At 66.5% G+C, this 54,568-nt stretch carries 59 protein-coding genes and 1 tRNA gene (1 of these 60 cut by a window edge); 30 read left to right on the forward strand and 30 right to left on the reverse strand.

Annotated elements, in window-relative coordinates; all coding sequences use genetic code 11:
• Positions 1-212: 212 nt before the first annotated feature.
• Complete coding sequence (locus TSO5_RS32170; RefSeq protein ID WP_146203719.1) at positions 213-1,001, forward strand: hypothetical protein; 789 nt, start codon at positions 213-215, stop codon at positions 999-1,001.
• 49 nt (positions 1,002-1,050) lie between these two features.
• Here the strand turns inward: TSO5_RS32170 and TSO5_RS09475 are convergent, their stop codons facing one another.
• On the reverse strand, positions 1,051-2,175 hold the full coding sequence (locus TSO5_RS09475; RefSeq protein WP_109151353.1) for a site-specific integrase: 1,125 nt from the start codon (positions 2,173-2,175) through the stop codon (positions 1,051-1,053).
• Positions 2,176-2,551: 376 nt separating this feature from the next.
• Here TSO5_RS09475 and TSO5_RS09485 point away from each other — a divergent pair.
• Together TSO5_RS09485 and TSO5_RS09490 are read left to right on the forward strand one after the other, a co-directional pair.
• Positions 2,552-2,627, forward strand: a tRNA-Asn gene (locus TSO5_RS09485).
• 268 nt (positions 2,628-2,895) lie between these two features.
• On the forward strand, positions 2,896-3,141 hold the full coding sequence (locus tag TSO5_RS09490) for a hypothetical protein (RefSeq protein WP_247870672.1): 246 nt from the start codon (positions 2,896-2,898) through the stop codon (positions 3,139-3,141).
• 7 nt (positions 3,142-3,148) lie between these two features.
• Here TSO5_RS09490 and TSO5_RS09495 read toward each other — a convergent pair whose 3' ends face one another.
• Positions 3,149-3,391 (reverse strand): hypothetical protein, encoded by a 243-nt coding sequence (locus TSO5_RS09495; RefSeq protein ID WP_109151355.1) that lies wholly within the window; start codon positions 3,389-3,391, stop codon positions 3,149-3,151.
• 76 nt (positions 3,392-3,467) lie between these two features.
• Complete coding sequence (locus TSO5_RS09500) at positions 3,468-3,647, reverse strand: hypothetical protein (RefSeq protein WP_109151356.1); 180 nt, start codon at positions 3,645-3,647, stop codon at positions 3,468-3,470.
• A gap of 229 nt (positions 3,648-3,876) precedes the next feature.
• Here TSO5_RS09500 and TSO5_RS09505 point away from each other — a divergent pair, with 229 nt between their 5' ends.
• From TSO5_RS09505 to TSO5_RS09535, 7 genes are all read left to right on the forward strand, one after another.
• Positions 3,877-4,905, forward strand: a complete 1,029-nt coding sequence (locus tag TSO5_RS09505) for a S1C family serine protease (RefSeq protein ID WP_109151357.1) — start codon at positions 3,877-3,879, stop codon at positions 4,903-4,905.
• Positions 4,906-4,982: 77 nt separating this feature from the next.
• Positions 4,983-5,594: an NUDIX domain-containing protein gene (locus tag TSO5_RS09510; protein WP_109151358.1), complete on the forward strand. Its 612-nt coding sequence runs from the start codon at positions 4,983-4,985 to the stop codon at positions 5,592-5,594.
• Positions 5,595-5,836: 242 nt separating this feature from the next.
• Positions 5,837-6,838 (forward strand): cysteine synthase A, encoded by a 1,002-nt coding sequence (locus TSO5_RS09515; protein ID WP_109151359.1) that lies wholly within the window; start codon positions 5,837-5,839, stop codon positions 6,836-6,838.
• Between the two features lie 18 nt (positions 6,839-6,856).
• Positions 6,857-7,564: an alanyl-tRNA editing protein gene (locus TSO5_RS09520; RefSeq protein WP_109151360.1), complete on the forward strand. Its 708-nt coding sequence runs from the start codon at positions 6,857-6,859 to the stop codon at positions 7,562-7,564.
• 52 nt (positions 7,565-7,616) lie between these two features.
• On the forward strand, positions 7,617-8,504 hold the full coding sequence (locus TSO5_RS09525; protein WP_109151361.1) for a rhodanese-like domain-containing protein: 888 nt from the start codon (positions 7,617-7,619) through the stop codon (positions 8,502-8,504).
• Positions 8,501-8,929 (forward strand): GNAT family acetyltransferase, encoded by a 429-nt coding sequence (locus tag TSO5_RS09530; RefSeq protein ID WP_247870673.1) that lies wholly within the window; start codon positions 8,501-8,503, stop codon positions 8,927-8,929. The genes TSO5_RS09525 and TSO5_RS09530 overlap by 4 nt, the downstream gene beginning before the upstream one ends.
• Positions 8,905-9,522 (forward strand): GNAT family N-acetyltransferase, encoded by a 618-nt coding sequence (locus tag TSO5_RS09535; protein ID WP_109151362.1) that lies wholly within the window; start codon positions 8,905-8,907, stop codon positions 9,520-9,522. The genes TSO5_RS09530 and TSO5_RS09535 overlap by 25 nt, the downstream gene beginning before the upstream one ends.
• Before the next feature lie 49 nt (positions 9,523-9,571).
• Here the strand turns inward: TSO5_RS09535 and TSO5_RS09540 are convergent, their stop codons facing one another.
• From TSO5_RS09540 to TSO5_RS09555, 4 genes are read right to left on the reverse strand one after another with little or no spacing between them, the layout of a single operon-like run.
• Positions 9,572-11,038, reverse strand: coding sequence for a cobyric acid synthase (locus TSO5_RS09540; protein WP_109151363.1), 1,467 nt, complete (start codon positions 11,036-11,038; stop codon positions 9,572-9,574).
• 18 nt (positions 11,039-11,056) lie between these two features.
• Positions 11,057-11,671, reverse strand: coding sequence for a cob(I)yrinic acid a,c-diamide adenosyltransferase (gene cobO / locus TSO5_RS09545; RefSeq protein WP_109151364.1), 615 nt, complete (start codon positions 11,669-11,671; stop codon positions 11,057-11,059).
• Complete coding sequence (cobU, locus tag TSO5_RS09550; RefSeq protein WP_109151365.1) at positions 11,668-12,192, reverse strand: bifunctional adenosylcobinamide kinase/adenosylcobinamide-phosphate guanylyltransferase; 525 nt, start codon at positions 12,190-12,192, stop codon at positions 11,668-11,670. The genes cobO and cobU overlap by 4 nt, the downstream gene beginning before the upstream one ends.
• Before the next feature lie 11 nt (positions 12,193-12,203).
• Entirely contained in the window at positions 12,204-12,665 is a 462-nt protein-coding gene (locus TSO5_RS09555) for a cupin domain-containing protein (RefSeq protein WP_109151366.1), read from the reverse strand.
• Between the two features lie 166 nt (positions 12,666-12,831).
• Between TSO5_RS09555 and TSO5_RS09560 the strand changes: the two genes are divergently transcribed.
• Positions 12,832-13,653 (forward strand): alpha/beta fold hydrolase, encoded by an 822-nt coding sequence (locus TSO5_RS09560; protein WP_109151367.1) that lies wholly within the window; start codon positions 12,832-12,834, stop codon positions 13,651-13,653.
• Positions 13,654-13,660: 7 nt separating this feature from the next.
• Here TSO5_RS09560 and TSO5_RS09565 read toward each other — a convergent pair whose 3' ends face one another.
• The 3 genes from TSO5_RS09565 to TSO5_RS09575 all read right to left on the reverse strand — a co-directional run bounded on the left by TSO5_RS09565 (position 13,661) and on the right by TSO5_RS09575 (position 15,354).
• Positions 13,661-13,891 carry a zinc ribbon domain-containing protein gene (locus TSO5_RS09565; RefSeq protein ID WP_109151368.1) on the reverse strand — a complete coding sequence of 77 codons (231 nt, stop codon included), beginning with the start codon at positions 13,889-13,891 and terminating at the stop codon, positions 13,661-13,663.
• An 89-nt stretch (positions 13,892-13,980) separates the two neighbouring features.
• A complete protein-coding gene (locus TSO5_RS09570) occupies positions 13,981-14,187 on the reverse strand; it encodes a heavy-metal-associated domain-containing protein (protein ID WP_109151369.1) in 207 nt (68 codons plus the stop codon).
• A 27-nt stretch (positions 14,188-14,214) separates the two neighbouring features.
• Complete coding sequence (locus TSO5_RS09575; protein ID WP_247870674.1) at positions 14,215-15,354, reverse strand: divergent polysaccharide deacetylase family protein; 1,140 nt, start codon at positions 15,352-15,354, stop codon at positions 14,215-14,217.
• 139 nt (positions 15,355-15,493) lie between these two features.
• Between TSO5_RS09575 and TSO5_RS09580 the strand changes: the two genes are divergently transcribed.
• From TSO5_RS09580 to lexA, 8 genes are all read left to right on the forward strand, one after another.
• Positions 15,494-15,946 (forward strand): STY0301 family protein, encoded by a 453-nt coding sequence (locus TSO5_RS09580; protein ID WP_109151370.1) that lies wholly within the window; start codon positions 15,494-15,496, stop codon positions 15,944-15,946.
• A 160-nt stretch (positions 15,947-16,106) separates the two neighbouring features.
• The gene (locus TSO5_RS09585) at positions 16,107-16,715 is read left to right on the forward strand and encodes an aminodeoxychorismate/anthranilate synthase component II (RefSeq protein ID WP_109151371.1); all 609 of its coding nucleotides are present in this window, start codon (positions 16,107-16,109) and stop codon (positions 16,713-16,715) included.
• Positions 16,712-17,746: an anthranilate phosphoribosyltransferase gene (gene trpD, locus TSO5_RS09590; protein ID WP_109151372.1), complete on the forward strand. Its 1,035-nt coding sequence runs from the start codon at positions 16,712-16,714 to the stop codon at positions 17,744-17,746. The genes TSO5_RS09585 and trpD overlap by 4 nt, the downstream gene beginning before the upstream one ends.
• Positions 17,746-18,549, forward strand: a complete 804-nt coding sequence (trpC, locus tag TSO5_RS09595; RefSeq protein WP_109151373.1) for an indole-3-glycerol phosphate synthase TrpC — start codon at positions 17,746-17,748, stop codon at positions 18,547-18,549. The genes trpD and trpC overlap by 1 nt, the downstream gene beginning before the upstream one ends.
• Positions 18,550-18,553: 4 nt before the next feature.
• On the forward strand, positions 18,554-19,042 hold the full coding sequence (locus tag TSO5_RS09600; protein ID WP_109151374.1) for a GNAT family N-acetyltransferase: 489 nt from the start codon (positions 18,554-18,556) through the stop codon (positions 19,040-19,042).
• Complete coding sequence (moaC, locus tag TSO5_RS09605; protein ID WP_109151375.1) at positions 19,039-19,536, forward strand: cyclic pyranopterin monophosphate synthase MoaC; 498 nt, start codon at positions 19,039-19,041, stop codon at positions 19,534-19,536. The genes TSO5_RS09600 and moaC overlap by 4 nt, the downstream gene beginning before the upstream one ends.
• A 4-nt stretch (positions 19,537-19,540) precedes the next feature.
• Positions 19,541-20,770, forward strand: a complete 1,230-nt coding sequence (gene glp / locus TSO5_RS09610) for a gephyrin-like molybdotransferase Glp (protein ID WP_109151376.1) — start codon at positions 19,541-19,543, stop codon at positions 20,768-20,770.
• 198 nt (positions 20,771-20,968) lie between these two features.
• Positions 20,969-21,688, forward strand: a complete 720-nt coding sequence (lexA, locus tag TSO5_RS09615; protein ID WP_109151377.1) for a transcriptional repressor LexA — start codon at positions 20,969-20,971, stop codon at positions 21,686-21,688.
• A 119-nt stretch (positions 21,689-21,807) separates the two neighbouring features.
• Here the strand turns inward: lexA and TSO5_RS09620 are convergent, their stop codons facing one another.
• Positions 21,808-23,961: a ComEC/Rec2 family competence protein gene (locus tag TSO5_RS09620; protein ID WP_109151378.1), complete on the reverse strand. Its 2,154-nt coding sequence runs from the start codon at positions 23,959-23,961 to the stop codon at positions 21,808-21,810.
• A 156-nt stretch (positions 23,962-24,117) separates the two neighbouring features.
• Here TSO5_RS09620 and gltX point away from each other — a divergent pair, with 156 nt between their 5' ends.
• The 3 genes from gltX to TSO5_RS32665 all read left to right on the forward strand — a co-directional run bounded on the left by gltX (position 24,118) and on the right by TSO5_RS32665 (position 27,134).
• Positions 24,118-25,524, forward strand: coding sequence for a glutamate--tRNA ligase (gene gltX, locus TSO5_RS09625; protein ID WP_109151379.1), 1,407 nt, complete (start codon positions 24,118-24,120; stop codon positions 25,522-25,524).
• Between the two features lie 100 nt (positions 25,525-25,624).
• Complete coding sequence (gene gltA, locus TSO5_RS09630; protein ID WP_109151380.1) at positions 25,625-26,938, forward strand: citrate synthase; 1,314 nt, start codon at positions 25,625-25,627, stop codon at positions 26,936-26,938.
• A gap of 22 nt (positions 26,939-26,960) precedes the next feature.
• Positions 26,961-27,134: a hypothetical protein gene (locus TSO5_RS32665; protein ID WP_158280154.1), complete on the forward strand. Its 174-nt coding sequence runs from the start codon at positions 26,961-26,963 to the stop codon at positions 27,132-27,134.
• Positions 27,135-27,143: 9 nt separating this feature from the next.
• On the opposite strand, the gene TSO5_RS09635 is transcribed toward TSO5_RS32665, so the two are convergent.
• A complete protein-coding gene (locus tag TSO5_RS09635) occupies positions 27,144-27,542 on the reverse strand; it encodes a rhodanese-like domain-containing protein (RefSeq protein ID WP_109151381.1) in 399 nt (132 codons plus the stop codon).
• Between the two features lie 100 nt (positions 27,543-27,642).
• Here TSO5_RS09635 and ftrA point away from each other — a divergent pair, with 100 nt between their 5' ends.
• On the forward strand, positions 27,643-28,671 hold the full coding sequence (ftrA, locus tag TSO5_RS09640; RefSeq protein WP_109151540.1) for a transcriptional regulator FtrA: 1,029 nt from the start codon (positions 27,643-27,645) through the stop codon (positions 28,669-28,671).
• A 12-nt stretch (positions 28,672-28,683) separates the two neighbouring features.
• On the opposite strand, the gene gloA is transcribed toward ftrA, so the two are convergent.
• The 16 genes from gloA to aspS all read right to left on the reverse strand — a co-directional run bounded on the left by gloA (position 28,684) and on the right by aspS (position 44,943).
• Positions 28,684-29,079: a lactoylglutathione lyase gene (gene gloA / locus TSO5_RS09645; RefSeq protein WP_109151382.1), complete on the reverse strand. Its 396-nt coding sequence runs from the start codon at positions 29,077-29,079 to the stop codon at positions 28,684-28,686.
• A gap of 17 nt (positions 29,080-29,096) precedes the next feature.
• Positions 29,097-30,308 carry a lipid-A-disaccharide synthase gene (gene lpxB, locus TSO5_RS09650; protein WP_109151383.1) on the reverse strand — a complete coding sequence of 404 codons (1,212 nt, stop codon included), beginning with the start codon at positions 30,306-30,308 and terminating at the stop codon, positions 29,097-29,099.
• Positions 30,305-31,162: a UDP-2,3-diacylglucosamine diphosphatase LpxI gene (gene lpxI, locus TSO5_RS09655; protein ID WP_109151384.1), complete on the reverse strand. Its 858-nt coding sequence runs from the start codon at positions 31,160-31,162 to the stop codon at positions 30,305-30,307. The genes lpxB and lpxI overlap by 4 nt, the downstream gene beginning before the upstream one ends.
• 12 nt (positions 31,163-31,174) lie before the next feature.
• Positions 31,175-31,969: an acyl-ACP--UDP-N-acetylglucosamine O-acyltransferase gene (lpxA, locus tag TSO5_RS09660; protein ID WP_109151385.1), complete on the reverse strand. Its 795-nt coding sequence runs from the start codon at positions 31,967-31,969 to the stop codon at positions 31,175-31,177.
• The gene (gene fabZ / locus TSO5_RS09665) at positions 31,966-32,448 is read right to left on the reverse strand and encodes a 3-hydroxyacyl-ACP dehydratase FabZ (protein ID WP_109151386.1); all 483 of its coding nucleotides are present in this window, start codon (positions 32,446-32,448) and stop codon (positions 31,966-31,968) included. Before fabZ ends, lpxA begins: the two co-directional genes overlap by 4 nt.
• 213 nt (positions 32,449-32,661) lie before the next feature.
• Positions 32,662-33,306, reverse strand: coding sequence for an OmpH family outer membrane protein (locus TSO5_RS09670; protein ID WP_109151387.1), 645 nt, complete (start codon positions 33,304-33,306; stop codon positions 32,662-32,664).
• A gap of 1 nt (position 33,307) precedes the next feature.
• Positions 33,308-35,647: an outer membrane protein assembly factor BamA gene (gene bamA / locus TSO5_RS09675; RefSeq protein ID WP_199230843.1), complete on the reverse strand. Its 2,340-nt coding sequence runs from the start codon at positions 35,645-35,647 to the stop codon at positions 33,308-33,310.
• A gap of 27 nt (positions 35,648-35,674) precedes the next feature.
• A complete protein-coding gene (gene rseP / locus TSO5_RS09680) occupies positions 35,675-36,808 on the reverse strand; it encodes an RIP metalloprotease RseP (protein ID WP_109151388.1) in 1,134 nt (377 codons plus the stop codon).
• A gap of 36 nt (positions 36,809-36,844) precedes the next feature.
• Positions 36,845-38,053 carry a 1-deoxy-D-xylulose-5-phosphate reductoisomerase gene (locus TSO5_RS09685; protein WP_109151389.1) on the reverse strand — a complete coding sequence of 403 codons (1,209 nt, stop codon included), beginning with the start codon at positions 38,051-38,053 and terminating at the stop codon, positions 36,845-36,847.
• Entirely contained in the window at positions 38,044-38,934 is an 891-nt protein-coding gene (locus tag TSO5_RS09690) for a phosphatidate cytidylyltransferase (RefSeq protein WP_109151390.1), read from the reverse strand. Before TSO5_RS09690 ends, TSO5_RS09685 begins: the two co-directional genes overlap by 10 nt.
• A complete protein-coding gene (locus TSO5_RS09695) occupies positions 38,876-39,616 on the reverse strand; it encodes an isoprenyl transferase (protein WP_109151391.1) in 741 nt (246 codons plus the stop codon). The genes TSO5_RS09690 and TSO5_RS09695 overlap by 59 nt, the downstream gene beginning before the upstream one ends.
• Before the next feature lie 6 nt (positions 39,617-39,622).
• On the reverse strand, positions 39,623-40,180 hold the full coding sequence (frr, locus tag TSO5_RS09700; protein ID WP_109151392.1) for a ribosome recycling factor: 558 nt from the start codon (positions 40,178-40,180) through the stop codon (positions 39,623-39,625).
• 4 nt (positions 40,181-40,184) lie between these two features.
• Positions 40,185-40,940 (reverse strand): UMP kinase, encoded by a 756-nt coding sequence (gene pyrH, locus TSO5_RS09705; protein WP_109151393.1) that lies wholly within the window; start codon positions 40,938-40,940, stop codon positions 40,185-40,187.
• 67 nt (positions 40,941-41,007) lie between these two features.
• Positions 41,008-41,940 carry a translation elongation factor Ts gene (tsf, locus tag TSO5_RS09710; protein ID WP_109151394.1) on the reverse strand — a complete coding sequence of 311 codons (933 nt, stop codon included), beginning with the start codon at positions 41,938-41,940 and terminating at the stop codon, positions 41,008-41,010.
• Between the two features lie 149 nt (positions 41,941-42,089).
• Positions 42,090-42,875 (reverse strand): 30S ribosomal protein S2, encoded by a 786-nt coding sequence (gene rpsB, locus TSO5_RS09715; RefSeq protein WP_109151395.1) that lies wholly within the window; start codon positions 42,873-42,875, stop codon positions 42,090-42,092.
• Positions 42,876-43,116: 241 nt separating this feature from the next.
• Positions 43,117-44,943, reverse strand: a complete 1,827-nt coding sequence (aspS, locus tag TSO5_RS09720; RefSeq protein ID WP_109151396.1) for an aspartate--tRNA ligase — start codon at positions 44,941-44,943, stop codon at positions 43,117-43,119.
• A gap of 343 nt (positions 44,944-45,286) precedes the next feature.
• Here aspS and rnd point away from each other — a divergent pair, with 343 nt between their 5' ends.
• Entirely contained in the window at positions 45,287-46,477 is a 1,191-nt protein-coding gene (gene rnd, locus TSO5_RS09725; RefSeq protein WP_109151542.1) for a ribonuclease D, read from the forward strand.
• A 302-nt stretch (positions 46,478-46,779) separates the two neighbouring features.
• Entirely contained in the window at positions 46,780-48,039 is a 1,260-nt protein-coding gene (locus TSO5_RS09730) for a hypothetical protein (RefSeq protein WP_247870675.1), read from the forward strand.
• Positions 48,040-48,064: 25 nt separating this feature from the next.
• On the opposite strand, the gene TSO5_RS09735 is transcribed toward TSO5_RS09730, so the two are convergent.
• Complete coding sequence (locus TSO5_RS09735; RefSeq protein WP_109151398.1) at positions 48,065-48,826, reverse strand: SDR family NAD(P)-dependent oxidoreductase; 762 nt, start codon at positions 48,824-48,826, stop codon at positions 48,065-48,067.
• 243 nt (positions 48,827-49,069) lie between these two features.
• On the opposite strand from TSO5_RS09735, the gene TSO5_RS09740 reads away from it, so the two are divergent.
• Positions 49,070-49,936 carry a YicC/YloC family endoribonuclease gene (locus TSO5_RS09740; protein WP_109151399.1) on the forward strand — a complete coding sequence of 289 codons (867 nt, stop codon included), beginning with the start codon at positions 49,070-49,072 and terminating at the stop codon, positions 49,934-49,936.
• 26 nt (positions 49,937-49,962) lie between these two features.
• Positions 49,963-50,610 carry a guanylate kinase gene (gene gmk, locus TSO5_RS09745; protein WP_109151400.1) on the forward strand — a complete coding sequence of 216 codons (648 nt, stop codon included), beginning with the start codon at positions 49,963-49,965 and terminating at the stop codon, positions 50,608-50,610.
• Here gmk and TSO5_RS09750 read toward each other — a convergent pair whose 3' ends face one another.
• The gene (locus TSO5_RS09750) at positions 50,611-51,342 is read right to left on the reverse strand and encodes a DUF6065 family protein (RefSeq protein WP_109151401.1); all 732 of its coding nucleotides are present in this window, start codon (positions 51,340-51,342) and stop codon (positions 50,611-50,613) included.
• A 234-nt stretch (positions 51,343-51,576) separates the two neighbouring features.
• Here TSO5_RS09750 and TSO5_RS09755 point away from each other — a divergent pair, with 234 nt between their 5' ends.
• The 3 genes from TSO5_RS09755 to TSO5_RS09765 all read left to right on the forward strand — a co-directional run.
• On the forward strand, positions 51,577-53,265 hold the full coding sequence (locus TSO5_RS09755; RefSeq protein ID WP_158282390.1) for a cache domain-containing protein: 1,689 nt from the start codon (positions 51,577-51,579) through the stop codon (positions 53,263-53,265).
• Between the two features lie 92 nt (positions 53,266-53,357).
• A complete protein-coding gene (locus TSO5_RS09760; protein WP_109151403.1) occupies positions 53,358-54,485 on the forward strand; it encodes a PLP-dependent cysteine synthase family protein in 1,128 nt (375 codons plus the stop codon).
• Positions 54,486-54,502: 17 nt separating this feature from the next.
• Positions 54,503-54,568, forward strand: partial view of a winged helix-turn-helix domain-containing protein gene (locus tag TSO5_RS09765; RefSeq protein WP_109151404.1) — the 5' end (the start) only. It continues 348 nt past the right edge of the window; 66 of the gene's 414 nt are visible here — the first part of the coding sequence; it begins with the start codon at positions 54,503-54,505; the stop codon falls past the right edge of the window.

Raw genomic sequence — 54,568 nt, forward strand, 5'->3', positions numbered from 1 at the left:
CTTCATCGCCAGCGTCAAACTGCTCTCAAGACGGGTGGCCCGGACATAGCCACAGCCATGCCGATTCCGAGTCCGACTCTCAGACAGGCACTCGGCGCGGCCAATCAACAGGGCCTCACCCACCAAGCGCCAATCTTCGCGCATCATCCGGTCGGTTGCCGAACGCATCGGTCATAGCTATCGTGGGGACGCATTATAACCCAGAGGCATATATGGGCACCGAACAACCCAAAGAGCCAATCATAATTGAAAAGCTTGAACGCGTCCTTGCCGCAACCGCAAAGTTACTTATTAGAAGGGACTGTATCGGAGCCGCGAGCACTGTTGTTCATGGTCGCGCCCATGTTCATCCGTCCCCTGTCGCCTACTATGGTGATTGTGATGTTTGGGATGTTTGGTTCTACATGCCGGCAGATGTATATGAAGCCCTGGAAGGAAAAGGGCTAATCGAAAAGCAGATCGACGAGTCATTCAATGAAGTAATTTCTGGGGTATCACCCTCTGATCGCGCAAATATATCAATCAATATCGACTACGAGCAGGATTATAATGAGGGATGGCGAGATGAAATCTCACGAATAATTTCTGGGGAGCTAATTTCAAACCAAGGCCGCGTTCGTTCCACCAATATTGCGCATCTGCAACACGAAGGTTTATTGTTCCGCTCTGAACCAGAAATATTTTTCTATAAGGCTGCCAAGAAACGCGGCATCCCAATCGCTCCTTTACCCGTATTTGTTCAGGGAGGAAACGACTACCATCGCACTGAGCCTGACTTCCTTATTGTAAAGGACGGCATTTGCCTCTTGGTTGAGCTAGATGGAAATATGTTTCACCGCGAAACGCCTGTTCAAGCTCAAAACCGTTTGCGCTTTTTGACACAGCAGGGCGCCCACTTGTACCGTCTAGAAGCAAAACGCTGCGTTACCATACAGGGTGCCGAAGAATGCGTGTCAGAAGTTATTGAGAATATTCACATTCTTACCAGAAAGTTGCGATAGCATTATCTGAAATGTAACGAGCAAGAGGGGGCCGAAGCCCCCGCTCACTTCACCCCAACTTAGACGCCAATTCCTTAGCATCTGGGTTATAATATCGCTTTAGAACCTGAACGCTCTTATGGCCTGTAACCGCTGATAACTCCAAGACATTGGAAAGCTTCTTGCTCATATCGGTAGCCGCTATGTGCCGTAGATCGTGAAAGGTAATGTGGGGGAAGGTCGGGTTCCTCTTGCGGATTGCACGGATTACCTTCTGGTAAGAGCGAACCACGGTGCCGGGGCGTACCACGTCGGGGAACAGGGGGCCAGCGGTCGGCCTACCTTGCTCAACCCACCATTCCCGCAGAACCTTCACGGCCTCCGTGGAAAGGGGAACGTCCCGGTTATCGCCGTTCTTCGTGTCCGTTAAGTGAATTACGTTAGCCTTATCCCAGCATTCCCAACATGAAATCTGCCAAAGTTCCCCCTGTCGCATTGCTGTTAGCGCAGCAAGACGAGCGATATAATACAGGTAGGGTTTGCGGATTGGGTTGCGAAGCTCCTTCCACAGTTCCTCACGCTGGATTGTCGTAAGACGGACATCGCGCCCTTTCCGGTTCTTCGGAAGTTTCACACCACGAACGGGGTTCTGAAGATCGGGCATCGCCCATTCACTACGGGCGTGTTGGTAGATAGCGGACAGGATCGCTAGCTTATTACGGATTGTTGATGGGGAAATAGGAAGCCCTCTACAGCCCCTCCGCTGTTCTTCGGCCTGCCGCCATTCCACAAGCTCCACCGTTGTTATATCCACCATGCGCTTATCGGCCAGGGGAAGAGCCAGCCAAGAGCCGATCCGCCCCTTTTCCTGTTCGTGGCCCTTCTTCTTCGGACTCTCTTCGGAGAGATAGCGGGTAAGGGCCTCCCTGAGCGTCAGGGGATAGCCTGTGGCGTTAGACGGTAGGTCTGCTGCCGGTTTGGGTTCGGGCGCATCCTGAAGCGTCCTACAGGGCGCCACAGACTCGCGCTTGCGTCCCCTGCCCCTCCCCACGACTCCAAGGGCGGCTTCCTGTTCCTCACCCCACTTCCGGGCTTCCTCGACGGCTTCCAGGGGGAAAGTCCGTTGGGCCTCAACCTTGCCCCGGACCCGCACGACCACCCGCAGGCTTTGCCCCCGCTTCTCGACGTAAGCCATTTTGCTCCCATCTTGCTCCCAAGGAGCGAGGGGGCCATTAGGCGGCTTAGACCATTGATTTCCTTAGGAAAACGCGGTGGCAGAGTGGTGATGCAGCGGACTGCAAATCCGTGTACGTGGGTTCGATTCCCGCCCGTGCCTCCATACCTGACGATAGCATAGCAGACGACCGACCGGTCCGAACGCAGCCCCGCCCCCGGCGGGGCTTTTTTGCGTTTGGGCTTTGTTTTCATTGGCGGAATGCCCCTCCCCCACCCTTTCGCGCCCTGGGCCAAGAAAATTCATTTTCCTGTCGGAATTGGCTTGGCAGGGCCGGATGGTTCGGCTATACACCCGCCACGCCAACAACGGCGGCGGCCGAAAGGTCAGTCACCGATCCCGGTTAGCTCAGTTGGTAGAGCAGCGGACTGTTAATCCGCTTGTCGCTGGTTCGAGTCCAGCACCGGGAGCCAGATCGAAAAGGCCGGATGCCACACGCATCCGGCCTTTTCTTATTTCCGCATCATTGCGCCTTGACTGTGGCGGTTAAGTAACCGAATTCGGTTTAAAGCAGTCGGGCTAGGACCGACGGTCGCCCGTTATGGCAAGAACTAGTCCCAAAAGACGATCCTGATTTGCCGGAAGCGAAATGCCGCGTCCGGCCGCACGGCGTTAGACTTGATAACCATCCGGACCCAGTCTTGGACCGGGCGTCTCCAGCCATGGAGGATCGCCGTGCTTATGCCATTCCATTCCGAACGTCTTCGCACCGCGCCGCCGGTCGACGGAACCGGCCGCGGCTCGCCCGAACCTGATGATCATCCGGTGCGGACGGTGGATTGCGTCACCGCGGTCCTGCTGTTCCTGGCGGCCGTGCTGGTCGCCCTGCTGGTTTTCAGCACCGATTGGGACGGATCCGCGACCGACCATCGGCCGCAGTCTTACGAGAACACGCCGGTCCTGGTGATCCCGCCTCACCCGCGGTGAGGCGGCCCTACTCCACCAGATCGTCATAGATGGTGTCGCCGGATTCCGACGGGTCGCCGGCCGCCACGGAGACGGCCACCCGTTTCCATTCCCCGCACCAGTCGGTGGACAGCGTGATGGGGAAGTCGCCCTCGGGGCTGCGCGGCGTCACCACCGGCGGATAGCGCCGGCAGGTTCCTTTCGGCCCGCGCTGGCGGAGCCCCTGCCCCTCCCAGAAGCGGCAGGTGTAGCAGGTGTCGAGTCGCTTCATCGCGGACCGGTCTCCTTATGGCCGATTCTGCCAGCCGATCGAGCCGGAAGCCCCCGGACCCGCTGCACAACCCCGGTCAGCCGGTGGAGGGCGGCTTGGCCGGCCGCATCGTGTTGGCGCATCTGGCGTAATACGCCTTGATGTCCGCGTCCAGAACACTGCGGCGGCGTCCTTCCTCCGAGCCCTCGGGTGCATCGCTCAGGCGCTGGAATTCCTGGACGGCCTGTTCCAGTTCCTGTTCGCTGTTGATGGGCATGCTGTCGCCTTTCCTCTTCATTGTCCGGGCCGATTTACGGTCTCGGACAGGACAACACCGGCTGGCGGCGGTATGTTTCCTCCCTCGAAGGCCCGGCCGGCGTCAGGCGACCGCTTGATGAGCCGCGACTCGAGCGCAATGTCATGTCAGTGTCACGCGAGTCGCGACGGACAGGGCCGCGCGACCGCGGGGGTGCCCTTGGCCCTGCCTTGCGCGGGAGTGCGGTGTCATGCGGGTCGTCTCTGCACCGGTCGTGCCGCGGTTGGCGGCCGCCATCCTCGTTCTTGTCGGCATTCAACTGGGCGCGCTCGGCGCCGGCCCGGCGCAGGCGGCGGATCCCGAACAGTTGGATCCCGATCGCGTCGTCCGCTCCGTCGTCGGCATCAGCGCCGTCGTGCCGCCGGACAGCCAGAGCGCCCGCACGCTGGGAACCGACCGCGAGGGCAGCGGCGTGGTCATCGACGGGTCCGGCCTGATCCTGACCATCGGCTATACGGTGATGGAGGCCTCGCAGATTGAGGTCACAGCCGCCGACGGGCGCAGCTACCCCGCCAACTTGGTCGCCTACGACCCGGTCAGCGGCTTCGGCCTGCTGCGGGCGGAGATGGGGTTCACGGCGCCCTGGCTGCGGCTCGCCAACGCCGACGCGGTCAAGGAGGGCGACACGCTGCTGGCGCTCAGCGGCGGTGACAATCGCAGTGCCACCGCCGTGAAGCTGGTCAGCAAACGCGAGTTCGCCGGCTATTGGGAGTATCTGCTGGACGAGGCGCTGTTCACTTTCCCGCCAATCCGCGCCTTCAACGGCGCCGCGCTGGTCAACCGCGAGGGCCGGCTGGTCGGCATCGGATCGCTGCTGGTGATGGAGGCGGTGGAGGGCCGCGGCCTGCCCGGCAACATGTTCGTCCCGGTGTCGGCGCTGGAGCCGATCCTCGCCGACCTGCTCGCCTATGGCCGCCGCCAGGAGCCGGCCCGGCCGTGGTTGGGCGTCACCCTGCGCGAGGAGGTGGGCCGGTTGATGGTGGAAAAGGTGTCGCCGCGCAGCCCCGCCGAGTCGGCCGGGCTTCGTCCGGGCGACTGGATCGTCGGCGTCGGCGGCCAGCGCTTCAGCGGACTGGCGGATTTCTATCGCAAGCTCTGGGGCCTGGGGCCGGCCGGCGTTGTCGTGCCGCTGGAGGTGATGCGCGGCGCCACCCTGACCCCGGTCCCGGTGACCTCGGCCGACCGCGTGCGCTTCCTGCGGCTGAACCCGACGCTTTGATCCCGCCCCGGCGCTTGTGGTGGGCGCGGTGGCGTAGCACCCTGTCGCAAACAGCCATCCGTGGGACCACGCCGACCATGAATCATCCCGACATCGAGATCGTCGACAAGAAAACCCCCTACAAGGGCTTCCTCACCATCGACGTCTACCGCCTGCGCCACAAGAAGTTCGACGGAACCTGGAGCGACGTGCTGCCGCCGCGCGAAGTGTGCGACCGCGGCGCGGCGGTGGGCGTGCTGCTGTACGACCCCGACCTCGACAGCGTGGTGATGATCGAGCAGTTCCGCGTCGGCTCCGCCGCGGCCGGCGGCCCGGCCTGGATGACGGAGATCGTCGCCGGCATGGTCGCCGAGGGCGAGAGCCCGGAGGACGTCGCCCGCCGCGAATCGATGGAGGAGGCCGGCTGCGCCATCCAAGAGATCGAGCAGATCTGCGACTATTACGTCAGCCCCGGCGCCTTCACCGAGGTCGTCACCGTCTTCTGCGGCCGGGTCGACAGCCGCAACCTCGCCGCCACCGGCGGCTTGGCCGAAGAGCATGAGGACATCCGGATTTTTGCCCTGCCGGCCGACGAGGTGATCCGCCTGATGGACGAGAACCGCCTGCGCAACTCCGTCGCCATCATCGCCGTCGGCTGGCTCGCCCGCCACCGTGAGAAATTGCGCAAGCGCTGGCTCGGTCAGGGGTGAGAGTAGAGGTGCGGGTTGCCCCCTCCCCCGCTTTGCGGGAGAGGGTAAGTTTGTAAGGCAGCGGCAGTCCCCTCTCCCGCGTAGCGGGGGAGGGTTAGGGAGGGGGCATTCAAAGCCTGAACCTCACAAATTCACACCGAAAATTCGTTCAATGCAGCATTTCACACCGTCACCTTGAAACCGTGGCTCCCCGACCTGATAGTATCGTCAGCAATCCACACCTGACCTTGGGAGTACCCGTCTTGGACATCCGCAACGGCTTTATCGGCGCCATCGGCAACACGCCGCTGATTCGCCTGGAAGGTCCATCGAAGGCGACGGGCTGCGAGATCCTGGGCAAGGCGGAGTTCCTGAACCCCGGCGGGTCGGTCAAGGACCGCGCGGCTCTCGCCATCGTGCGCGACGCGGAAAAGCGCGGGCTTCTGCGCCCCGGTGGCACCATCGTCGAGGGGACGGCCGGCAACACCGGCATCGGGCTGGCGCTGGTCGGCAACGCCCTTGGCTATCGCACCGTCATCGTGATGCCGGAGACTCAGAGCCAGGAAAAGAAGGATATGCTGCGCCTGATCGGCGCCGACCTGCGGCTGGTTCCGGCGGTCCCCTATTCCAATCCCGACAACTACGTCCGCTATTCCGGCCGGCTGGCCGAGGAGTTGGCGAAGACCGAGCCGAACGGCGTCGTCTGGGCCAACCAGTTCGACAACACCGCCAACCGCGAAGGCCACCGCACCACCACCGGCCCGGAGATCTGGGAGCAGACCGGCGGCAAGGTCGACGCCTTCACCTGCGCAGTGGGCAGCGGCGGCACGCTCGCCGGCATCGCCATGGCCCTGAAGGAGCGGAATCCGAACATCCGCATCACACTCGCCGACCCGATGGGCGCGGCACTGTTCAGCTACTACACCAAGGGCGAGCTGAAGTCGGAAGGCAGCTCCATCACCGAAGGCATCGGCCAGGGCCGCATCACCGCCAACCTGGAACAGGCGCCGATCGACGATGCCTTGCAGATCCCGGATGAAGAGGCACTGCCGATCATCTTCGACCTCATCAAGACCCAGGGTCTGGTGCTGGGCGGCTCGTCGGGAATCAACATCGCCGCGGCGATGCGGGTGGCGCGCGACCTCGGCCCGGGCCACACGGTGGTGACCATCCTGTGCGACGGGGGGCAGCGTTACCAATCGAAGCTCTTCAATCCTGACTTCCTCCGTGAGAAGAATCTTCCGGTGCCAGACTGGCTGGCCTGATTCTTCATCGAGGGGGATATGGACGCGCTATTCCGCGAGGACGCCTACGCCCGCAACTGCGTCGCCACCGTCACGGCGGTTGACGACCGCGGCATCCGGCTCGACCGCACCGTCTTCTACCCGACCGGTGGCGGTCAGCCGGGCGACAGCGGGGTCCTGCGCTTCGACGGGTTCGAAGTGCGCATCAAAGACACGGTGAAGGGCGACGGTGGCCCCGACGACGTCATCCATGTGCCGGAGGACGGGCAGGAGCTGCCGACCCCCGGCACTGCGGTGGAGGCGGAGATCGACTGGGACCGCCGTTATCGCCACATGCGCATGCACACCGCCCTGCATCTGCTGTGCGCGGTGGTTCCAGGATCGGTCACCGGCGGCCAGATCGGGGCGGACAAGAGCCGGCTCGACTTCAACGTTCCGGCCGAAGCGTTGGACAAGGATGCAATCGCCGAGGCTGTGAACAAGCTGATCGCCGCCGACACGCCGGTCGGCACCCGCTGGATTTCCGACGAGGAAATGGCGGCGCAGCCTGAGTTGGTGCGCACCATGTCGGTGAAGCCACCGACTGGCAGCGGCCGGGTGCGCCTGCTGAATGTCGAGGGGGTCGATCTGCAGCCCTGCGGCGGCACCCATGTCGCCCGCACCGGCGAGATCGGCGGAATCGAGGTGACGAAGATCGAAAACAAGGGCAAGCAGAACCGGCGCGTCGTCATCGCGCTGAAGGACTGAGCCCGTCACCGCGATCTTCCGCCCCGACATATCCCTTTCAAGGACGCGCAGAATGAGCGACAGCACCGTGGAACCGCTGACCGGCCCCGTCGTCTCCACCGATTGGCTCGCCCGCAATCTGGGCCGGGCCGGCCTGAAGATTCTCGACGGGTCCTGGCACATGCCGGCCCTGAAGCGCGACATCCGGGCGGACTTCGCCGCCTGTCACATCCCCGGCGCCCGGCTGTGCGATGTCGACGAGGTGGCGGCGCCGAACACCGCCCCCCTGCCCCATATGGCCCCCGACGAGGCAACCTTCGCCGCCAAGATCGGTGCGCTCGGCATCGGCGACGGCGATACGGTGGTGGTCTATGACAGCGCCGGCATGGCGACCGCGGCGGCGCGCGTCTGGTGGCTGTTCCGCCTGTTCGGCTTCGACCGGGTGGCGGTTCTGGACGGCGGTCTGCCGAAATGGCTGGCGGAAGGTCGCCCGACCGACTCGGGCGAGGCCGCCCCGGTCCAGCCGGCGGTCTTCACAGCGCGCAAGCGGCCGGAGCTGATCCGCAGCGCCGATCAGGTGCTCGCCAACATCGACGCCCGCGCCGATCAGGTGACCGACGCCCGCGCCCAACCGCGATTCGAGGGCGCGGTGGCGGAGCCCTGGCCCGGCCGCCGCAGCGGACGGATTCCCGGCAGCTTCAACCTGCCCCACACCGACCTGATCGACGCCGAGGCCAAGACCCTGCTGCCGCCGGACGTCATCGCCGGGAAGGCCCGTGCCGCCGGGCTGGACCTCGACCGACCGGTGGTCGCCTCCTGCGGCAGCGGCATCACCGCCTGCGTCATCGCGCTCGGCCTCGCCACCGCCGGCAAGCCGGATGTAGCGATCTATGACGGCTCCTGGGCCGAGTGGGGCCTGCGCGAGGATCTGCCGCTGGAAACGGGACCTCGGCAATCGTGACCCTCTCCGTCCGGCCTTGCACGGCGGAGGACTGCGACTCCGTCGTCGCGCTGTGGACCGCATGCGGGCTGGTGGTGCCGTGGAACGACCCGGCGGCCGATTTCGCACTGGCTCTGTCGAAGACCAGTTCGACCGTGCTTGCCGCCGTTGAGGACGGGCGGATCGTCGCCACCGCCATGGTCGGGCAGGACGGCCATCGCGGCTGGATCTATTACGTCGCCGTCGATCCGGCTTTGCAGGGACAAGGGCTCGGCCGGCGCATGGTGGCGGAGGCCGAAGGATGGCTGGCTGCTGCCGGGATGCCGAAGGTCCAACTCCTCGTCCGTGAAACCAACCAACGGGTGCTGGCCTTCTATGAAAGGCTGGGCTATGCCAAATCGCCCGTCACGATGATGCAGAAATGGCTGACCAACCCTTCTCCCTGACCCGCCCCGCCGTACCCGCCGCCAGCCGGCCCGACCATCTGTCGGTGATCGTCACCTATCTGGAGATGACCGCACCGCCGGCCCACGCGCCGGTGCGCCAGCCGGCCGGCAACCTTTCCCTGGTGCGGGCCAACCCGCCGACCTGGTCCTTCTACCGCTATCTCTACGACACGGTGGGCGAACCCTGGCTGTGGCACGAGCGTCGCCGCATGCCGCGCAAGGAGCTGGAGCGCTCGATCCACGATCCGCTGGTGGAGGTCTGGGTGCTGTATGTCGACGGCACGCCCGCCGGCTATGGCGAGCTGGACCGGCGGACGCAGGAAACCGATCTCTCCTATTTCGGGCTGATCCCCGATTTCATCGGCCACAAGCTCGGTCCCTGGCTGCTCGACACCATCATTCGCAAGGCCTGGGACGGCGGCGCGGCCAAGCTGGTCGTCAACACCTGCACCTTCGACCATCCGAAGGCGCTGCCGCTCTACCAGAGCATGGGTTTCGTGCCGACCCGCCATGTCGCCCGCGAGGTCCGCGATCCGCGTCTGGAGGGCGTGCTGCCGCGCAGTTCCGGGGAGCATATTCCGCTCGCCCGCTGAGTCAGACAGGGCGGCGACGTTCCGCCGCCCTGTCTTCCCAACCGAAGCGTCAAGAGCCCTCGGCCACCGCCAGCAGCGCGTCGACATTGACCGCCGACTCCAGCCGGTCGGCAACGGCGTCGAGCGCCCGCTCCACCGCCACGCCATAGGCCAGTTCCGATCCGTCGCCGCCCAGCCGGCGCAGATAAGCTGCACGGAATCCGTCAGCGCCGAACAGCCCGTGCAGATAGCAGCCGGCAACCCGCCCGTCCGCCGACTCCGCGCCGTCCGTCACGCCGCCAGCAAGTTCCAGCATCGGCCGCGCCTGGTCCGGCCCTTCGGTGCGGCCCATATGCATCTCGTATCCCGCCACCGCGGCGCCGGTGCGGCGCTCCGTGCCGCGTGCCTCCTCCAGCACCTTCGGCCCCTTCAGCACCGTCTCGACATCCAGCAGGCCGAGCCCGGCGGCGTCTCCCGGCGGCCCCTCGATGCCATCGGGGTCGGCAATACGCCGGCCCAGCATCTGATAGCCGCCGCAGATCCCCAGCACGCGCCCGCCGCGCCGCCAATGGGCCAGCAGGTCGACGTCCCAGCCCTGCGCCCGCAGAAAGGCGAGATCGGCAATCGTCGCCTTGGTGCCGGGCAGGATCACCAGATCGGCGTCGCCGGGCAGCGGCTGCCCCGGGCGCACCATGGTCAGCGCGACGCCAGGCTCCTGCGCCAGCGGATCGAAATCGTCGAAGTTGGCGATGCGCGACAGCATCGGCACCGCGACGCGCAACGACCCGTTCCCCGCAGCGCGCGGCCGGTCGAGCGCCACCGCATCCTCCGCCGGCAGCGTTGCCGCCTCGTGCAGCCAGGGCACCACGCCGAACCCACGCCAGCCGGTGTGGCTCTCGATGATCCGCAGCCCTTCATCGAACAGACGAACATCGCCGCGGAACTTGTTGATAAGAAAGCCTTTAATCCGCTCCTGTTCAGATCTTGGTAGAAGTGCGTGGGTGCCGACCAGACTGGCGATCACGCCGCCGCGGTCGATGTCGCCGACCAGCACGACCGGCACGTCGGCGGCGGTCGCGAAGCCCATGTTGGCAATGTCGCCGGCCCGCAGATTGACTTCCGCCGGGCTGCCGGCACCCTCCACCACCACGATGTCGGCCTCGGCCCGCAGCCTCTCGAAGCTGTCCAGCACGGTGCCCAGCAGTTCGCGCTTGCGCGCCTGATAGTCGGCGGCCCGCGCAGTGCCGACCACCACGCCGCGCACCACCACCTGGGACCCGACGTCCGACTGCGGCTTCAGCAGCACCGGGTTCATGTGGACGCTGGGCGCCACGCCGCAGGCCCGCGCCTGGAGCGCCTGTGCGCGGCCGATTTCGCCGCCGTCGGCCGTCACCGCCGCGTTGTTGGACATGTTCTGCGGCTTGAACGGCCGGACGGTCAGGCCGCGCCGCACCAGCGCCCGGCACAGCCCGGCCACCAGCAGCGACTTGCCGACGTCGGAGCCGGTGCCCTGCAGCATGATTGCCCGCGACCGCATGGCCCGAGATTGCATGGCTTAGAACTCGATGCCGGCCTGGGCCTTCACCCCGGCTTCGAACGGGTGCTTGACCAGCGTCATCTCGGTGACGAGGTCGGCGGCGGCGATCAGCTCCGGCTTGGCGTTGCGGCCGGTGATGCAGACGTGCAGGTCGGGCCGGCGGGCAGCCAGCGTCGCCAGCACCTCGTCCAGGGCCAAGTAGTCCATGCGCAGCACGATGTTCAACTCGTCCAGCACGATCAGGCGATAGCGCGGGTCGGCCATCAGTTCCTTGGCCTTGGCCCAGGCGGCCTCGGCGGCGGCGATGTCGCGGGCGCGGTCCTGGGTGTCCCAGGTGAAGCCCTCGCCCATCGTGTGGAAATCGACCAGATCCTCGAAGCGCTCCAACGCCACCGTCTCGCCGGTGGACCAGGCGCCCTTGATGAACTGCACCATGCCGACGCGCATGCCGTGGCCGACGGCGCGCATCATCAGGCCGAAGGCGGCGGTGGACTTACCCTTGCCCTTGCCGGTGTGGACCATCAGCAGGCCCTTCTCCACCGTCTTGGAGGCGACCGCCCGCTCCTGCAACGCCTTGCGCCGCTTCATCTTCTCGGCATGGCGGCGGTTCAGCTCATCGATATCGGCAGTCATACGGGAGTTCCCTTCACGAACATCGGCAGACCGGCGACGGTCAGCACGACGCGCGGCGCCACGGCCGCGATGGATTGGTGCAGGCGGCCGGCATGGTCGCGGAAGCGGCGCGCCAGCGCGTTGTCGGGCACGATGCCCATCCCGACCTCGTTGGAGACCAGGACCACCCGGCCCGGCAGAGTTGGCAGAAGCTCCACCAGCGCCGCCGTCTCCGCCGCGACATCGGCCTCGGCCATTATCAAATTGGTCAGCCACAGGGTCAGGCAATCGACCAGGACACCGGTGCCCTCGGCGGCATGGCGGCGCAGGACCCCGGTCAGGTCGCGCGGCTCCTCCACCGTCGTCCAGTCGGGGCCGCGGTCGTCGCGGTGCTTCGCCACCCGCTCCGCCATTTCCGAATCCCACACCTGCGAGGTGGCGATGTAGACGCGCGGGCCGCCCAGCGCCGTCACCAGCCCCTCGGCATAGCGGCTCTTGCCCGACCGCGCGCCGCCCAGCACCAGCGTCAGATCGGCGCTCATTCCCCCAACCTTCATTTCCAGGCGGTCCCGTCGCGATGCCGATAGGCGCCGTCGCGCCAGACCATGTCCTCGTCGGAATAGTCGATCTCGTCGCCGTCGCTGCGGTCGCCGACCTCCAGATAGCTGGCCGGGCGGTCGCTGCGGTTGATCAGCCGGTGGCCGTCGGCGACGCCATGCGGGAATCCGGCGCACATGCCTGCGGTCAGCAGCGTCTCGCCGGCATCGGTCACCAACGTCAACTCGCCCTCCACCACATAGACGAACTCGTCCTGTTTGCTGTGCCAGTGGCGCAGGGCGGAGGAGGCCCCGGGCGCCAGCCGGGTCAGGTTGACGCCGAAATTGCTCAGGCCCAGCGGATCGCCCAGCACGACCCGGTGCCGCCCGGCGACCTGCGCCCGGAACGGCTGCGGATAATCGGTGGCGCCGGTTTCGGCGGTCAGCGTCGCGGGATCAAGGACCGGTGGGTTCGGCACGGGCGCTCTCCGGTTCTGCAGTGCGGGTCCGGACTGTCGCAAACCGCACCGGCGGCGTCAAACGGCTCAAGTCCCCTTACAGGGCAGGGTTGCCCGCCCCATGGCTGGACAGGTGCCCGTTCGCCCACCATGCTTATTGCAGCGCAAAACAACAACCTGCGATGCGATGTCGACCCTGGAAATCATCAGCCGCCGTCCCACCGGCACGCCGCCCATTCGCGCGCCGAAAGCGCCGCCGCTCCTGTTCGTCCATGGCGCCTTCAGCGGCGCCTGGATCTGGGATGCCAAATTCCTGCCCTGGTTCGCCGCGCAGGGGTGGGAAGCCCATGCCGTCTCGTTGCGCGGCCACGGCAACAGCGAAGGGCGCGACCGGCTGCATGATTTCGGCATCGCCGATTACATCGAAGACGTGCTGGAGGCGGCAGATCGCCTCTCCGCGCCGCCGGTGCTGATCGGTCATTCGATGGGTGGCATGGTGGTGCAGCGCGCGCTGGCGAAGCGCCGCTTTCCCGCCGGCGTGCTGATGGCGTCCGCCCCGCCCTACGGCCTGCTGTCCTCCACCATGGGGCTGGCTTGGCGCTCGCCCTATGTGTTCCAGCAGATGTCGATGCTGATGACCTTCGGCGAGAAGGCGATCGACCCCGACGCCATCCGCCGCGCCATGTTCTCCGACAAGATGCCGCGCGCCGAAGCCGCCAAGTACGAGAGCTACCTGCAGGAGGAATCGCGCCGCGTCCTGCTGGACATCGGCGGCTGGATCCCCTTCCCCATCCTGCCGCCGCCCGACATGCCGATGCTGGTGATGGGCGCGGAGGAAGACCTGCTGTTCCCCCGAGCGGAGGTGGTCGCCACCGCCGCAGCGCTGGGTACCCAGCCGGTGTTCATGCCGGGCATGGGCCACGCGATGATGCTGGAGCAGGACTGGCAGTCGGCCGCCGAGCGGGTCGAGGCGTGGATCACCGCGACGGTGACGGCCGAGGTGGCCTGAGGCCACCCTACGCCTTGGGCCGTTCCGACCGGGAATAATTGCTGAAATGCCCCTCCTTCACCGCCATCCGGCGGGCGGACTGGACGATGGCGCCGGACTTGCCTTCCGACGCCACGTTCGACAACTGGCGGGTCAGGTCGGCGCTGCCGCAGGATGGGCAGGCGGGCGTCTCACCGGAGCGCACCAGGGTCTCAAACCCATGGTCGCAGGCCTTGCAGCGATAGGAATAGAGCGGCATCGCACCCTCGCGGAACGGATCGCATCGTCCCGAGCATGCCGCAATATCCACAATAATAAAACGGCTTTGTTGCACCGCACCAAAATCGGTCAGGCTGCAGCCCCGCCGAAATCGAAGCCGGCCGCCTCGACCGCCTGCCGCACCACATCGGCCGGCACGCCGCCATCGACCAGCACTGTGCCGGTGGCGAGGTCGACGGTCACGGCGGCATCGGGGGCCGCCTTGGTGATCGCGTTGGAAACGGAGCGGGCGCAGCCGCCGCAGGTCATTCCATCCACCTTGTACGCATCGGCCATCGTCGCGGGCTCCTCTTTGGGTCGGGTTCAGCCGCCGGCATGGTGCGTCCGCACCACCGCGCTGACCGGGACAAGAACGAAGCCACGCTTTTGCACATCCGGCAGCCAGGACGCCAGAGCCTCGATTGTCGCATCATGGGGGTGACCGATGGCGACGGCATAGCCCTGCCGCTTCGCCACCTGCTCCGTCTTCGCCAATTGGGCCTTCACCGCCGCCACCGTCTCCTCGTTGTCGAGGAAGATGTCGCGGCCGACCCAGGGCATCTTCAGCTCCCGCGCCAGCCCGATTCCGGCGCTGTTGGGCGTCGTCCGGCTGTCCAGCCACAGCAGGCCACGGCGGTGCAGCTCCGCCAGCACCGGCGCCAGCGCCGCCCGGTCGGCGGTGAACCGGCTGCCCATATGGTTGTTCACGCCGACATAGCCGTCGAAGCTGTCGAGCGCCGCGCGGAACCGCTTCACGATCTCGCCCTTGTCCAGCGAGATCAGCAGAGCGTTCGGCCCCGGATCGGCCTTCACGCTGGGCTCCATCGGCATGTGCAGCATCAGCTCGTGCCCATTGGCGCGGGCCGCCTTCGATTGGGCCGACAGGTCACGGGCATAGGGCAGCCAGGACAGAGTCAGCGGACCATGCAGCCCGACCATTCGCGCCGAGCGTTTGCGGTCCAGCCCCATGTCGTCGATGACGATGGCGATGATCGGCCTGCCCGGCGGCACGTCGGCCGGCAGCGCGTTCTTGCGCCACAGCGCGGCATTGCCGGAGGGCGCCTGCACCGGCGGCTGGGCGGGGGGCGCAGGCGGCGGCAGCATCGCCACCGTCGTGGCCGGCGGACGCGCCTCGACCTTATCCTGCGCCGGCTTTTCCGGCACCGCATGTTCCGGGCCTTCCGCCGCGTGCGCTGGAGCCTCGGCCTTAACCGCGGGCGGCGAAGGTGGCGTTGCGGGTGGCGCGGAGGCTGGCGCAGGCGGCACCGCGGCCTGCTGAACCGGCGCCTGCGGTGCCTTTTCCCCGCCGGACCGTCCGCCGGTCAACGTGGCGACGCCCATCGCCACGGCGAACACCGCGGCGACCGCAGCCAGAGCCAGAACGAAGGGATTCGACAGAAACGGAGGAAGCGACGTTTTGCGGGCTTTCGAAGGCGCCTTGCGGGCCATGGTGACGATGTCCATCCTGCGACCGGGGCGCCGCACAGTGGCACCCCGCCGCCGCCGCCGCAACCGCCCAAACGGCGCAAAGGGCCGGGGCGGAACCGGTCCTTTCCACGCCGCCAAGCCCGCCCGGCCAAGCCCACCCGGAAGAGTCTGCCCGATGCGTCACATCTTTGTTACCGCAACGCTCCTGCTGGCGACCACCGCCCCGGCTCAGGCGGCCGGCGGCCTGCAATGCCCGGCCAGCCTGACGGTCCAGGCGCAGCCAGATGCCCCCGGCGGCTGGTCGCCCTACCCCGGCCGCGACAGCCACGGCTTCGCCGGCATCTCTCTGGTCGAGGGCGACCGCGCCAGCGAAATGACCAGCGCCTCGCCCGCCACCCTGGCCCCCGACCGCGAGGTCCGGCGCGGCCGCAGCATCGTTCAGGTCTGGGAGTTCACCGGCACCCGGCGTCGGAACGTCTTCCTGGTCTGCCGCTATCGCGACACCCAGGCGACGCTCGCAGCCGACCTGCCATCCCATGTCCGCCGCTGCACTCTGACGTTGGCAACCGACATCCGCGGCGCCGTCCTGGACGACCCGAAGACGCCGCCGCAGCTCGACTGCCGGTGAAGAGGCGAAGTTCTGCGCGGAGGCTGGAAATCCGCCCCCTCAGCCGCTAGGGTGTTGATTGTTGGAACAGGGCCGGAACGGCCCAGCGTTGGAACAGGGCCGGAACGGTCCAGACGGCCCGGGCGAAGTTGGCCGGGCGAAGGTGGAAGGCGGAAGGCGCATGCTGCTGCTCATCGATAACTACGACAGCTTTACCTACAACCTCGTCCATTACCTGGGCGAGCTTGGCGCCGACGTGCAGGTCCGCCGCAACGACGCCCTGACGGTGGATGAGGCGATGGCATTGCGCCCCGACGGCATCGTGCTGTCCCCCGGCCCCTGCGATCCCGACCGCGCCGGCATCTGTCTGCCCCTGATCGACGCCGCCGCCAAGGCCCGCCTGCCGCTGATGGGCGTGTGTCTGGGCCACCAGTCCATCGGCCAGTCCTTCGGCGGCCGGGTGATCCGCGCGCCGGTCCCCATGCACGGCAAGGTCGACAACATCCTGCACCAGGGCCGCGGCGTGCTCGCCGGCCTGCCCAACCCGTTCCGCGCCACCCGCTACCACTCGCTGATCGTCGAGCGCGAGACGCTGCCCGCCTGCCTGGAGGTGACCGGCGAAACCGCCGACGGCCTCATCATGGCGCTGGCCCACCGCGAGCTGCCGATCCACGGCGTGCAGTTCCATCCCGAGAGCATCGAGAGCGAGCACGGCCACAAGATCCTGCAGAACTTCCTGGACTTGACCCGTCCCCGCCCGGAGAACGCGACCCTGGAGACCGCAGCATGAGCGGCGACCTCACTGATATGAAGGCCATCCTGGGCAAGGTCGCCACCGGCGCCTCCCTGACCGAGGCCGAGGCCGGTTTCGCCTTCGACATCATCATGTCCGGCAACGCCACCCCGTCGCAGATGGGCGGCTTCCTGATGGCGCTGCGCGTCCGCGGCGAGACGGTGGACGAGATCACCGGCGCCGCCCGCGTCATGCGCGCCAAGGCGATCCCGGTGGAGGCGCCTCCTGGCACCATCGACACCTGCGGCACCGGCGGCGACGGCGCCGGCACCTACAACATCTCCACCGCCGCGGCGCTGGTGGTGTCGTCCTGCGGCGTGCCGGTCGCCAAGCACGGCAACCGCGCCATCTCGTCGAAGTCCGGCGCCGCCGACGTGCTGGGTTCGCTGGGCGTCAACCTCGACTGCGACTTCGCGCTGGTGCGCAAGGCGCTGTGGGATGCCCACATCGCCTTTCTGATGGCGCCGCGCCACCATATCGCCATGCGCAACGTCGGCCCGACCCGCGTCGAGCTTGGCACTCGCACCGTCTTCAACCTGCTGGGACCGCTCGCCAATCCGGCGACAGCCAAGCGGCAGGTGCTGGGCGTCTTCTCCAAACAGTGGGTGGAGCCGCTGGCCCAGGTGTTGAAGCGGCTGGGGTCCGAGGCCGCCTGGATCGTCCATGGCTCCGACGGGCTGGATGAGATCACCACCACCGGCCCCACCACCGTCGCCCAGTTGAAGGACGGCGAGGTGACGGTGTTCGAGGTGACGCCGGAGGATGCCGGCCTGCCCCGCGCCCGCATCGAGGACCTGAAGGGTGGCGACGCCCAGGTCAATGCCGAGGCGATCCACGCCCTGTTCGACGGGGTGCGCAGCCCCTATCGCGACATCGTGCTGCTGAACGCCGCCGCCGCCCTGCTGGTGGCCGGCAAGGCCGCGACGCTGAAGGAGGGTGTGGCCATGGCCGCCGACGCCATCGACAGCGGCGGCGCCCGCGACCGCCTGCGCCGGCTGGTCGCCATCACCAACGAGGCAGTGGCCTGATGAGCGACGTTCTGACCCGCATCAACGACGACAAGCGCGCGCTGGTCGCCTCCCGCAAGGCCGCCCGCCCGCTGTCGGAGGTTGAGGCCGCGGCCAAGGCCGCCAACGAGACCAACCCGCCGCGCGGTTTCATCCGGGCGCTCGGCGCCGCGGTGGAGGCCGGCCGCTACGGCCTGATCGCCGAGATCAAGAAAGCCAGCCCGTCCAAGGGCCTGATCCGCGCAGACTTCGACCCGCCGGCGCTGGCCCGTGCCTATCGCGAGGGCGGGGCGACCTGCCTGTCGGTGCTGACCGACGAGCCCTATTTCCAGGGCAAGGACGAGTATCTGGTCGCCGCCCGCGCCGCGGTCGATCTGCCGGTTCTGCGCAAGGACTTCATGGTCGATCCCTATCAGATCGTGGAGGCCCGTGCGCTGGGCGCCGACTGCATCCTCATCATCATGGCCTCGTTGTCCGACGCCCAAGCGGCGGAGATCGAGGATGCCGCGATATCCCAGGGTCTGGACGTGCTGGTCGAGGTGCATGACCGCGCCGAGCTGGACCGCGCCCTGCTGCTGAAAACGCCGCTGCTCGGCGTCAACAACCGCAACCTCAAGACGCTCGCCGTCGACATCGCGACGACGGAGGAACTGGCGGCCAATGTCCCGGCCGACCGCATGCTGGTGGCGGAAAGTGGCCTCTACACCCCCGCTGATCTCGCCCGCATGGCGAAGGTCGGCGCGCGCTGCTTCCTGGTCGGCGAATCGCTGATGCGGCAGGCCGACGTGACCGCCGCCACCCGCGCCCTACTGGCGCCGGTGTGACGCCATGCCGGACATCGCGATAGCCGCGGAAAGCCCACGCCAGGATGCGGTGATCGCCCTGGTCGCCGCGCTCGACCGCTATCTGCTGGACCTCTATCCGGCGGACACCTGCCACCTGCTCGACATCGGAGAGCTGGAGGCGCCGGACGTCCGCTTCTTCGTCGCCCGCAAGGACGGCGTTCCGGTGGGCTGTGCCGCGCTCCGCGTCGATCATTCGGGTGATGGCCCGACCGGTTACGGCGAGGTGAAGCGCATGTATGTCGATCCCGCCGCCCGCGGCCATCGCATCGGCGACCGACTGCTCGCCCGGCTGGAGGAGCAGGCACGGGCCGAGGGGCTGACGGCCCTGCTGCTCGAATCCGGCATCCACCAGCACGAGGCGCTGGCGCTCTACCGCAAGGCCGGCTTCGCCGACCGCGGCCCCTATGCCTGCTACGAACACAACGGCGTCAGCGTCTTCATGGAAAAACCGCTTCTGGAGACCGTGCGATGACCGGCTTCACCCATTTCGATGCCGAGGGCAAGGCGGTGATGGTCGACGTCTCCGACAAGGCGGAGACCGAACGCACCGCCACCGCCGCCGCCACCGTGCTGATGCAGCCGGAAACCCTGGCGCTCATCATGCAGGGCGGGGTGAAGAAGGGCGACGTTCTGTCGGTCGCCCGGCTGGCCGGCATCATGGGGGCCAAGCGCACGCCGGACCTGATCCCGCTGTGCCACCCGCTGATGCTGACCTCGGTCAAGGTCGACCTCTCCTGCGATCCCGCCCGCAACGCCGTGGACTTGTCCGCCACCTGCAAGCTGAAGGGCCAGACCGGCGTGGAGATGGAGGCGCTGACCGCCGTCACCGTCGCGGCGCTGACCGTTTACGACATGTGCAAGGCGGTTGACCGCGGCATGACCATCACCGACGTCCGCCTGCTGCACAAGGCCGGCGGCAAGAGCGGCGAATGGGGTGCGTCCACCACCACCCCCTCAGGAGCATAATCCGATGATCTCCGTCGCCGAGGCGCGCGCCCGCATCCTGTCGGCCTTCGCCCCTCTGCCGGCGGAGACCGTCGCCCTGCCCGACGCGCTGGGCCGCGTGCTGGCCGAACCGGTGATTGCCCGGCTGACTCAGCCGCCCTTCCACGCCGCCGCCATGGACGGCTGGGCGGTGCGCGCCGCCGACATCGCCGCCGCGACCGCCGACTCGCCCACCCCCCTGCGCCGCATCGGTGAATCCTCCGCCGGTCATGCGTTCGACGGCCCCGTCGGCCCTGGTGAGGCGGTGCGCATCTTCACCGGCGCGCCCCTGCCCGACGGCGCCGATGCCGTGGTGATGCAGGAGGATTGCAGCGCCGACGACGCCACGGTGCAGATCGGCCGCGCCGTGGTCGCCGGCCGCTTCGTCCGCGAAGCGGGATTCGACTTCACCCTCGGTCAGGAGCTTCTGCCGAAGGGCCGCCGCCTCACTGCCCGTGACATCGCGCTGGCCGCCGGCGGCAATGTCCCCTGGCTCTCGGTCCATCGCCGGCCGCGCATCGCCATCCTCGCCACCGGCGACGAGATCGCCCTGCCCGGCGACCCGCTGGGGCCGAGCCAGATCGTCAGCACCAACGCGCTCGGCCTTTGCGCCCTCGTCACCGCCCAGGGCGGCCTCGCCCACAATCTGGGAATTGCCAAGGATACGCCGGAGAGTGTGGCGGCATTGGCGAAGGGGGCCGCAGGGTGCGACCTGCTGGTCACCACCGGCGGGGCCGCCCATGGCGAATACGATCTCGTGCGCGACGTGCTGGCCGAACGCGGCGTGGCGCTGGAGGTGCAGACCGTGGCGATGCGGCCGGGCAAGGCGCTGATGTTCGGCCGCGCCGGATCGGTGCCGCTGCTGGGTCTGCCCGGCAATCCGGTATCCACCGGCGTCACCGGCGTGCTGTTCCTGCGCCCGATTCTGCGTCTGCTGCAGGGACTGCCGCCCGAGGACGACCGCCTGCCGCTGCGCGCCCGCCTGACCACCGCGCTGAAGGCCAACGACCGCCGGGAGGAGTATCTCCGCGCGACGCTTGCCGCCGGCGCCGACGGCGTCCTGACCGTCACGCCCTTCGCCCGGCAGGACAGCGCAATCACCACGCTCTACGCCCACGCCGATTGCCTGATCCCCCGCCCGCCCAACGCCGACCCCGAGCCGGCCGGCGCCATGGTGACCGTGCTTCCCCTGACCGATGGAGCGCTCAGCATCTAGACTTGGGACACCCCCCGGACGGCGGATGGAACAGTTGAACAGCATCCCGAAAACTGTTTCACGCCGTTCCAAATGTTCCGTTCAAGTTCTAAAAGAAGCCGATGGGGGGCTTGACGCGCGGCAGGAACCAAACTAGAACATGGAGGCAACGTTTGGTTTTTGTTCCATCTTCAGTCTGGCGACGGCCGGGAGGCATCCATGCTCACGCGCAAGCAGCACGAATTGCTGCTGTTCATCCACGAACGGCTCGGCCAGGGCGGTGTCTCGCCGTCGTTCGACGAGATGAAGGACGCCCTGGGGCTGAAGTCCAAGTCGGGCATCCATCGCCTCATCACCGGACTTGAGGAACGCGGCTTCATCCGCCGCCTGCCCCACCGCGCCCGTGCGCTCGAGGTTCTTCGCCTGCCGGAAGGCCTGGACGCCGCCCGCAGCCGCGCCGCCGCCAAGCCGAAGTTCCAGCCCAACGTCATCAAGGGCGATTTCGCCTTTGCAGGCCGCGACACCACGCCTCCCGCCACGACGCCAGCCGCCAACGAGACCGTTCAGCTCCCGCTCTACGGCCGCATCGCCGCCGGCACGCCGATCGAGGCCCTGCGCGACAACAGCGCCTTCGTCGATGTCCCCGTCTCGATGCTGACCGCCGGCGACCATTACGCGCTGGAGGTTTCGGGCGATTCGATGATCGAGGCCGGCATCCTCGACCACGACACCATCATCATCCAGCGCTGCGACGCGGCGGAGAACGGCACCATCGTCGTCGCCCTGGTCGATGAAGGCGAGGTGACGCTGAAGCGTCTGCGCCGCAAGGGCAACACGGTGGCCCTGGAACCCGCCAACGCCGCCTACGAAACCCGCATCTTCGGCGCCGACCGCGTCCGCGTGCAGGGCAAGTTGGTCGGTCTGGTCCGCAAGTACTGAGGCCGTTGCCCCTCCCCAACCCTCCCCCACCTTCGGTGGGAGAGGGAGCGAGTGGCGGCGCAGCGGAGTTCCCTCTCCCGCGAAGCGGGGGAGGGTTAGGGTGGGGATAACAGCGCCTCTCACCTCCCCCCGGTCCAAGGCCGATCCCCCCTAAGTCCCCGCACTGTTTCCATCCTTATCCCCCCGGCCGTCACCGTCAGCGTATGCGCCCCTTCATGCCGCAGCGCCCACCGGTCGATCACCACTCCGGCCCGGCACCCGCGCGCTACCGCCGCCGTCACCACCGCATCCGCCGCGCCACAATCCTCGTCCAGCGCGTCCGGCAGCCGCGGCAATGCCAGCGTCTTCCCACGCACGCGATACAAGCACCCCAGCGCATCGCAACTCAGCGACCGCCCGCCCTCGCTCCATCCGCCCGCCGCCGGCCAGGGCTCCGCCGCTGTCCGCTCCCCGTCGCGTTCCCTCCAGGTCTCGGTCAGCCGCCCGCCGCCCTTGCCCGAGCCACTGAGCCGCCCGTCCGGCAGCCTCACCGCCACCACCGTCCCGTCCCCCGCCACCAGCACATCCGGCCGTTCCACCAGCATCGGCGAGGCCAACCCCGCCAGAATCGGCAGCATCCCCAACCAGCGCCACCGCCGCGTCCACACACACAGCCAGAGCCCGCCCGCCACCAGGGCCGCGAACCCTTCCACCGGCATCGCCGGCACCGTCAGCGATGCCCAGGGCAACCGGCCGAAGAACTCCGCGGTCCAGATCACCGCCCGGTCACCCCAGTTCATGGCGATCAACGCCGGCGCCTCCAGCCCGAAGGGCAGCAGCGCGTAGGCGATCAGGCTCCACGGCATGACCCAGAAGGACGTGATGGGAATCGCTATCAGGTTCGACAGCACGCCATAGAAGGCGATCTGCTGAAAATGGAAGAGCGAGAAGGGCAAGGTCGCCAGCGTCGCCACCACGCTGGTCAGCAGGATCCCGCCGACATAGAACAGCCCCCGCACCAACCATCCCGCGTCACGCCGCCATTCCGCCAGCCTGACACTGCCGCGCTCGAACGCCGCGATCAGCGCCACCACCGCGGCGAAAGACATCTGGAAGCTGGGTCCCAGCATCCCCTCCGGGTCCATGGCGATGGTGACCAGCCCGGCGAAGGCGACCAGCCGCATGCTCAGCGGATGGCGGTCCAGCATGATCGCCCCCATCACCATGCCGGTCATCAGCACCGACCGCACCGTCGGCAGCGGCGCCCCGACCAGCAGCGTATAGGCGAGCGCCGACACAATCCCGAACAAAGCCGCGATCTTCTTGATCGGCCAACGCAGCGCGATATAGGGCACCGCCGCCAGCAGCGCCCGCACCACATAGAACAGGATGCCCGCCGCGATGCCGACATGCAGGCCGGAAATCGACAGAAGATGCGCCAGCCCGCTGTTGCGGAAGTCGTCCAGCGTCGCTTCGGGAATGCCGAACTCCTCGCCATTCAGCAGTGCGGTGGTGACGCTCGCCTCCACCGGGTCGCCGATCGCCGCCGCGACGCGCTCCGCGATGGCTCCCCGCGCCTGCTCGAAGGCGATGGCAACGGTGCTCCATCCCGTCACCGGCGGCGCCTCCACCTGCTCCACCGCGCCCGTGGCGAAGCCGGTCCCACCCAGACCCATGAACCAGGCCCGCCGCTGGAAGTCGAAGGCACCGGGTTCCGCCGGCGCCTGCGGCGGCAACAGCGTCGCCCGCAGCCGGACCACCGATCCCGGGGCGGGAGCGGGGTTGCGGTCTGACAGGCGGATTCTCAAGGCCGCCGGCATCTGCTCCGGTGCCAGTCTGCTGACCGTCACCTCGCGCAACGTGATGCGCACCGCACCCGGCCGCCGCTCCACCGCCATCACCCGCCCTGTGACGGTGGCACCCGCGATGCTTCGGGTCAGGACCGGCGCCGCCATGCGCGCCGTATGCGCCTGCGCAACCAGGAATCCGGCCGCCGCCATCAGCAGGGCCATCGCCACTCCGGCCAATGCGAACCAGCGCCGCACAGCCAACAACAGAATCACCGCCCCGCCGACCGCCGCGAGCCCGCCCCACCAGACCGGTTCCTGCCGCAACCAGAAATACAGCGACACCCCCGCCCCAAAAGCGACGGGCAGCCACAGAACCCAACGCTCCCCCTCTGCTCCTGCCAACGCCGCGAGTCGCCTGCCGGCCCGCGCCAACAGGCGCCGCCATCGTCCGCTGAGCGCCGGTGGGTTGTCCGTCTCCTCCTCTGGCCAGCCGGCGGCGGTCACCTGCAGCGGCTTCCCGGCGCTGCGATGCCGCCCGCGGGCCCTTCAACGACCGTCCATGCACGCATCGCATTGCCTCCAAGCCGGGTGGCTGTGTTAAACCACGGTGTCGAACCACCGGCGCATCATACCAGCGCCGAACCGGAAATTGAGAGACCGATGACTGTCGTCACCCGCTTCGCTCCGTCGCCGACCGGCTTTCTGCACATCGGCGGTGGCCGCACCGCCCTGTTCAACTGGCTGTACGCCCGCAACACCGGCGGCAAGTTCCTGCTGCGGATCGAAGACACCGACCGGCAACGTTCGACCCAGGCGGCGGTGGACGCCATCCTCGATGGGCTGAAGTGGCTGGGGCTCGACTGGGACGGCGACGCCGTCAGCCAGTTCGAGCGCAAGGACCGTCATGCCGAGGTGGCGCACCAGATGCTGGCCGCCGGCAAGGCCTATCGCTGCTATTGCAGCCCGGAAGAGCTGGAGGAGATGCGCGCCGCCCAGAAGGCAGCCGGGCAGCCGATGCGCTATGATGGCCGCTGGCGTGACCGTCCCGATTCCGATGCTCCTCCGGGCGTTGCTCCGGTGATCCGACTGAAGGCGCCGCAGGAGGGCCAAACCGTCCTGAACGACCTCGTCCAGGGCGAGGTGACTGTCCAGAATGCCCAGCTCGACGACCTGATCCTGCTGCGCGCCGACGGTACCCCGACCTATCTGCTGGCTGTGGTGGTCGACGACCACGACATGAACGTCACCCACGTCATCCGCGGCGACGACCATCTGACCAACACCTTCCGCCAGATCCAGATCTTCAACGCCATGGGCTGGGACCTGCCGCGCTTCGGCCATATCCCGCTGATCCATGGCCCCGACGGCGCCAAGCTGTCCAAGCGCCACGGCGCGCTGGGCGTCGACGCCTACCGCGACATGGGTTATCTGCCGGAAGCGGTCCGCAACTATCTGCTGCGGCTCGGTTGGTCGCATGGCGACGACGAGATCATCTCGACCGAACAGGCCATCGAGTGGTTCAACCTGGAGAGCATCGGCCGCTCGCCGTCGCGCTTCGACTTCGCGAAGCTCGAGAATCTGAATGCCCATTACATGCGGCTTGCCGACGATTCCCGGCTGTTCGGTCTGATCGCCCCGCGCCTGGAGGCGGAACTCGGCCGCAACCTGAGCGATGCCGAACGCGACCTTCTGACGCGGGCCATGAACGGCCTGAAGCAGCGCGCCCGCACCGTGGTCGATCTGGCGCAGAGCGCACGCTTCTATGTCGCGCCGCAGCCGCTCAGCTATGACGAAAAGGCGTCCGCGCTGCTGGACGAAAAGGGCCGCAATCTGTTGAAAGAACTGGCGGCTGCCTTCGCCGAAGTGCCGGAATTCACCGCCGCTGCGCTGGAATCGCAGGTTCGCGCCTTCGCCGAGGCACGGGGCGAAAAGCTGGGCAAGGTGGCTCAGCCGTTGCGCGCCGCGCTGACCGGATCGACGGTGTCGCCGCCGATCTTCGAAGTGGCCGAACTGCTGGGCCGCGAAGCAACGCTTTCTCGCATCCGCGATGCAGCGGGTGCAGCATAATGGTCACTTCCGTGCGTTGCCATCGGGCAGCCTTGGAACTATGCTGCGCCGACGAAAAAAGGGCGCCAAGCCCGACCCTCAACGATAAGGACGTGCCGAGATGACCCAGACCGAGGACGGCAAGGATACCGTAACCCTCATCGACAATAAGACGGGCAAGCAGGTCACGATGCCGGTCCTGCACGGCAGCGTCGGGCCGAGCGTGATCGACATCCGCAAACTCTACGCCGAGACCGGCCACTTCACCTACGATCCGGGCTTCACCTCGACGGGCAGCTGCGAATCGCAGATCACCTACATCGACGGCGACGAAGGGGTTCTGCTGCACCGCGGCTACGCCATCGACGACCTGGCCGAGCATTCGACCTTCCCGGAAGTCTGCTTCCTCCTGCTCAACAACCACCTGCCGACCGCGGCCGAGCGCACGGAGTTCGAGAACATCCTGCGCCGCCACTCGATGGTGCACGAGCAGCTGACCAAGTTCTACAGCGGCTTCCGCCGTGACGCCCACCCGATGGCGATCATGTGCGGCGTCGTCGGCGCCCTGTCCGCCTTCTACCACGACTCGCTGGACATCAACGATCCGCAGGCGCGCAAGATCGCCGCGCACCGCCTGATCGCCAAGATGCCGACGATCGCGGCCATGGCCTACAAGTACTCGACCGGCCAGCCCTTCATGTATCCGCGCAACGACCTGTCGTATGCGGAGAACTTCCTCTACATGACCTTCGGTACGCCCTGCGAGCCGTTCAAGGTCAACCCGATCCTGTCCAAGGCGATGGACAAGATCTTTATCCTGCATGCCGACCACGAACAGAACGCCTCGACCTCGACCGTCCGTCTGGCCGGTTCGTCGGGCGCCAACCCGTTCGCCTGCATCGCCGCCGGCATCGCCTCGCTGTGGGGTCCGGCCCATGGCGGTGCGAACGAAGCCGTGCTGAAGATGCTGGAGGAGATCGGCTCGGTGGATCGCATCCCCGAGTTCGTCCGCCGCGCCAAGGACAAGAACGACAACTTCCGCCTGATGGGCTTCGGCCACCGGGTCTACAAGAACTACGACCCGCGCGCCCAGGTCATGCGCCAGACCTGCCACGAGGTCCTCGGCGAACTCGGCATCAAGGACGAGCCGCTGCTGGACATCGCGATGGAGCTGGAGAAGATCGCCCTGTCGGACGAGTACTTCATCGAGAAGAAGCTCTATCCGAACGTCGACTTCTACTCGGGCATCATCCTGAAGGCGATGGGCTTCCCGACCAGCATGTTCACCGTGCTGTTCGCGCTGGCCCGCACCGTCGGCTGGATCAGCCAGTGGAAGGAGATGATCGAGGACCCGGTGCAGAAGATCGGCCGTCCGCGTCAGCTCTACACCGGCCAGACCAAGCGGCCGTTCGTGCCGCTGGCCGAGCGTGGCTAACCGGCCCACAGCCCACATCGGAATGGGCGGCTCCAACGGAGCCGCCCAGGACCCGACTGCGTACATCGTTCCGGCCCGGCGGGTGCGTCTGCGCCCGCCGGCCAACGACAACAGGGCGCCGCTCGGCTGGCGCGTCCGCCGGCTGATCGTCTATCTGCTGATCCTGGCACTGATCGCCGGGATCGTCTTCATCTGAGGCGACACCTCAGTTCTCGCATTGCAGTGCGAATCCTTCGTCGATCCACCCCGTAATACCGCCGATCATCAGTTTGACCGGCCGCCCGATCCTCGCGAGCCGCAAGGCGGCGCGATCGGCCCCGTTGCAATGGGGCCCGGCGCAATAGACCACGAACAGCGTGCCATCCGGCCAATCCGCCATCCGACGTACCGTTATCTTGCCATGTGGCAGGTTCAGTGCTCCGGGCAAATGCCCCCGCGCGAACGCCGCGGGGCCGCGCACGTCGAGCAGGATGAAGTCCGGCGTTCCCGATGTCAGCGTCTCATGAACGTCCCAGCAGTCGGTCTCCAGCGATAACCGCCTGGCAAAATGAGCCGCCGCCATCTCGCACGGCGCAGCAGGAATTTCGGTGACGAGACTGGGCATGGGTTCCTCGGTGCTGGGGTCCGGTCGGAAGTGATGCCCCCATCATTCCAGTCGCTCCTTCGACTGGAAAGTGGCGCAACCGCCAGCTATCGTGCAGATCATGCCAATCGCCACGCCTCCGCTGGTCGTAGCCCTTGCCTATGACGGCCTCTGCACCTTTGAGTTCGGCGTCGCCGTCGAGGTGTTCGGGCTGTCGCGCCCGGAACTCGGGCCGAATTGGTACCGATTTGCGGTCGCCGCCCTCGATGCCGGACCGCTGCGCGCGGTGGGCGGCATCCGCGTGGAGGCCGATGGCGGGCTCGACCTGCTCGACCAAGCCGATATCATCATCATTCCCGGCTGGCGCGGCGCACGGGAGCCGGTACCGGGCGACCTGATCGCTGCGCTGCGCCGGGCCGACAAGCGCGGCACGCGCATCCTGTCGATCTGCTCCGGCGCCTTCGTTCTTGCCGCCGCCGGGCTTCTGAACGGACGCCGGGCGACCACGCACTGGCGATATGCCGCGACGCTCGGTGAGCTCTACCCCGATATCCGGGTGATGCCCGACGTGCTGTATGTGGACGAAGGCAACATCCTGACCTCAGCCGGCAGTGCAGCCGGCATCGACCTCTGTCTGCATCTGGTCCGCCGCGATTTCGGATCGGAGGCGGCGAACAGCGTGGACCGCCGTCTGGTCGTCCAGCCCCACCGCGAGGGCGGACAGGCACAATTCATTGAAGCACCGGTGCCGACCGCCCGCGAAGGAGCCCGCTTGGCCCCCCTGCTCGATCATTTGCGGGAAAGGCTGGCGGAGGTACACAGCCTGTCCGGCATGGCATCGCAGGCGGGGATGAGTGTCCGCACCTTCCTGCGCCGGTTCCAGTCCCTCACCGGCACCACGCCCGGCGACTGGCTGCTGACGGAGCGACTGGGGCGCGCCCGTGACCTTCTGGAAACGAGCAGCCTGCCGGTGGAGGAGGTGGCGACCCTGACCGGCTTCGGCTCCGCCGCCACCCTCCGTCACCATTTCCGCCGCCGGCTCGGACTCAGCCCGGCCAACTACCGCGAACGCTTCCGCCGTGTGGCCGGGCCTGCGCCAACGAAAAAGGGCGCGGTCATCACCGACCGCGCCCCTCCTCCTGACCTTTGACCCAATGGCCGGTCACTTCCTCTCGATCAACTCCACCTTGTAACCATCCGGGTCTTCGATGAAGGCGATCACGGTGGTGCCATGCTTCATCGGACCCGGCGGGCGCGGAATCTTGACACCTTCGGCCGCCAGCTTCTCGCAGGTCGCATAGATGTCCGGTACGCCGAGGGCGATATGACCGTAGGCAGTGCCGATCTCGTACGGTTCCTTCTGATCCCAATTGTGGGTCAGTTCCAGGACCGCGGTGTCGGACTCTTCGCCATAACCGACGAAAGCAAGGGTGAAGCGGCCGCCCTCATAGTCATTGCGGCGCAGCAGCTTCATGCCGAGCAGCCGCGTGTAGAAGTCGAGCGACTTCTCCAGGTCCAGCACGCGCAGCATCGTGTGCAGCAGACGGAATTCACTCATGATCTCTGATCTCCCATTCAGGGTTTGCCCTCTGGGGGCCTGTTCAAGCGTCGCTCCGCAACGACGTTCAGGATCGTACGGGCAGCCCGTTCGCTGGGCGGAGTGTCGCCTTGCCCCAGCCAGCGGGCCACCTCGGCAACGCCATTGATCTGCACCTGACGTGCCGCCGGATCATCCAGCAGGCGGCCCAGTTCGGTGGCCAGTCTATCCGGCCGGCAATCCTGCTGCAGCAGTTCGGGAACCAGCATCCGATCGAGCATCAGGTTGACGAGGTTGACGTATTTCACCCGGATCAGCCGCCGATAGAGTGCGACCGTAACCGGGTTCAGCCGATAGGCGATGACCGTCGGCAGCCGCGCAAGAGCCAACTCCAGAGAAACGGTGCCGGATGCGGCGAGTGCCGCTTCCGCCGCGGCGAAGGCATCGTATTTTTCGGCGTCGCCTTCAACCAGCACGGTTCGGACCGGCCAGTCGGCGATCGCTGCCGCCACCCGGTCGCGTACCGTAGCCACTGTCGGGACCACCGCCACCAAAGTCGGGTGGCTGGATTGCAACCGCTCCAGCGTTGCCCGGAAATCCGGCAGCAGCCGCGACACTTCACCTTTGCGGCTGCCGGGAAGAACCGCGACCACGCGGTCGGTCGATGCAATCCCGTGACGATTGCGGAAGCCGGCACCATCGCCCTTCCCCGCCCCGCCCTCGACCACAGAATGGCCGACGAAGGTACAGGCCAGCCCTTCCCTCTCGAAATAGGGCGGCTCGAAGGGAAGGACAGCAAGCAGATGATCGTAGATGGCGGCATATTTCGCCGCACGCTTCGGCTTCCAGGCCCAAACCGTCGGTGCGACATAGTGGATCAGCGGGATGGCGGGTGCGGCCGCACGCACCTTCTTCGCCACGCGCACGGTGAACCCCGGCGAGTCGATGCCAACCACGGCGTCGGGACGTATACGGATGATCTCCGCGACCGTCTGGTCGATGCGACGGATCAGGTTGGGCAGGTGCGGCAGCAGTTCGAAGATGCCGAACAGGGTCAGTTCCGCCATGGGAAAGAGGCTGACAAGCCCCTCCGCCATCATCTTCTCGCCGCCGATGCCGACGAACCTCACCTTTCCACCGGTCAGCCGCTTGGCCGCAGCCATCAGCCGGGCGCCCAGCGCGTCGCCGGACGGCTCGCCGGCGATCAGGAACAGTGTCGGACCGCCGTCGGCCGCAACCGGGTCGTTCATTGCGGAATCTCGATGCCGACAACGAACAGGCCGAGTCGATCTGCCGCCTCGGCCACCGCCGGTCGGTCCACCAGCAGGCTTCCGCCGGCCTCGATTGCGATCCCCCGCAGGCCGGCCGCCGCAGCCTTTTCCACCGTGGTGACGCCCATGGTGGGAAGGTCGATGCGGCGATCCTGCTTCGGCTTCCTCACTTTGACCAGCACGCCACCGGGCCCCGGACGCGCCAGTGCCGCACAGCGATTGAGCATGGCGTCGGTTCCCTCGATCGCCTCGACTGCCAGAACGATTCCCTGCTGAACCACCGCACCCTGGCCGACGTCCAGCGCCCCCATTGCGCGGGCGACCTCGACCGCGCGGGCAATGTCCCGCTCCGCGTCCGCGTCGGGCGCGAGGCGGCCGACCGGTCCGGCAACGGTCAGCAGATCCTTCAACAGGTCATGCAATCCGACCACGCGGAACCCATCCTCCTCGACTTCACGCACGACGGCGCGCAGCAAGCCGTCATCGCCGAGCGCGCGGGTGCCGACGCGGGCAAGGAAACGCGCGGTGCGCCAATCCGGCATCAGTTCGGTGAAAGAGGGACGCTTCACCGGTCCGGCGAGAACGACCTCTCCCACGCCCTCCTCGTGCAGACGCCGCAGGATCGTGCCGGCGGCACCGAAGCGGCTCCAGACATGGGGCACCCCGGCAACCGTCTCGGGATCGGTGTGTCCATCGAAGGCCACGATGAAGACCTCACGCCCCTGCCCGCGCACCGCATTGGCGATGCGGGCCGGGAGCGTACCGCCGCCGGCCAGGATCGCCAGCTTCGGACCCGCTGCCGGCAATCCGGTGCTCTGCCTGGTATCGGCCATCGGCCGGACGCCTCAGCTCTCGCGCGGCTGGCAGAGAGACCGGGCTTCCTTGGCCCGGATGAAGGAGAGAACGTCCGAAATCAGCGCACGCTCGCCGAAATCGCGGCCGACCTCATCCACCCGCTCGGCGAAGGTCCCCTCCGGACCGAACAGCATGCGATAGGCCGCGCGGAGCGCGTGGATGTCATCTTTCTTGAAGCCGCGGCGTTCCAGACCGACCAGATTCAAGCCGGCCAGCCGGGCGCGGTCGCCCATGACCAGGCCGAAGGGGATCACGTCGTTCTCGACACCCGACATGCCGCCGATCATGGCGTGGGAGCCGATGCGCACGAACTGGCGCACCGCCGACAGCCCGCCGATGATGACATAGTCACCCAGCGTGACGTGACCGCCCAAAGTGGCGTTGTTGGCCATGATGACATGATCGCCGACGATGCAGTCGTGGGCCACGTGCGAGCCCATCATGAACAGCCCGTCGTCACCGACGCGGGTGATCATGCCGCCGCCCTCGGTGCCCGGGTTCATCGTCACATGTTCGCGGATCTGGTTGCGGGCGCCGATGACGAGCTCCGACGGCTCGCCATGGAACTTCAGATCCTGCGGCCGGTGTCCGATGGACGCGAAGGGATAGATGACGGTTTCGGCACCGATGCTGGTGCGCCCGTCGACCGCAACATGCGAAACCAGCCGAACGCCGTCGCCCAGCGTCACGTCGGGACCGACGACGCAGAAGGGGCCGATGCTGACCCCCTCCCCCAGTTTGGCAGCGGGATCGACGATGGCGGACGGATGGATGGTAACGGTCATTTTTCGTCCAGGATCATGGCGGAATAGACGGCTTCAGCGACGAGGACGCCATTGACCTTGGCCTCGCCCTTGAACTTCCACACGTTGGCACGCTGACGCTGCTTGGTGACGTGGATGTGGATGGTGTCGCCGGGAGTGACGGGGCGGCGGAAGCGAGCCTCGTCGACGGTCATGAAATAGACCAGCTTGCCTTCGGCGTCGGGACCCAGGGTCGCCACGACCAGCACGGCGGAGGTCTGGGCCATCGCCTCGATGATCAGCACGCCGGGCATGACCGGGCGCGACGGGAAGTGGCCCTGGAAGAATGGCTCGTTGATCGTGACGTTCTTCACGCCGGTGGCGCCTTCGCCCAGCGTCACATCGATCACCCGGTCGATCATCAGGATCGGGTAGCGATGCGGGATCATCTTCATGATCCGCATGATGTCGATGTCGTCGATCTTATTGCTTTGCGCGTTGTTGTCCGCCGTCACGTCCATTGCCCGGCCGCCCGCCTTTCCACCAACCGATAGGGTTCATCGCTCCCAAAACAGGGAACGGGCACCGCTGCCCCGATAAGGAACACCAGTGCCTTATTGTTTGCTCCGCCTTCTTGCCCCATTTCCGCGGCGACCGCAACCGCCGAACCCGGAAACGGAACAGGGCCGCCACCGTCCCCGCTCGGGATGGCGACGGCCCTGTTCAGACCAGCATCACTGCTTGGGGACGTTCAGCGCGACCTGCGGCAGCTTCTTGTTCACGCGCTCCATCACCGCGTCGGTGACGTCGAGCTGCGTGTCGACCAGAACGAACTGCTGGCGAGCCAGAACGAGGTTCGCGCCGCGCTCGCGGGAGATGTCGGCGACCACCTCGACCATCGTCTTGTGAACGACGGCCATCGCTTCGTTCAGGCTGGTCTCCAGAGCGCGCTTACGGTTCTGGACCGTCTTCTGCACGTCGGCGACCTGCTTTTCGAAATCGCGGCGCTTGTTGGCGAGAGCTTCCGGCGACAGGACGGTCTGCTGCTTGCGCAGTTCGTCCTCGTTCTTGCGGAGCTTGTCTTCCAGCGCGGAGATTTCCTTCTGGTAGGAATCACGCAGCGATTCGAAGGACTTGGTGATGCCCTTCGACGCGGCGGATTCCTGCATGATCTTCTGGACATCGATCACGGCGATGACAGGCGCCTTGAGCTCCGCACCCGGACCCGGAACTTCGGCCTTCGGGGCGTCGGTCTTGGGTGCCGATTGGGCCGGAGCCGCCTGGGCCATGGCCGAGTTCGCGGCAAAGAGGAGACCGGCAGCCGTAATGGCCGACAGGGCGGCGACGCGGAACGGCGTCTTCGACAGGGTGGATTGCATCTTAGAACCTGGTTCCGAAGCTGAAGCGGATAAGCTCTTTCTTGTCGTAGCCTTCCTTGCGGATCGGCAGGGCGACATCGAGCCGGATGGGGCCGAACGGCGACTTCCACGACACGCCGGTGCCGATAGAGACGCGGATGCTCTCGTCATCCTTCACGTTCGGATCGCTGATATCGGCCTTGCCCAGCGTGCCGACATCGGTGAAGGCATGGCCGAGCAGACCGAATTCCTCCGGCAGGCCGAAGGGGAAGCTCATTTCCACCGAGGCGCGGGCATAGCGCGTGCCGCCCAGCGCGTCGCCGGTCGAAATATCGCGCGGGCCGATACCGGCGGTGTTGAAGCCGCGCAGGGTGTCGCCGCCGATGAAGAAGCGGTCGCCCAGATCCACCTTCTTGCCGAGGCCGTGGATGTAGCCGATTTCGCCGGTAGTGCTGAGCACCCACTGGTCCTCGCCGAGCGGCAGGTAGTAGCCGGCAGCCAGCTTGTTCCGCAGGAAGCGCACCGACCCACCGAGACCGGCGATGTCGTTGGTCAGGCGAATGAAGTAGCCCTCGGTCGGCGTCAGCTTGCTGTTGCGGACGTCGTAGGTCAGCTCCTGGCCGATCAGCGAGGTCAGACGCTCACCGCGCTGCTCCTGGATGTACTTCGACGCGGTGGTCGGCACTTCCTCGATCAGCGTGTCCTGCAGCTGATAGTAAACGCGCTGGCGCAGACGCTCGGTCAGCGGATAGCCGAGGCGCAGGGCGAAGCCGGTGTTCTTCTCGTTGAAGGAGCTTTCGTCCTGGTAGTTGTAGCGCGTCCGGAAGACGTCGACGCCGGCCGACAGGTCGCGGTCCATGAAGTACGGCTCCGTGAAGGAGATATCGTACAGCTGGCGCCGACCGGACAGCGTAGCACCCAGACGCAGGTCCTGACCGCGTCCGAGGAGATTGCGCTCACGGATCGAGAAGTCGCCCAACGGGCCGTCAGAGGTCGAGAAGCCCGCACCGATGGAGATTTCACCGGTGGACTGTTCGGCCACGTCGACGTTGACGACGGTGCGGTCCGGCGCGCTGCTCTCGGACGTCGTGATGTTGACGCGCTCGAAGAAGCCGAGATCCTTGATGCGCTGCTCCGACCGCTTCAGCTTCGACGCGTTGAAGGGATCGCCTTCGGACAGCAGCATCTCGCGGCGGATCACCTTGTCGAGCGTCCGGACGTTGCCGGAAATATCGATGCGGTCGACGAAGGTGCGCGGGCCTTCGTTGATCTCATAGGTGATGTCGATGGTGTGGGTTTCGCGGTTGCGCGAAATCCGCGGACGGACATCGACGAAGGCGTACTGCAGGTCGCCGACCGCGTTGGTCAGCTTCGTGATGGTGTCTTCCACCTTCTGGGCGTTGTACCAGTCGCCTTCGGTGGTGGTGACGCTGTTCTGCAGAACCGCGGGGTCGAGCTGCTTCAGCGAGGTCTTGATGTCGACCTTGCCGAACTTGTAGCGCTCGCCTTCCTCGATGGTGAAGGTGATGAAGAAATCCGATTTGTCCGGAGTCAGTTCGGCGACCGCCGACACGACGCGGAAATCGGCATAGCCTTCCTTCAGGTAGTAGCGGCGCAGCAGGTCGCGATCGTAGTTCAGGCGATCCGGATCGTAATTGTCATCCGACGACAGGAACCGCCACCAGGCGGATTCCTTAGTCTGGATGTTCTCGCGCAGGGTTCCGTCCGAGAAATGCTCGTTGCCGATGAAGGTGATGCCGCGCACGCCGGTGCGCACGCCTTCATTGATCTCGAACACCAGATCGACGCGGTTCTGGTCGAGCTGGATGATCTTCGGTTCGACGGTCGCGCCGAATCGGCCTTGCCGCCGGTAAATCTCCTGGATGCGCTGGACGTCGGACTGGACCCGGGTTCGGGTATAGACCACGCGCGGACGCAACTGGATTTCCTTCTCCAGCGTATCCTTCTCGATGCGCCGATTGCCCTCGAACGCGATGCGATTGATGATCGGGTTCTCCGCCACCGTCACCACAAGCGTGTCGCCTTCGCGCTTCAGCACGACGTCGGCGAACAGGCCGGTGTTGAACAGCGACTTCAGCGACTGGTCGATCCGGTCGGGATCGAACGGATCGCCGGGCTGGACGGTCAGGTAGGAGCGGACCGTGGAGGGTTCGATTCGCTGGGTGCCTTCGACCCGGATGTCGCGCACCGTACCGCCACTGAACACCTGGGTGACCGTGGACCCGGTGACCGCCTGAGCCCGACCGGGCGAGGCGGCGGTTTGGGCGAGGGCGACAGACACCGTCGTCATGGCGCAGCCGGCCATCAGGCCCGCCACCAGAACTTTGCTCGACACCGGCAAATCACGCTCCCTGGCAAGGGGCTGGCTTTAGGAAACCAGTCCCCGGAAGAAATCGACCACGCGCAATTGAACAAGGTCGTTCCACGTGGCGAAGACCATGAGCGTTAATACCAAGGCCAATCCAATTCGGAAACCGTATTCTTGCGCTCGCGCTCCAAGCGGCCGGCCGAGCAGCTTTTCGACGCCGTAAAAAAGCAGGTGTCCGCCGTCCAGCATCGGAACCGGAAACAGGTTGATGAGGCCCAGGTTCACAGACAGGAACGTCATGAACCAGACCAGCGGATACCAGCCGGATTGCGCCACCTCGCCCGACATCTGGGCGATGCGCAGCGGGCCGCCCAACTCCTCCGTCCCGCGCGATCCCTGGACCATCTGGCCCAGCGCCGTGAAGGTGCCGGTGATCATGCCTGCGACTTCACGTCCCGCCTGCCAGACGGCGGTCACGGGGTCATGACGCATCATGCCGACGCTGCCGCGGCTGATCCCGAGCAGGCCGATCTGGTGAGCATTGCCGAGTCGGTCGGTGACGGTCTGCGACTCCGGCGTGGCGGTCAGGGTCATCACCCGTCCATCACGCTTCAGTTCGATGGCCAGCGGCTCGCCCGGGCGGATCGAAACGATCTGCCGGATCTCTTCGAATCGCTGAACCCCGGTACCGTCGACCGACAGGATCAGATCACCCGGTTGGATGCCGGCGCGTTCCGCCGCACTGCCGGGCTGAATGCCACCGACGTCCGGCGGGGTGAAGGACTGACCGGCGGTCATGAACAGCAGGGAAAGAACGACGATGGAGAAGACGAAATTCGCGATCGGTCCGGCCGCGACGATGGCTGCGCGCTGCCCCACCCGCTTGTGGTGGAAGGACACCGCGCGCTCCTCCGCCGACATGGCGGTCAGATGGGCACCCGGGGTGCTGGCCGGATCGGCATCGCCGAACATCTTGACGTACCCGCCGAGCGGCAGCGCGCTGAATTTCCAGCGGGTGCCCACCCGGTCGGTGAAGCCGAACAGTTCCGGTCCGAAGCCGATGGAGAAGGTCTCGATCCGCACGCCGTTGCGGCGCGCGATCAGATAGTGACCAAGCTCGTGCACGAAGACGAGCACGGTGAGGACCAGCAGAAAGGCCAGCACCGAGGTCCAGAAACCGCCGATAACGTCCATATCAACCCTTGCGCCTTCCAGCGCCTCGAACGCGGATCATCGGCTGCCAACCGCCGTCGCACCGATGGCCGCAACGCGGCTGGCGGCATCCCGCCTCGCGTCCGCGTCGGCCTCCCGCACGGCGGCGAGATCGCGCAGCGGGCGGTGGGGCAACGCCGTCAACGTCTCCTCGACGATCCGTTCGATGTCGAGGAAGCCGATCCGGCGGTCGAGAAACGCCTGGACGGCCACCTCGTTGGCGGCACTGAGTATAGTAGGAGCGCCCCCCCCGCTTTGCAAGGCGGCCCGGGCCAGCCTCAGTGCAGGGAAACGCACGGGATCCGGAGCCTCGAAGGTCAGCGTCGACGTCTTGACCAGATCAAGCCGCTCCGCCGGCGTGGCGATGCGGGCGGGCCAGCCGAGCGCATAGGCGATCGGCGTGCGCATGTCGGGCGTGCCGAGCTGCGCCAGAACCGAGCCGTCGACATATTCGACCAGCGAATGGATGACCGACTGCGGGTGGACCAGCACATCGATGCGCTCTTCCGGGATGCCGAACAGGAAGTGGGCTTCGATCAGCTCCAGCCCCTTGTTCATCATCGTGGCGCTGTCGACCGAAATCTTGGCGCCCATGTCCCAGGTCGGATGGGCGACCGCCTGCTCCCGCGTCGCAGCCGCCATGAAGGCGCGATCCCGGGTGCGGAAGGGACCGCCCGACGCCGTTAGGATCAGGCGGGCAACGCTGTCGGTACGGTCGAAATCGAAGACCTGGTAGATGGCGGAATGCTCGCTGTCGACCGGCAGCAGCGTCGCACCGTGGGTCTTCACCTCCTCCATCATCAGGGCACCGGCGCAGACCAATACCTCCTTGTTGGCGAAGGCGACGATGGCACCACGCCGCACGGCGGCGAGCGTCGGCTGGAGACCGGCGGCGCCGACGATGGCGGCCATCACCCAGTCGGCCGGACGCTCTGCCGCGGCGGCAACCGCTTCGGACCCGGCGGCGACCTCGATGCCGGTGCCGGAGAGCAGGCTCTTCAACTCGGCATAGGCGGAGGGGTCGGCGACCACGGCCAAGCGGGCATTCAACTGCCGGGCTTGCTGAGCCAGCAGAGTGACGTTGCGGTTGGCGGTCAGTGCCTCCACCGGGAAGCGCTCCGGATCGCGGGAGACGAGGTCCACCGTCTGCGTTCCGACCGAGCCCGTGGACCCGAGGATCGTTACGCTGCGCGGCGCATCAGGCCCCGCTCCCGCTTTCACCACCATGACAGAACCGATCCAACAGCCGCGTGAAACAGGGCCAGCACCGGGGCCGCGGCCAGAAGCCCGTCGATGCGGTCGAGGATGCCGCCATGCCCTGGAATGAGCTGACCGCTGTCCTTCACATTGTAACGCCGCTTGATTGCCGATTCGAACAGGTCGCCGGCCTGCCCGACCACGGCGACGGCAGCGCCCACCGCCAGAGCGATGTCCGGGCGCGCCGCGCCGAAGGCCAGAGCCACCAGCCAGCCGAAAAGCGCCGACGACGCCATGCCGCCGATCAGGCCGGCCCAAGTCTTTTTGGGGCTGATGCGCGGCGCCAGCTTAGGTCCGCCGATGCTGCGGCCCGCGGCATAGGCCCCGATGTCGGTTGCCCAGATTGCAATGAGGACGAACAGGAAGAGCGACAGCCCGGACTCCGGCAGATCACGCAGCCACATCAGGCCGGCCATGCCGACAGCGACATAAAGCACGCCAAACCCGAGCAGGTTGCGGTCGGCGCCGCCACCCACAATCGCCGTCAGAACGGCGAAGGCAGCAGCCGCCCCCAGCCCGGCGGCCGGACCGGCGGCGATCTGCGCCATCACTGCCACGAGGATGCCGACCGCCGCCATGATGCGGGCCGGCAAGCGGCGGGCGCTGGGAACGATGCTGGTCCATTCGGATACGGCGACCACCGATCCGAAGGCGATCAGGGCATGGAACACCCAGCCGCCAATCCAGACGGCACCCAGCACGACCGGCGCCATGACCAATGCCGACAGGACGCGAACCTTGAGGTCCCCTGCCCTGGATGGCTTGGCCGGCACTGCGAGCGAATCCGGCGTGTCAGCGGGACCCGGCGGTGGTGGCGCCGAAGCGGCGTTCCCGTCGGTGGAACTCTTCAATCGCCGCCTCCAGATCGCGCTTGGTGAAATCGGGCCAGAGCGTATCGACGAAGACCAGTTCGGCATAGGCCGCCTGCCACAGCAGGAAATTGCTGATCCGCTTCTCGCCGCTGGTGCGGATGATCAGGTCGGGGTCGGGTATGTCGGCCGTGTAGAGCCGCGCCGACAGCGCGTCTTCGTCGATGGCTTCAGGCGACAGGCGACCGGCCGCCACCTCTTCCGCCAGTCGGCGAGCCGCATGGACGATCTCCAGGCGCGAGCCGTAGCTGAGGGCCACCACCAGCGTCATCACCCGGTTGTCGCGGGTCAGGCCCTCGGCATTGTCGATCAGCCGGTTGATGTCCTCCGACAGCCGCGTACGGTCGCCGATCACCCGCAGGCGGACGCCCGCCCGGTGCAGTTCGGCGACTTCGCTGCGCAGGTAGAAGCGCAGCAGACCCATCAGGTCGCTGACCTCTTCCTCCGGCCGGCGCCAGTTCTCCGAGGAGAAGCTGAAGATCGTCAGAGTGCCGATGCCAAGTTCGCGCGCCGCTTCCACGGTGCGGCGGACGGCGTCCACGCCCTTCTTGTGACCGGCGGTGCGCGGCAGGCCGCGCGCCTTGGCCCAGCGCCCGTTGCCATCCATGATGATGGCGACATGCCCTGGAGCCGTGTTGGACCGGTTGTCGTCCGCGTCGCGCATTCCGGATCAGACCTGCATAATTTCCTTTTCTTTTTGCGCAAGCGTGTCGTCAACCAGCTTGATGTGCTGATCGGTCAGCACCTGCACCTTGTCCGCCTGGACCTTGTGCTCGTCCTGGGTGATCTCGCTGGCCTTCTCGGCCTTCTTCAGGCCGTCCATCCCGTCGCGACGGATGTTGCGGACGGCGATACGGCACTGCTCGGCGTACTTGTGGGCGACCTTCGCCAGTTCGGCGCGGCGCTCCTGCGTCAGGTCGGGCAGCGGCACGCGGATGACCTGGCCTTCGGCCTGCGGGTTCAGGCCCAGGCCGCTGTCGCGGATGGCCTTCTCGACCGCCTTGATCATGCCGCGGTCCCACACCTGCACCGAGATCAGGCGCGGCTCCGGAACGGAGACCGTCGCGACCTCGCGCAGGTGCATGCGGCTGCCATAGGCCTCCACCATCACCGGTTCGAGCAGATTGGACGAGGCGCGGCCGGTGCGCAGACCGCCCAGTTCCTTGCGAAACGAGTCAAGCGCGCCTTCCATGCGGCGCTTCAGATCCGATAGGTCGGGCGCAGCCACGGGCCTACTCCCTTTCTTCCGTTATGATGGTGTGCTTGCCACGGCCCTGCATCACTTCGGCGAAGGCGCCGGGCGTGTGGATCGAGAAGACCAGAATGGGAATGTGGTTCTCGCGCGACAGCGCGATCGCCGAAGCGTCCATCACCTGCAGGTCCTTGGTCAGGACGTCCATGTAGGTGAGGCGTTCGTAATGCTCGGCCGACGGATCCTTCTTCGGATCGGCGGTATAGACGCCATCGACCTGCGTTCCCTTCAGCAGACCGTCACAGCCCATTTCGGACGCGCGGAGCGCCGCGGCGGTGTCGGTGGTGAAGAAGGGGTTGCCGGTGCCGGCGGCGAAAATCACCACCCGGCCCTTTTCCATGTGGCGGACGGCGCGGCGGCGGATATAGGGCTCGCAGACCGTCGCCATGGGAATGGCCGACTGCACCCGCGTGCTGACGCCCATCCGTTCGAGCGCGCTCTGCATCGAGAGCGCGTTCATCACGGTGGCGAGCATGCCGATATAGTCGGCCGAAGCACGCTCCATGCCGCTCGCCGCACCCTTCACACCCCGGAAGATGTTCCCCCCGCCGATGACCAGACAGACCTGGACGCCGAGTGCGATGACCGCCTTCACCTCGTTGGCGATGCGGTTCACCATCTCCGGGTCCAGACCATAGTCGCGCTGACCCATCAGCGCTTCGCCCGACACCTTGAGGAGAACGCGCTTGTAGCGGACGCCCTCGGCCGGCGCGGTGGTCCCGGTGGTTTCGACCATGGGGGGAACGCTCCCTTGCTGTTTCAGAATGCGGCGTACGGACCTTTAGCGTTCGACCTTACCGGTCTCAGCCCTGACCGCCGGCAGCGGCAGCGACCTCGGCGGCGAAGTCCGACTGGGCCTTCTCGATGCCCTCGCCCAGCGCGAAGCGGGTGAAGGCCGTGACCTTGACCGGAGCGCCGATGTCCTTGGCGGCGTTCTCCACCACCTTGCGGACCTTGGTCTCGCCGTCGATCACGTAGGTCTGCTCCAGCAGGCAGACTTCCTCGTAGTACTTGCGGACGCGGCCTTCGACCATCTTCTCGATGATGTTCTCCGGCTTGCCCGAAGCGCGGGCCTGCTCGGCCAGCACATTGCGCTCACGCTCCAGCGACGAGCTGTCGACATCGGCGATGTCCAGCGCGTCCGGGCGGGCAGCGGCGATGTGCATGGCGATCTGCTTGCCGAGGTCGGCCAGCTTGGCGGTGTCGCCGGTCGACTCGAGAGCCACCAGAACGCCGATCTTGCCCAGGCCCGGCGCGATGGCCGAGTGGACGTAGCTGACGACGACACCGGCCGAGACCGACAGGGTGACGGCGCGGCGCAGGTTCATGTTCTCGCCGACGGTGGCGATCAGGCTGGTCAGCTCATCCTGGGCGGTGTGCGAGGTGCCCGGATAGGTGGCGGCCTTCAGTGCCTCGACGTCGCCGGCAGAGGTCAGCGCCAGCTCGGCGGTCTTGGCGGCGAAAGCCTGGAACTTGTCGTTGCGGGCGACGAAGTCGGTCTCGGCGTTCACCTCGACGACGGCACCCTTGGTGCCGGCGGTGGCGACGGCGACCAGCCCCTCGGCGGCGACGCGGCCCGACTTCTTCGCAGCGGCGGCGAGGCCCTTCTTGCGCAGCCAGTCGACGGCGCCCTCGAGGTCGCCCTGCGTCTCGTTCAGCGCCTTCTTGCAGTCCATCATGCCCGCGCCGGTCTTCTCGCGCAGTTCCTTGACGAGCGAGGCGGTAATCTCGGCCATGTTGCGCCCTCTTCCTTCCAAGCGATCCGGCAGGCGGATCGGATTGAGTCACAAAGTCAAAACGGGTGGCAACCCATAAAAAAGCCAGCCCATAAAAAAGGCAGCCGGGCCATAGGTCATAAGGCCCGGCTGCCCTTGAACCGTCAGGGTCAGGCCTGGGCGGTCTCGGCGGCGGCGGTCTCTTCCTCCGGCAGCTGCTCGGCCGGGGCATCCTCGGCGGCACCCACGTCGATGCCGGCGGCGCTCATCTCGGCCTGCAGGCCGTCAAGCACGGCGCCGACCGTCAGGTCGCAGTACAGCTCGATGGCGCGCAGGGCGTCGTCGTTGCCGGGGATCGGGAAGGCCACGCCGTCCGGATCGGAGTTGCTGTCGAGGACCGCGATGACCGGGATGCCCAGCTTGTTGGCTTCCTTGACCGCGATCGACTCCTTGTTGGTGTCGATGATGAAGATGACGTCCGGCAGGCCGCCCATCTCCTTGATGCCGCCCAGCGCACGCTCCAGCTTGTCGCGCTCGCGGGTCAGCTCCAGGATTTCGCGCTTGGTCAGGCCCGAGGTGTCACCGCCCAGACGCTCTTCCATCTCGCGCAGGCGCTTGATCGACTGGGAGATCGTCTTCCAGTTGGTCAGCATGCCGCCGAGCCAGCGGTGGTTGACGTAGTACTGGCCGCACTTGGCGGCAGCCTCGGCGATGCGCTCCTGGGCCTGGCGCTTGGTGCCGACGAACAGGACGCGGCCACCGCCGGCGACGACGTCACGCACGGCCTGCAGGGCGCGGTGCAGCATCGGGACGGTCTGCTCGAGGTCGATGATGTGCACGCCATTGCGGACGCCGAAGATGTACTGGTTCATCTTCGGGTTCCAGCGGCGGGTGTGGTGACCGAAGTGGACACCGGCTTCCAGCAGCTGGCGCATGGTGAAGGTGGGCATGGTCATGTGGAAAAAATCCCTTTTTCCGGTTGCTCCGCCGCGGGCATTGTCGACAGCGCATGGAAACCATGGCTGAAGACACCGGATCGGGCCATCGGAGTAAAACCGAAGGTCCGCCAGCCCGCGTGAGGTTTTGACGACGGCGCTTACATAGCCCCGCACGCGCATGTTGACAAGGAAAAAGGCCACCCGGACCAGCGTCCGGATGGCCTTTTCAGCAAACCGCCAAGGACCGGTGAAAGTTCCTTTACGCCTGCGGCGCGGACGGGGCCGCAACCTTCGGCTTCGGCAGGTCGAGCTTCAGATGCAGCTCCCGCAGGCGGGCAGTGTCGACCGGCGCCGGGGCCTGCATCAGAAGGTCTTCGGCGCGCTGGTTCAGCGGGAAGGCGATGACCTCGCGGATGTTCGGCTCGTCGGCCAGCAGCATGACGATGCGGTCGATGCCAGGGGCGGAACCGCCGTGCGGCGGGGCGCCCAGCTTGAACGCGCTCAGCATGCCGCCGAATCGGGCTTCCAGCTCCTCCGGCGGGTAGCCGGCGATCTCGAAGGCCTTGTACATCACCTCCGGCAGGTGATTACGGATGGCGCCGGACGACAGCTCCACACCATTGCAGACGATGTCGTACTGGTAGGCCTTGATATCGAGCGGGTTCATCGTCTCCAGAGCCTTCAGGCCGCCCTGGGGCATGGAGAACGGGTTGTGGCTGAAGATGACCTTGTTGGTCTCTTCGTCCAGTTCGTACATCGGGAAGTCGACGATCCAGCAGAAGCGGAAGGCGTTCTTCTCGATCAGGTCCAGCTCCTCGCCGATGCGGGTGCGGGCTAGGCCGGCCAGCTTGGCCGCCGGGCCGGGCTGGTCGCAGACGAAGAAGATCGCGTCGCCGTCCTCAAGACCGGCCAGCTCACGCAGGGCGGCCTGAGCGGCCTCCGGCACGAACTTGGCGATCGGACCTTTGCCGCCGCCGGCTTCCATGACGATGTAGCCGAGGCCGGGGGCGCCGAGACCGCGGGCCCAGTCGTTCAGCTTGTCGAAGAAGCTGCGCGGACGGTCGGAGACCTTCGGCGCGCGGATGGCGCGGACGACGCCGCCCTTTTCCAGCGTCTGCTTGAAGGCGCGGAATTCGACGTCGTCGCGCTTGAACACCTCGGTCACATCGGTGATGACCAGCGGGTTGCGCAGGTCCGGCTTGTCGTTGCCGTACTTCAGCATCGATTCGGCGAAGGAGATGCGGCGGAACGGCAGCCCGTCGATGACCGGCTTCGACTCGCGGCGGAAACCGCCGAACTCTTCGAAGATGCCGTGCAGCACCGGCTCGATGGCGGCGAAGACGTCTTCCTGGGTGACGAAGGACATCTCGAAATCGAGCTGGTAGAACTCGCCCGGGCTGCGGTCGGCGCGGGCGTCCTCGTCGCGGAAGCAGGGGGCGATCTGGAAGTAGCGGTCGAAGCCGGCGACCATCAGCAGCTGCTTGAACTGCTGCGGCGCCTGCGGCAGGGCGTAGAACTTTCCGGGATGGTTGCGGCTCGGCACCAGATAGTCGCGCGCGCCCTCGGGCGAGGAGGCGGTGAGGATCGGCGTCTGGAACTCGGTGAAGCCCTGGTCGATCATGCGGCGGCGCGCCGAGGCGATCACGCGCGAACGCAGCATGATATTCTCGTGGATGCGCTCGCGGCGCAGGTCGAGGAAGCGGTAGCGCAGGCGCACGTCCTCGCCGGCATCGGTGTCCTGGTTGACCTGCAGCGGGATCTGCTCAGCCTCGCCTTCGGCGGTCAGTTCGGCGATCTGCAGTTCGATGCGGCCGGTGGGCAGCTTGTCGTTGATGGTCTCGGCCGTGCGCTTCACCACCTTGCCGGTGACGGTGATGACCGATTCCAGCTTCAGCCGGTTGGCGACCTCGAAGGCCGGGTTGGAGGTATCGACCACGCACTGCGTCAGGCCGTAATGGTCGCGCAGGTCGATGAACAGCAGCTGTCCATGGTCGCGCTTCCGGTTCATCCAGCCCGACAGGCGGACGGTTTCACCGGCATTCTCTTCACGAAGCTGGCCGCAGGTGTGCGTGCGGTAGGGGTGCATGGGTCGAAACACCTTGAAAAGGGCGGATTCCGGCGGAAAAAGCGGTTCGACACACCACACCGGACGCGCGCGAAAGTCAAGCCGCGATAGGGTGCAGCGCAGTGCGGCGGGAGCCCGGATGGAACGTTTGGAACAGTATGAAACATCCCGGGCCACCCTGTTCAATCGTTCCATCCGCCGGCCGTTCGACCGCCGGACCCCAGTTTAACACCGCCGGGGCCGTGGGATAAGCGGAGCGGGAAAATCCGGCCGCCGGGCCTACCGCCCCGCCCTTTTGCAACGCGCATCGGCTCCGCGCGTCGGCGGACTTTCGCGCACCCGCACGGTCGTGTATGAAGCAACCATGACGCTCATCACGACAACCGACGCCCTTCAGGCCTTCTGTCAGTCGCTGGCAGGGGCCGAGTACATCACGGTCGACACCGAGTTCCTGCGGGAAAAGACCTATTGGCCGCAACTGTGCCTCGTGCAGGTCGGCGGGCCCGACGGCGCGGTCGCCATCGACCCGCTGGCCGAGGGCATCGACCTGGCGCCGCTGTTCGCGCTGATGAGCGACCCGTCGGTGCTGAAGGTGTTCCACGCCGCCCGCCAGGATGTGGAGATCTTCTGGCACCTGTCCGGCCAGATCCCGCATCCGCTGTTCGACACCCAGGTCGCGGCGATGGTCTGCGGCTTCGGCGAGAGCGTCGGCTACGAGACGCTGGTGACCAAGCTGGCCGGCGCCCGCATCGACAAGTCCAGCCGCTTCACCGACTGGTCGCACCGGCCGCTGACCGACCGCCAGCTGACCTATGCCCTGTCCGACGTCATCCACCTGCGCCCGGCCTATGAGAAGCTGAAGCGCCGCCTCGCCCGCTCCGGCCGCTCGCATTGGCTGGAAGAGGAGATGGCGATCCTGACCGATCCGGCGACCTATCAGGTCGATCCGGAGAGCTCCTACATGCGGCTGAAGGTGCGGACCAACAAGCCGCGCTTCATGGCCATCCTGAAGGAGCTGGCGGCGTGGCGCGAGCGCGAGGCCCAGCGCCGCGACCAGCCGCGCTCCCGCGTGCTGCGCGACGAGGCTCTGCTGGAGATCGCCGCCCACGCGCCGACCACGGTCGACGACCTCGCCCGCACCCGCGGTCTGGGCCGGGGCTTCGCTGAGGGGCGTCAGGGCGCCGACGTGCTGGGCGCGGTGCAGGCCGGGCTGGATCTGCCGGACAGCGCCCTGCCCCGCGTCGAACCGCGCGAGGAGCCACCCCCCGGATTGCAACCGATCGTCGAATTGCTGCGCGTGCTTCTGAAGATGAAGTGCGACGAGAACAATGTCGCGGCGAAGCTGGTGGCGTCCTCGTCCGATCTGGAGGCGTTGGCGGCTGATGATCGGGCAGAGATTCCGGCGATGCAGGGCTGGCGGCGCGAACTGTTCGGTAATGATGCACTTGCCCTGAAGCACGGAAAGATCGGACTTGCGGTCATAGACCGTCGCGTCCGCATCGTTCCTGCTGGCGAACCGCGCCACACGACCGATTCGCCCGAATCCGAAACTTGACCTTTTCGGATGGCGTCGCTTCGATGATTGCGGCGCCTTTTGCGGTGGTCCGGGTGCCTCCTGCGCCCGGACTTTAGCCTTAAGGGCTTTTTAAAGAAAGTTACCGTTAAGATCGGTTCGGCTTCGTAGGATCGGGCATGCCCGGCCGGCTCGCGGGCCGCCGGAATCGGTCGGGCGAAAGCGCCCGGACGGAAAGCAAAAGGCTGCCGAACAACGAGCGGCCGAAGACATGGGTGGTTGGCAGGCGTGACGCTTGTTGTGGGAGTGAGCAAGGTATGAGCAGGTTTGGCGGCAGACCACCCATGGGACGGGACCGTGTCCGGCTTTCCACCACGGAAAAGCAGGCCGCCGTCGCCGCCGCCAAGGACCAGAAGCCGGAATTCGACAACGACAAGCTCCTGAACCTGCTGCGGTCGGCGAAGAACGAATTGCAGGGCATGCGGTTGATCCACATGCATCTGTCGCTTCTGAAGGACCGCGATCCGACCAGCCAGATGATGGTCCGCTCCATCATCCAGGAACTGGCGACCAAGGCCTCCTATCTGCAATCCTTCAATATCTCCAACGGCGACGTCATCATCCTCTACAAGGGGCTGAAGCTGACCGGCGTTACCGACGTCTGCCAGACGGTGGAACAGGTCTTCCTGTCGAAGACGACGCTGACCGGGCCGAACCCTTACAAGGAATATTCGCTCTATTCGATCATGGAACTGGCGTTGAACTTCATCAACGTCATCCGTTTCATCGAAGAACTGCAGGCGAACGAGACCGGGCAACACGTCACCGAGACCAAGCCGCCGATCACGCTGGAGGAACTGGGCAAGCTCGAACGCTCGATGCAGATGTTCGATCTGTCGCCCTTCCTGTTCAACCAGGGCATCGCCAACATCGGCAGCGGCGATGCGGAGATGGAGTATTATGAACTCTACATCTCCATAAAGCTGCTCCAGGAGCGGCTGTGCCCCGATTACGACATCACCGCCAACAAGTGGCTGTTCAACTACTTCACCGCCAACCTCGACCAGTCGGTTCTGCGCGCGCTGAACCATGGCCTGAGCTTCATGCGCGGGCGGCGGATCGGCATTAACATCAACCTGTCGACCGTCATCTCCACCGGTTTCGTGAAGTTCGACGAGCGTCTGCCGATCGATTTCCGCGGGCAGGTGGTGCTGGAGGTGTCGAAGGGCGACCTGATCGAGAATCTGTCACTGTTCAACGAGGTGGTGGAGTTCGCACAGGACCGCCGGTACCAGATCGCGGTGGACGGGCTGAACCCGTTCTGGGTGACAAACTTCGATCTGGAATATCTGAACGCCGATTACGCAAAGATCTTCTGGTCCAACGACATGCTGGAGATGGACCCGCAGTTCGAGAAGTATTTCCGCGAGCGCATCGCTGAGCAGGACCGCTGCAAGTTCATCCTGGCGCGCTGCGACAGCGTGACCAGCCTGGTCTATGCCCACAAGATGGGCATCAATCTGGTCCAGGGCCGCGCGGTCGACAACATCATGCGCAAGGGCGTCAGCGTCCGCGAGGCCATCGCGCACGCCAAGGTGGATTGAAGTCTGGGCGGATTGAGCCCAGCGCTCACGGCTTGCGCGGCGCTTGCCGCAGCAGACCGTCGGTCCAGGCCGGGGGAAGCAGGGCCAGCACCCAAACGGCGGCCATCATCGGCCAGGGAAACGCGATTCGCGCCCTGTTGCGCTCCAGTCCACGGCGGATGACTTTCGCGGCGGCATCCGTTTCCATCAGGAACGGCATGGGAAAGCGGTTGACCGCGGTCATCCGGCTTTTGACGAAGCCGGGGCAGATCACCGACACGCCGATCCCCTCCCCCGCCAGATCGCCGCGCAACGCCTCGCCATAGACACGCACCATCGCCTTGCTGGCGCAATAGGCCGGCGCACCGGGAAGACCGCGGAATCCCGCCAGTGACGCCATGATCGCGATCTGGCCGCGCCGCCGCGCCCGCATGACCGGAAGCAGCGGGTGGATGCTGTTCAGCACGCCGTCGATGTTCACCGACAGGATGCGCCGGGCCTGTTCCTCCGTCTCGCCTCCGTCGCCGGTGCCGGCCGACATGCCGGCGTTGGCGATCAGCAGATCGACCGGTGTTGCGGCATCGACCTGAGCCAGCCAACCGGCCATGGCGGCACGGTCGGCCACGTCAATCACCGCCGTCTCCACATCGGCGCCGGCGGCGCGGCAGCGTCCGGCCACCGCCTCCAGCCTCGCGGAGTCGCGGCCGGTCAGCGCGAGGGCTGTTCCGGGCGCGGCGTAAAGGACAGCCAGCGCCTCGCCGATGCCGCTGGAAGCGCCGGTGATGACGATGGACCGCGGCTGTTTCATGGAGGTTCCGCCCTGTTCACCGGCTGCCGGATGGCGCCGAAGCTTGTTGTGGGGTGATGTCGCGTTTATAGCGTCGTGCGTTTCCTATGAAACGCACGACGCTATAGCTTTATGTTTGACGATCGGATTCACGCTCCAAATCGATTCCGATTTGGCGCGATCCGATCTATAAGCACGACACAAATCGACACCGCTTTGCAAATGAGGCCGCCTTTGCCAGCCCATCGCCCCGTCATTGCCAGCATGACCGGTTTCGCGCGCGTCGACGGGCACGGCGACGGCTATTCCTGGACCTTCGAGGCCAAGAGCGTCAATGGCCGCAGCCTGGATCTGCGCTGCCGCCTGCCATCCGGCTTCGACAGCGTCGAGGCGGTGGCCCGCGCCGAGCTGCCGAAGCGGCTGGCCCGCGGCAATGTCAACCTGACGCTGACCGTCAATCGCGCCCAGGCGGTCTCCCAATTGCGCATCAACCGCGAGCTTCTGGCCCAGGTTCTGGAGATCGCGCGGGAGATCGAAGGGGCCGGCGCCGCCCCGCCGCGGCTGGATTCGCTGCTGGCGGTTCGCGGCATCATCGAGCCGGTGGAAGAGGACGAGACCGAGGCGCGCGAGCGCGTCGAATCGGCGCTGAAAAGCGATCTGGCCAAGTTGGTCGACCAACTGGTGGTCAACCGCCTCGCCGAAGGCGCCCGCATTGCCGAGGTTCTGAACGGCCATCTCGACGAGATCGCCCGGCTGGTGGACGCGGCGTCGGCCTGCGCCTCCACCCAGCCGGAGGCGCTGCGCGAGAAGCTGCGCGCCCAGGTTGCCGCGATCCTCGGCTCCTTCCCCGCCCTGTCGGAGGACCGGCTGGCGCAGGAGGCTGCGATCCTGATCGGCAAGGCCGACGTGCGCGAAGAGCTGGACCGGCTGCGCGCCCACATCCAGGCCGCGCGCGACCTGATGGCGGAGGGCGGAGCGATCGGCCGCCGGTTCGACTTCCTGTGCCAGGAGTTCAACCGCGAGGCCAACACGCTCTGCTCCAAATCGGCGGACGTCGAACTGACCCGCATCGGCCTGTCGCTGAAAGCTTCGATCGAGCAGTTGCGCGAGCAGGTCCAGAACATCGAATAACTGGCAACAGCGAGTGAGTGAGCGCCATGGCTGCGACCAACACCTCCCTGATCCACCGGCGCGGCCTGATGCTGGTGCTGTCCTCCCCCTCGGGCGCCGGCAAGACCACCATCGCCCGCGGCCTGCTGGACCGCGATGCCGGCATCACCATGTCGGTGTCGGTGACGACCCGGCCGATGCGCCCCGGCGAAGCCGAAGGGCTGGATTACTACTTCATCGATCAGCAGCGCTTCGACCACATGGCGGAGACCGGCGACCTGCTGGAGCATGCCCGCGTCTTCGGCAACTGCTATGGCACGCCGCGGGTGGCGGTGGAGGATGCGCTGGGCGCCGGGCGCGATGTGCTGTTCGCCATCGACTGGCAGGGTGCGCAGCAGCTGGCGCAGAATGCCCGCGACGATCTGGTCAGCGTCTTTGTCCTGCCGCCGTCGGTCAGCGAACTGGAACGCCGCCTACGCGGCCGTGGCCAGGATTCGGAGGAGGTCATCGCCAACCGCATGGCGAAGGCGTCCAACGAGATCAGCCATTGGCCGGAATATGACTACGTGATCGTCAACAGCGACGTGAACGAGAGCATCAATGCGGTCGAGTCGATCCTGCATGCCGAACGGCTGCGCCGCCGCCGTCAGGTCGGCCTGCCGGAGTTCGTGCGCAGCATCCAGGACACGCTGTAACTACTTGCTTGGAAACGGCTTCGCCCGGACCTTGGTTTCATGGCCGGGCGGACCGTCTGTACCGTCCGGCTGTTTGCCGCGGTAATAGCCCTTCTGCCAGCGTTCCTGCGCGGCGGCGCTGCCCGGCGTCTGCAGGTCGTTGTTGAACTGGCTGCGCGAAGCCGCCCAGCCACGGTACTGCGCCGCTGTCTCCGGATCGCTGTCGAGGTCACGCACCTCCGGCGTCAGGCTCTCTACCAGACCGCGCTGGATGGGCATCAGATGGGCGAAGGGTTCGCCCTTCTCCCAGGTGACCGGTACGCCGGGCGCGGTGAATTTCCAGTTCATGGTGAAGGGGTACGGTGACCAGTCGGTTTCGATGATGCCCGACAGGCCCATGATGCCGTGCTTCGGGTGGTTCAGCGGCCCGGTGACCATCAGGTTGACGCCCGGCGGCGTACGGAACAGCGCCGCGACGTGGAAGGTCAGCACGCCGCTGCCGAAATGGCTGGCGGGAAGCAGGGGGTGCGGCTCCTCCGCGGTGACGGTGATGGCCTCCAACCCGGTGCCGCCGTCCCACACCGCCATTACCCTCACGGGGCAGCAGACCTCCCACCCATGCATGCTGGCGATGTTGAGCGGCAGGCAGCGATAGCCGTACTGCTCCGGCAGGGCGTCGATCCAGTCGCGGGTCGGACGGGCCGGGCGGATGTCGGGCAGCACACCCGAGAGCGGATAAGCGGTCAGCGTCATGGCGCCGCATCCTGCCAGACTTCGCCATCCGGTGTAACCCTGAGGCTGGCGATGGTCACAACCGGCCGCCTGTCCATCCGGATTATTCCTAGGCCCCCGTTAGAGATTGCGCAGTCGCGGAGTACCCAAGTATGTGTCACACTTCGCATTAGAGTTATATCAATTAGCGAACCGCACTATGCCGTGCCTGCTGGCGACGGCCGCGGTGGCGCGCGTATCGTGTGGGGCTGGGCAATGTTCACCAAACTCAACAGCATCAAGGCGAAGCTCCTGATCCTTCAGGGGCTGTTCCTCGTCACCATCCTGGTGGCCGGCATCTGGTCGGCGACATCGAAGCGCGAGACGATGGTCGAGGGATACCACAAATCCATCGAGGCGGTGGTGCAGACCTCGCTGTCGATCATGAAGTCCTACGACGCGCGCGCCGCCAAGGGCGAGTTCAGCCGCGAGGAAGCACAGGACCGCGCCAAGTCTGCGCTGCGGGCCCTGCGCTTCTTCGGCAATGAATACATGTTCGGCTACGAGTTCGACGGCACCAACGTGTTCCATGGTGTCCGCCCCGACCTGGAAGGCACCCGCAAGCTGGCCGATTTCAAGGACAGCAACGGCGTGATGGTGATCCGCGGACTGATCGACTCGGCGCGCAACGGCGACGGCACGCTGATCTACAACTTCCCCAAGGCCGGCGGCACCGAACCGTTTCCGAAGCTGGCCCATGCCGCGATCTATGAACCGTGGGGCTGGATGATCGGCACCGGCGTCTACATCGACGATGTCGACGCAGCTTTCCGCAGCACGCTGATCAACACGCTGGCGGTGACGCTGGCGGCGGCGCTGGCGCTGGGGCTGTTCGGCTTCCAGTTGGTGTCGCGCATCGGCAAGGGTCTGGACGGCATCGCCTCCGCCACCGGCCGCATCGCCAAGGGCGATCTCGCCACCCAGGTCGCCGGCACCGACCGCGCCGACGAGGTGGGGGCACTGGCCCGCTCGGTGGAGACCCTGCGTCTCAGCGCCATCGAGGCTGAAGATCTGCGCCGCCGCCATGCCGCGCTGGAACGGGAAGCCGATGAGGCCCGTCGCGCGACCATGAAGCGGCTGGCCGACGAGTTCGAAGGCACCGTCGGCGCACTGGTCCGCTCTGTCGCCGAGTCGGCGGGTCAGCTGACCCACACGTCGGGCGCCATGAGCAGCGGGGCGGAACAGACCACCCGGCTGATGGACGGCGCCGCCCGAGCCGCGGGGACGACCTCCGGCAATGTCCAGGCGGTGGCCGGCGCCACCGAGGAGCTGGCCGCCTCGATCCGCGAGATCGCCCAGCAGATCGCCGAATCGACGACCGGCTCGGCCCGCGCGGTGGAAGATGTCCGCCGCACCTATGCCCTGATCGAGCAATTGGACAGCGTCGCCCGGCGCACGGTGGAGGTGGTCGACCTGATCCGCTCCATCGCCGAACAGACCAACCTGCTGGCCCTGAACGCCACCATCGAGGCCGCCCGCGCCGGCGAGGCCGGTAAGGGCTTCGCCGTGGTGGCGAGCGAGGTGAAGAACCTCGCCAACCAGACCGCCAAGGCCACCGACGATGTCCAAGCGCAGATCGCCGCCATGACCGACGCCACCTCGTCGGTGGTCGAGGCGATGCGCGGGGTCGGCGGCGCCATCGAGACGGTGAACAGCGTCGCGTCCAGCATCTCCGCCGCCATCGAGGAACAGGGGGCGGCGACCCGCGACATCAGCCGCAACGTCAACGAGGCGGCGCAGGGCGTCAGTTCGGTGTCCGACAGCCTGAACTTGGTGTGCACCCACGCCACCGCCACCGGCCAAGCCTCCGCCGAGGTCGCCGCCGCGGCCCGCGCGGTGGGCGAGCGCGCCGACCGCATGCTGGGCGAAGTGTCCGCCTTCGTCGCCCGCATCCGCCAGGGCTGACCGCCTGATGCGGTGGGGAGGGTATTCTACCGGATGCATTCGGTAAAATTCCGCGCTATGGATGGGGCCAGCGAATTGCCGGACAGGACTCCATGACCGCCCCCTCCCCCGCTCAGACCACCTCCACCTCTGCCCGCCGGGGCTGGCTCGACGAGGCGCTGCGGCGACTCGAGGCGGACGTGAACCGCTCCGCCGACACCCACCTGCTGCGGCTTCCGGTCCCGGCGGCGCAGGGGATCACGCTGTACCTGAAGGACGAATCGACACACCCCACCGGCAGCCTGAAGCACCGGCTGGCGCGGTCGCTGTTCCTCTATGCTATCTGCAACGGCTGGGTGCGCGAGGGCACGACGGTGATCGAGGCGTCATCGGGATCGACAGCGGTGTCGGAGGCCTATTTCGCCCAGCTGCTGGAGTTGCCCTTCGTCGCCGTGGTGCCGCGCAACACCTCGCCGGCCAAGATCGCGCAGATCGAGTTCTATGGCGGCCGCTGCCATATGGTGGAGCGCGCGTCGGAGGTCTGCGCCGAGGCGCAGCGGCTGGCCCGCGATTGCGACGGCCATTTCATGGACCAGTTCACCTATGCGGAGCGCGCCACCGACTGGCGCGGCAACAACAACATCGCCCAGTCGATCTTCGAACAGCTGGCGCAGGAACCGCATCCGGTGCCGGACTGGATCGTCTGCGGCGCCGGCACCGGCGGTACCTCGGCCACCTTCGGGCGCTATGTGCGCTATCGCCGGCTGCCGACGCGGGTGTGCGTCGCCGATCCGGAGCATTCCGCCTTCTTCGCCGGATTTCGCGACAATGACCCGAAGGCCAGCGTCGGACGGGGGTCCGGCATCGAGGGCATCGGGCGGCCGACGGTGGAGCCGTCCTTCCAAGCGACGGTGATCGACCGGATGATCCGCGTGCCCGATGCCGCCAGCATCGCCGCCGTCTGGGTGCTGCGCGAGCGGCTGGGCCGCGCCTGCGGCGGCTCCACCGGCACCAATCTGGTGGGCTCCATCGAGCTGATCGCCGAAATGATGCGCGAGGGCCGGCAGGGCAGCGTCGCCACGCTGATCTGCGATCCCGGCGACCGCTATATGGGAACCTACTTCAACCGCGATTGGCTGCAGGCCAACGGGTTTGACATCGACCCGTGGTGCCAGCGGATCGACGGCTTCTTCCGGACCGGCGCCTGGAGCGGCGACGGGCTGGAAACGGCCGGGCGCTGACCGGGGAGCCGGCGGCCATGACCCGCATGCGGATCCGCATCGATTTCGAGACCGGTGGCTCGATCGGTCCCGGCAAGATCGCT

The sequence above is a fragment of the Azospirillum sp. TSO5 genome (assembly GCF_003116065.1).
Taxonomy (GTDB): domain Bacteria; phylum Pseudomonadota; class Alphaproteobacteria; order Azospirillales; family Azospirillaceae; genus Azospirillum.

What these genes read in the sequence shown, in the direction of transcription:
- TSO5_RS32170 (WP_146203719.1), top strand. Translation starts at nt 213, where the DNA reads ATGGGCACCGAACAACCCAAAGAGCCAATCATAATTGAAAAGCTTGAA.
- TSO5_RS09475 (WP_109151353.1), bottom strand. Translation starts at nt 2,175, where the DNA reads ATGGCTTACGTCGAGAAGCGGGGGCAAAGCCTGCGGGTGGTCGTGCGG.
- TSO5_RS09490 (WP_247870672.1), top strand. Translation starts at nt 2,896, where the DNA reads ATGCCATTCCATTCCGAACGTCTTCGCACCGCGCCGCCGGTCGACGGA.
- TSO5_RS09495 (WP_109151355.1), bottom strand. Translation starts at nt 3,391, where the DNA reads ATGAAGCGACTCGACACCTGCTACACCTGCCGCTTCTGGGAGGGGCAG.
- TSO5_RS09500 (WP_109151356.1), bottom strand. Translation starts at nt 3,647, where the DNA reads ATGCCCATCAACAGCGAACAGGAACTGGAACAGGCCGTCCAGGAATTC.
- TSO5_RS09505 (WP_109151357.1), top strand. Translation starts at nt 3,877, where the DNA reads ATGCGGGTCGTCTCTGCACCGGTCGTGCCGCGGTTGGCGGCCGCCATC.
- TSO5_RS09510 (WP_109151358.1), top strand. Translation starts at nt 4,983, where the DNA reads ATGAATCATCCCGACATCGAGATCGTCGACAAGAAAACCCCCTACAAG.
- TSO5_RS09520 (WP_109151360.1), top strand. Translation starts at nt 6,857, where the DNA reads ATGGACGCGCTATTCCGCGAGGACGCCTACGCCCGCAACTGCGTCGCC.
- TSO5_RS09525 (WP_109151361.1), top strand. Translation starts at nt 7,617, where the DNA reads ATGAGCGACAGCACCGTGGAACCGCTGACCGGCCCCGTCGTCTCCACC.
- TSO5_RS09535 (WP_109151362.1), top strand. Translation starts at nt 8,905, where the DNA reads ATGGCTGACCAACCCTTCTCCCTGACCCGCCCCGCCGTACCCGCCGCC.
- TSO5_RS09540 (WP_109151363.1), bottom strand. Translation starts at nt 11,038, where the DNA reads ATGCGGTCGCGGGCAATCATGCTGCAGGGCACCGGCTCCGACGTCGGC.
- cobO (WP_109151364.1), bottom strand. Translation starts at nt 11,671, where the DNA reads ATGACTGCCGATATCGATGAGCTGAACCGCCGCCATGCCGAGAAGATG.
- cobU (WP_109151365.1), bottom strand. Translation starts at nt 12,192, where the DNA reads ATGAGCGCCGATCTGACGCTGGTGCTGGGCGGCGCGCGGTCGGGCAAG.
- TSO5_RS09560 (WP_109151367.1), top strand. Translation starts at nt 12,832, where the DNA reads ATGTCGACCCTGGAAATCATCAGCCGCCGTCCCACCGGCACGCCGCCC.
- TSO5_RS09565 (WP_109151368.1), bottom strand. Translation starts at nt 13,891, where the DNA reads ATGCCGCTCTATTCCTATCGCTGCAAGGCCTGCGACCATGGGTTTGAG.
- TSO5_RS09570 (WP_109151369.1), bottom strand. Translation starts at nt 14,187, where the DNA reads ATGGCCGATGCGTACAAGGTGGATGGAATGACCTGCGGCGGCTGCGCC.
- TSO5_RS09575 (WP_247870674.1), bottom strand. Translation starts at nt 15,354, where the DNA reads ATGGACATCGTCACCATGGCCCGCAAGGCGCCTTCGAAAGCCCGCAAA.
- TSO5_RS09580 (WP_109151370.1), top strand. Translation starts at nt 15,494, where the DNA reads ATGCGTCACATCTTTGTTACCGCAACGCTCCTGCTGGCGACCACCGCC.
- TSO5_RS09585 (WP_109151371.1), top strand. Translation starts at nt 16,107, where the DNA reads ATGCTGCTGCTCATCGATAACTACGACAGCTTTACCTACAACCTCGTC.
- trpD (WP_109151372.1), top strand. Translation starts at nt 16,712, where the DNA reads ATGAGCGGCGACCTCACTGATATGAAGGCCATCCTGGGCAAGGTCGCC.
- trpC (WP_109151373.1), top strand. Translation starts at nt 17,746, where the DNA reads ATGAGCGACGTTCTGACCCGCATCAACGACGACAAGCGCGCGCTGGTC.
- TSO5_RS09600 (WP_109151374.1), top strand. Translation starts at nt 18,554, where the DNA reads ATGCCGGACATCGCGATAGCCGCGGAAAGCCCACGCCAGGATGCGGTG.
- moaC (WP_109151375.1), top strand. Translation starts at nt 19,039, where the DNA reads ATGACCGGCTTCACCCATTTCGATGCCGAGGGCAAGGCGGTGATGGTC.
- glp (WP_109151376.1), top strand. Translation starts at nt 19,541, where the DNA reads ATGATCTCCGTCGCCGAGGCGCGCGCCCGCATCCTGTCGGCCTTCGCC.
- lexA (WP_109151377.1), top strand. Translation starts at nt 20,969, where the DNA reads ATGCTCACGCGCAAGCAGCACGAATTGCTGCTGTTCATCCACGAACGG.
- gltX (WP_109151379.1), top strand. Translation starts at nt 24,118, where the DNA reads ATGACTGTCGTCACCCGCTTCGCTCCGTCGCCGACCGGCTTTCTGCAC.
- gltA (WP_109151380.1), top strand. Translation starts at nt 25,625, where the DNA reads ATGACCCAGACCGAGGACGGCAAGGATACCGTAACCCTCATCGACAAT.
- TSO5_RS32665 (WP_158280154.1), top strand. Translation starts at nt 26,961, where the DNA reads ATGGGCGGCTCCAACGGAGCCGCCCAGGACCCGACTGCGTACATCGTT.
- TSO5_RS09635 (WP_109151381.1), bottom strand. Translation starts at nt 27,542, where the DNA reads ATGCCCAGTCTCGTCACCGAAATTCCTGCTGCGCCGTGCGAGATGGCG.
- ftrA (WP_109151540.1), top strand. Translation starts at nt 27,643, where the DNA reads ATGCCAATCGCCACGCCTCCGCTGGTCGTAGCCCTTGCCTATGACGGC.
- gloA (WP_109151382.1), bottom strand. Translation starts at nt 29,079, where the DNA reads ATGAGTGAATTCCGTCTGCTGCACACGATGCTGCGCGTGCTGGACCTG.
- lpxB (WP_109151383.1), bottom strand. Translation starts at nt 30,308, where the DNA reads ATGAACGACCCGGTTGCGGCCGACGGCGGTCCGACACTGTTCCTGATC.
- lpxI (WP_109151384.1), bottom strand. Translation starts at nt 31,162, where the DNA reads ATGGCCGATACCAGGCAGAGCACCGGATTGCCGGCAGCGGGTCCGAAG.
- lpxA (WP_109151385.1), bottom strand. Translation starts at nt 31,969, where the DNA reads ATGACCGTTACCATCCATCCGTCCGCCATCGTCGATCCCGCTGCCAAA.
- fabZ (WP_109151386.1), bottom strand. Translation starts at nt 32,448, where the DNA reads ATGGACGTGACGGCGGACAACAACGCGCAAAGCAATAAGATCGACGAC.
- TSO5_RS09670 (WP_109151387.1), bottom strand. Translation starts at nt 33,306, where the DNA reads ATGCAATCCACCCTGTCGAAGACGCCGTTCCGCGTCGCCGCCCTGTCG.
- rseP (WP_109151388.1), bottom strand. Translation starts at nt 36,808, where the DNA reads ATGGACGTTATCGGCGGTTTCTGGACCTCGGTGCTGGCCTTTCTGCTG.
- TSO5_RS09685 (WP_109151389.1), bottom strand. Translation starts at nt 38,053, where the DNA reads ATGGTGGTGAAAGCGGGAGCGGGGCCTGATGCGCCGCGCAGCGTAACG.
- TSO5_RS09695 (WP_109151391.1), bottom strand. Translation starts at nt 39,616, where the DNA reads ATGCGCGACGCGGACGACAACCGGTCCAACACGGCTCCAGGGCATGTC.
- pyrH (WP_109151393.1), bottom strand. Translation starts at nt 40,940, where the DNA reads ATGGTCGAAACCACCGGGACCACCGCGCCGGCCGAGGGCGTCCGCTAC.
- tsf (WP_109151394.1), bottom strand. Translation starts at nt 41,940, where the DNA reads ATGGCCGAGATTACCGCCTCGCTCGTCAAGGAACTGCGCGAGAAGACC.
- rpsB (WP_109151395.1), bottom strand. Translation starts at nt 42,875, where the DNA reads ATGACCATGCCCACCTTCACCATGCGCCAGCTGCTGGAAGCCGGTGTC.
- aspS (WP_109151396.1), bottom strand. Translation starts at nt 44,943, where the DNA reads ATGCACCCCTACCGCACGCACACCTGCGGCCAGCTTCGTGAAGAGAAT.
- rnd (WP_109151542.1), top strand. Translation starts at nt 45,287, where the DNA reads ATGACGCTCATCACGACAACCGACGCCCTTCAGGCCTTCTGTCAGTCG.
- TSO5_RS09730 (WP_247870675.1), top strand. Translation starts at nt 46,780, where the DNA reads ATGGGACGGGACCGTGTCCGGCTTTCCACCACGGAAAAGCAGGCCGCC.
- TSO5_RS09735 (WP_109151398.1), bottom strand. Translation starts at nt 48,826, where the DNA reads ATGAAACAGCCGCGGTCCATCGTCATCACCGGCGCTTCCAGCGGCATC.
- TSO5_RS09740 (WP_109151399.1), top strand. Translation starts at nt 49,070, where the DNA reads ATGACCGGTTTCGCGCGCGTCGACGGGCACGGCGACGGCTATTCCTGG.
- gmk (WP_109151400.1), top strand. Translation starts at nt 49,963, where the DNA reads ATGGCTGCGACCAACACCTCCCTGATCCACCGGCGCGGCCTGATGCTG.
- TSO5_RS09750 (WP_109151401.1), bottom strand. Translation starts at nt 51,342, where the DNA reads ATGACGCTGACCGCTTATCCGCTCTCGGGTGTGCTGCCCGACATCCGC.
- TSO5_RS09755 (WP_158282390.1), top strand. Translation starts at nt 51,577, where the DNA reads ATGTTCACCAAACTCAACAGCATCAAGGCGAAGCTCCTGATCCTTCAG.
- TSO5_RS09760 (WP_109151403.1), top strand. Translation starts at nt 53,358, where the DNA reads ATGACCGCCCCCTCCCCCGCTCAGACCACCTCCACCTCTGCCCGCCGG.